At 49.6% G+C, this 57,671-nt stretch carries 45 protein-coding genes, 1 tRNA gene, 1 pseudogene and 1 other annotated feature (2 of these 48 cut by a window edge); of the genes and pseudogenes, 27 read left to right on the top strand and 20 right to left on the bottom strand.

The genetic code is table 11. The features are described 5' to 3' along the window. Positions 1-92, top strand: partial view of a DUF3748 domain-containing protein gene (locus ACJHXB_RS17530; RefSeq protein ID WP_001469008.1) — the final stretch only. 1,123 nt of this gene lie to the left of the window's left edge; only the last 92 of its 1,215 coding nucleotides appear in the window; its start codon lies beyond the left edge, outside the window; the stop codon is at positions 90-92. A 1-nt stretch (position 93) separates the two neighbouring features. Here the strand turns inward: ACJHXB_RS17530 and ACJHXB_RS17525 are convergent, their stop codons facing one another. After that, positions 94-426: a YceK/YidQ family lipoprotein gene (locus ACJHXB_RS17525; RefSeq protein WP_019843073.1), complete on the bottom strand. Its 333-nt coding sequence runs from the start codon at positions 424-426 to the stop codon at positions 94-96. Positions 427-665: 239 nt separating this feature from the next. Next, positions 666-738 (top strand) — a sequence feature (ROSE (Repression Of Heat Shock gene Expression) occurs in the 5'-region of heat shock genes and acts as an RNA thermometer to modulate expression.). On the opposite strand from ACJHXB_RS17525, the gene ibpA reads away from it, so the two are divergent. From ibpA to ACJHXB_RS17510, 3 genes are all read left to right on the top strand, one after another. Next, positions 732-1,145: a small heat shock chaperone IbpA gene (gene ibpA, locus ACJHXB_RS17520; RefSeq protein ID WP_001243437.1), complete on the top strand. Its 414-nt coding sequence runs from the start codon at positions 732-734 to the stop codon at positions 1,143-1,145. Its footprint overlaps the feature before it by 7 nt. Positions 1,146-1,256: 111 nt before the next feature. Then, on the top strand, positions 1,257-1,685 hold the full coding sequence (gene ibpB / locus ACJHXB_RS17515; RefSeq protein ID WP_001243431.1) for a small heat shock chaperone IbpB: 429 nt from the start codon (positions 1,257-1,259) through the stop codon (positions 1,683-1,685). 195 nt (positions 1,686-1,880) lie between these two features. Next, positions 1,881-3,542, top strand: a complete 1,662-nt coding sequence (locus ACJHXB_RS17510; RefSeq protein ID WP_001279763.1) for a putative transporter — start codon at positions 1,881-1,883, stop codon at positions 3,540-3,542. Here ACJHXB_RS17510 and ACJHXB_RS17505 read toward each other — a convergent pair. Next, positions 3,539-4,255: a GntR family transcriptional regulator gene (locus ACJHXB_RS17505; protein ID WP_001469009.1), complete on the bottom strand. Its 717-nt coding sequence runs from the start codon at positions 4,253-4,255 to the stop codon at positions 3,539-3,541. The two genes, ACJHXB_RS17510 and ACJHXB_RS17505, sit on opposite strands and share 4 nt — an antisense overlap. A gap of 296 nt (positions 4,256-4,551) precedes the next feature. On the opposite strand from ACJHXB_RS17505, the gene ACJHXB_RS17500 reads away from it, so the two are divergent. Both ACJHXB_RS17500 and ACJHXB_RS17495 read left to right on the top strand, forming a co-directional pair. Beyond that, complete coding sequence (locus tag ACJHXB_RS17500) at positions 4,552-6,168, top strand: PTS sugar transporter subunit IIB (RefSeq protein WP_000952127.1); 1,617 nt, start codon at positions 4,552-4,554, stop codon at positions 6,166-6,168. Next, positions 6,168-7,490 carry a 6-phospho-alpha-glucosidase gene (locus ACJHXB_RS17495; RefSeq protein ID WP_000160110.1) on the top strand — a complete coding sequence of 441 codons (1,323 nt, stop codon included), beginning with the start codon at positions 6,168-6,170 and terminating at the stop codon, positions 7,488-7,490. The genes ACJHXB_RS17500 and ACJHXB_RS17495 overlap by 1 nt, the downstream gene beginning before the upstream one ends. On the opposite strand, the gene ACJHXB_RS17490 is transcribed toward ACJHXB_RS17495, so the two are convergent. Further along, positions 7,487-8,380: a helix-turn-helix transcriptional regulator gene (locus ACJHXB_RS17490; protein ID WP_001469010.1), complete on the bottom strand. Its 894-nt coding sequence runs from the start codon at positions 8,378-8,380 to the stop codon at positions 7,487-7,489. The genes ACJHXB_RS17495 and ACJHXB_RS17490 overlap by 4 nt on opposite strands. Positions 8,381-8,546: 166 nt before the next feature. Between ACJHXB_RS17490 and ACJHXB_RS17485 the strand changes: the two genes are divergently transcribed. Beyond that, entirely contained in the window at positions 8,547-10,262 is a 1,716-nt protein-coding gene (locus ACJHXB_RS17485) for a solute:sodium symporter family transporter (protein WP_001087125.1), read from the top strand. Further along, the gene (locus ACJHXB_RS17480) at positions 10,259-11,752 is read left to right on the top strand and encodes a sulfatase-like hydrolase/transferase (RefSeq protein WP_000828513.1); all 1,494 of its coding nucleotides are present in this window, start codon (positions 10,259-10,261) and stop codon (positions 11,750-11,752) included. The genes ACJHXB_RS17485 and ACJHXB_RS17480 overlap by 4 nt, the downstream gene beginning before the upstream one ends. Before the next feature lie 46 nt (positions 11,753-11,798). Here the strand turns inward: ACJHXB_RS17480 and yidI are convergent, their stop codons facing one another. After that, a complete protein-coding gene (gene yidI / locus ACJHXB_RS17475; protein WP_000511310.1) occupies positions 11,799-12,248 on the bottom strand; it encodes a protein YidI in 450 nt (149 codons plus the stop codon). Positions 12,249-12,355: 107 nt separating this feature from the next. Here yidI and ACJHXB_RS17470 point away from each other — a divergent pair, with 107 nt between their 5' ends. Genes ACJHXB_RS17470 through ACJHXB_RS17460 form a run of 3 tightly spaced genes read left to right on the top strand, consistent with a single transcriptional unit; the run spans position 12,356 to position 13,549 of the window. Further along, positions 12,356-12,703, top strand: coding sequence for a YidH family protein (locus ACJHXB_RS17470; RefSeq protein ID WP_000703955.1), 348 nt, complete (start codon positions 12,356-12,358; stop codon positions 12,701-12,703). Then, a complete protein-coding gene (locus ACJHXB_RS17465; protein WP_001113437.1) occupies positions 12,693-13,055 on the top strand; it encodes a DUF202 domain-containing protein in 363 nt (120 codons plus the stop codon). Before ACJHXB_RS17470 ends, ACJHXB_RS17465 begins: the two co-directional genes overlap by 11 nt. After that, the gene (locus ACJHXB_RS17460) at positions 13,052-13,549 is read left to right on the top strand and encodes a radical SAM protein (protein WP_000148049.1); all 498 of its coding nucleotides are present in this window, start codon (positions 13,052-13,054) and stop codon (positions 13,547-13,549) included. Before ACJHXB_RS17465 ends, ACJHXB_RS17460 begins: the two co-directional genes overlap by 4 nt. Positions 13,550-13,556: 7 nt before the next feature. Here the strand turns inward: ACJHXB_RS17460 and emrD are convergent, their stop codons facing one another. Next, positions 13,557-14,741, bottom strand: a complete 1,185-nt coding sequence (gene emrD / locus ACJHXB_RS17455; RefSeq protein WP_001604975.1) for a multidrug efflux MFS transporter EmrD — start codon at positions 14,739-14,741, stop codon at positions 13,557-13,559. An 81-nt stretch (positions 14,742-14,822) separates the two neighbouring features. On the opposite strand from emrD, the gene ysdE reads away from it, so the two are divergent. Beyond that, the gene (gene ysdE, locus ACJHXB_RS17450) at positions 14,823-14,897 is read left to right on the top strand and encodes a protein YsdE (protein WP_211180519.1); all 75 of its coding nucleotides are present in this window, start codon (positions 14,823-14,825) and stop codon (positions 14,895-14,897) included. Between the two features lie 123 nt (positions 14,898-15,020). Here ysdE and tisB read toward each other — a convergent pair whose 3' ends face one another. Beyond that, on the bottom strand, positions 15,021-15,110 hold the full coding sequence (tisB, locus tag ACJHXB_RS17445; protein ID WP_000060506.1) for a type I toxin-antitoxin system toxin TisB: 90 nt from the start codon (positions 15,108-15,110) through the stop codon (positions 15,021-15,023). A gap of 564 nt (positions 15,111-15,674) precedes the next feature. On the opposite strand from tisB, the gene ivbL reads away from it, so the two are divergent. From ivbL to uhpT, 9 genes are all read left to right on the top strand, one after another. Then, positions 15,675-15,773 (top strand): ilvB operon leader peptide IvbL, encoded by a 99-nt coding sequence (gene ivbL / locus ACJHXB_RS17440; RefSeq protein WP_001312198.1) that lies wholly within the window; start codon positions 15,675-15,677, stop codon positions 15,771-15,773. A gap of 105 nt (positions 15,774-15,878) precedes the next feature. Continuing rightward, on the top strand, positions 15,879-17,567 hold the full coding sequence (gene ilvB / locus ACJHXB_RS17435) for an acetolactate synthase large subunit (RefSeq protein WP_000168458.1): 1,689 nt from the start codon (positions 15,879-15,881) through the stop codon (positions 17,565-17,567). 3 nt (positions 17,568-17,570) lie between these two features. Then, positions 17,571-17,861, top strand: a complete 291-nt coding sequence (gene ilvN, locus ACJHXB_RS17430; protein ID WP_001181706.1) for an acetolactate synthase small subunit — start codon at positions 17,571-17,573, stop codon at positions 17,859-17,861. Between the two features lie 1,074 nt (positions 17,862-18,935). Continuing rightward, a complete protein-coding gene (locus ACJHXB_RS17425; RefSeq protein ID WP_032159284.1) occupies positions 18,936-19,418 on the top strand; it encodes a hypothetical protein in 483 nt (160 codons plus the stop codon). Positions 19,419-19,830: 412 nt separating this feature from the next. Next, entirely contained in the window at positions 19,831-21,090 is a 1,260-nt protein-coding gene (locus ACJHXB_RS17420; RefSeq protein ID WP_227467295.1) for a hypothetical protein, read from the top strand. A gap of 161 nt (positions 21,091-21,251) precedes the next feature. Next, entirely contained in the window at positions 21,252-21,842 is a 591-nt protein-coding gene (gene uhpA, locus ACJHXB_RS17415; protein ID WP_000633667.1) for a transcriptional regulator UhpA, read from the top strand. Beyond that, positions 21,842-23,344, top strand: coding sequence for a signal transduction histidine-protein kinase/phosphatase UhpB (gene uhpB / locus ACJHXB_RS17410; protein WP_001469012.1), 1,503 nt, complete (start codon positions 21,842-21,844; stop codon positions 23,342-23,344). Before uhpA ends, uhpB begins: the two co-directional genes overlap by 1 nt. A gap of 9 nt (positions 23,345-23,353) precedes the next feature. Then, positions 23,354-24,673: an MFS transporter family glucose-6-phosphate receptor UhpC gene (gene uhpC, locus ACJHXB_RS17405; protein WP_001301991.1), complete on the top strand. Its 1,320-nt coding sequence runs from the start codon at positions 23,354-23,356 to the stop codon at positions 24,671-24,673. A 255-nt stretch (positions 24,674-24,928) separates the two neighbouring features. Further along, complete coding sequence (gene uhpT, locus ACJHXB_RS17400) at positions 24,929-26,320, top strand: hexose-6-phosphate:phosphate antiporter (RefSeq protein WP_000879199.1); 1,392 nt, start codon at positions 24,929-24,931, stop codon at positions 26,318-26,320. Between the two features lie 46 nt (positions 26,321-26,366). Here the strand turns inward: uhpT and adeD are convergent, their stop codons facing one another. Beyond that, positions 26,367-28,133, bottom strand: coding sequence for an adenine deaminase (gene adeD, locus ACJHXB_RS17395; RefSeq protein ID WP_001065729.1), 1,767 nt, complete (start codon positions 28,131-28,133; stop codon positions 26,367-26,369). A gap of 174 nt (positions 28,134-28,307) precedes the next feature. Here adeD and adeQ point away from each other — a divergent pair, with 174 nt between their 5' ends. Then, a complete protein-coding gene (gene adeQ, locus ACJHXB_RS17390) occupies positions 28,308-29,642 on the top strand; it encodes an adenine permease AdeQ (RefSeq protein WP_001586450.1) in 1,335 nt (444 codons plus the stop codon). Between the two features lie 52 nt (positions 29,643-29,694). Beyond that, positions 29,695-30,147, top strand: coding sequence for a DUF1198 domain-containing protein (locus ACJHXB_RS17385; protein ID WP_001295241.1), 453 nt, complete (start codon positions 29,695-29,697; stop codon positions 30,145-30,147). A 115-nt stretch (positions 30,148-30,262) separates the two neighbouring features. On the opposite strand, the gene ACJHXB_RS17380 is transcribed toward ACJHXB_RS17385, so the two are convergent. After that, positions 30,263-30,586: a helix-turn-helix domain-containing protein gene (locus ACJHXB_RS17380; RefSeq protein ID WP_410233520.1), complete on the bottom strand. Its 324-nt coding sequence runs from the start codon at positions 30,584-30,586 to the stop codon at positions 30,263-30,265. Then, complete coding sequence (locus ACJHXB_RS17375) at positions 30,570-30,923, bottom strand: type II toxin-antitoxin system RelE/ParE family toxin (protein WP_001309066.1); 354 nt, start codon at positions 30,921-30,923, stop codon at positions 30,570-30,572. Before ACJHXB_RS17375 ends, ACJHXB_RS17380 begins: the two co-directional genes overlap by 17 nt. 233 nt (positions 30,924-31,156) lie before the next feature. Here ACJHXB_RS17375 and nepI point away from each other — a divergent pair, with 233 nt between their 5' ends. Then, positions 31,157-32,341, top strand: a complete 1,185-nt coding sequence (gene nepI / locus ACJHXB_RS17370) for a purine ribonucleoside efflux pump NepI (protein WP_001288554.1) — start codon at positions 31,157-31,159, stop codon at positions 32,339-32,341. Between the two features lie 201 nt (positions 32,342-32,542). Beyond that, positions 32,543-45,115: an inverse autotransporter adhesin IatC gene (gene iatC, locus ACJHXB_RS17365; RefSeq protein ID WP_410233519.1), complete on the top strand. Its 12,573-nt coding sequence runs from the start codon at positions 32,543-32,545 to the stop codon at positions 45,113-45,115. A gap of 49 nt (positions 45,116-45,164) precedes the next feature. Here iatC and eilA read toward each other — a convergent pair whose 3' ends face one another. The 7 genes from eilA to yicS all read right to left on the bottom strand — a co-directional run bounded on the left by eilA (position 45,165) and on the right by yicS (position 52,722). After that, complete coding sequence (eilA, locus tag ACJHXB_RS17360; protein WP_001176836.1) at positions 45,165-46,862, bottom strand: HilA family transcriptional regulator EilA; 1,698 nt, start codon at positions 46,860-46,862, stop codon at positions 45,165-45,167. A 202-nt stretch (positions 46,863-47,064) separates the two neighbouring features. Continuing rightward, complete coding sequence (locus tag ACJHXB_RS17355; protein ID WP_000608458.1) at positions 47,065-48,414, bottom strand: IpaD/SipD/SspD family type III secretion system needle tip protein; 1,350 nt, start codon at positions 48,412-48,414, stop codon at positions 47,065-47,067. A gap of 43 nt (positions 48,415-48,457) precedes the next feature. Further along, positions 48,458-49,588, bottom strand: coding sequence for a hypothetical protein (locus ACJHXB_RS17350; protein ID WP_000183750.1), 1,131 nt, complete (start codon positions 49,586-49,588; stop codon positions 48,458-48,460). 12 nt (positions 49,589-49,600) lie between these two features. After that, positions 49,601-51,382, bottom strand: a complete 1,782-nt coding sequence (locus ACJHXB_RS17345; protein ID WP_087890865.1) for a type III secretion system translocon subunit SctE — start codon at positions 51,380-51,382, stop codon at positions 49,601-49,603. Positions 51,383-51,437: 55 nt separating this feature from the next. After that, positions 51,438-51,620, bottom strand: a complete 183-nt coding sequence (locus ACJHXB_RS17340) for a hypothetical protein (protein ID WP_001024524.1) — start codon at positions 51,618-51,620, stop codon at positions 51,438-51,440. Between the two features lie 9 nt (positions 51,621-51,629). After that, positions 51,630-52,127 carry a SycD/LcrH family type III secretion system chaperone gene (locus ACJHXB_RS17335; protein WP_000443173.1) on the bottom strand — a complete coding sequence of 166 codons (498 nt, stop codon included), beginning with the start codon at positions 52,125-52,127 and terminating at the stop codon, positions 51,630-51,632. Between the two features lie 301 nt (positions 52,128-52,428). Further along, positions 52,429-52,722 carry a protein YicS gene (yicS, locus tag ACJHXB_RS17330; protein ID WP_001306625.1) on the bottom strand — a complete coding sequence of 98 codons (294 nt, stop codon included), beginning with the start codon at positions 52,720-52,722 and terminating at the stop codon, positions 52,429-52,431. 209 nt (positions 52,723-52,931) lie between these two features. Here yicS and nlpA point away from each other — a divergent pair, with 209 nt between their 5' ends. Continuing rightward, positions 52,932-53,750, top strand: coding sequence for a lipoprotein NlpA (gene nlpA / locus ACJHXB_RS17325; RefSeq protein ID WP_097446918.1), 819 nt, complete (start codon positions 52,932-52,934; stop codon positions 53,748-53,750). Positions 53,751-53,753: 3 nt separating this feature from the next. On the opposite strand, the gene ACJHXB_RS17320 is transcribed toward nlpA, so the two are convergent. From ACJHXB_RS17320 to ACJHXB_RS17305, 4 genes and pseudogenes are all read right to left on the bottom strand, one after another. After that, complete coding sequence (locus ACJHXB_RS17320) at positions 53,754-54,677, bottom strand: carboxylate/amino acid/amine transporter (protein WP_000535959.1); 924 nt, start codon at positions 54,675-54,677, stop codon at positions 53,754-53,756. A 110-nt stretch (positions 54,678-54,787) separates the two neighbouring features. Further along, positions 54,788-55,972, bottom strand: a complete 1,185-nt coding sequence (locus tag ACJHXB_RS17315) for a sugar efflux transporter (protein WP_001172868.1) — start codon at positions 55,970-55,972, stop codon at positions 54,788-54,790. 441 nt (positions 55,973-56,413) lie between these two features. Beyond that, positions 56,414-56,530 (bottom strand): annotated as a pseudogene (gene rhuM, locus ACJHXB_RS17310) (RhuM family protein); the annotation flags it as partial. A 78-nt stretch (positions 56,531-56,608) separates the two neighbouring features. Next, a tRNA-Sec gene (locus tag ACJHXB_RS17305) sits at positions 56,609-56,703 on the bottom strand. A gap of 292 nt (positions 56,704-56,995) precedes the next feature. Here ACJHXB_RS17305 and ACJHXB_RS17300 point away from each other — a divergent pair. Further along, positions 56,996-57,671 carry the 5' end (the start) of a glycoside-pentoside-hexuronide family transporter gene (locus ACJHXB_RS17300; RefSeq protein WP_001521624.1) on the top strand. 707 nt of this gene lie beyond the right edge of the window, so 676 of the gene's 1,383 nt are visible here — the first part of the coding sequence; it begins with the start codon at positions 56,996-56,998; the stop codon falls past the right edge of the window.

The raw sequence follows: 57,671 nt of genomic DNA, 5'->3' as shown, positions 1-57,671 counted from the left end.
CTTCTGCGGACGCCGTGGTCTTCTCGCCGGATGGTCAGTGGCTGGCGTGGATGGAAGGCGGCCAGCTGTGGATCACCGAAACTGATCGCTAAATCAGTTATCAGGCATTCTGGCGGGTGGAATAACCGCATTTGTGGCTTGCGCGTTGGCTTCGCTTTTTTCAACGCGTGAGCGCACCGAGCTGTCTTTGCGGAACACATCCCACGGCAGTAAAAGCGTGTCCATCACAGCGGTAAACGGCATATCGAGAATCGCCAGCGACTTAGTGCCCCAGTTGGTTTCCTCGTCGCCAATCATGGTGGCGCTGGCGCGGGTGCCGGGATACGTTCCTTCTTTCCCCCCGGTATGGGACATCACGCTGGAGCATCCTCCGAGTAATGTCATTCCGCTGCATATCATGAACGCTAACAACACATTTCTTATCATAATAAATTCATCTGTTGATCGTGGGTGTTGGCCTGATGAGTTATAGCGATCCCTTGCTGAAAATAACATCATCATTACGTCGCACTGTGGCGGCTATCGCACTTTAACGTTTCGTGCTGCCCCCTCAGTCTATGCAATAGACCATAAACTGCAAAAAAAAGTCCGCTGATAAGGCTTGAAAAGTTCATTTCCAGACCCATTTTTACATCGTAGCCGATGAGGACGCGCCTGATGGGTGTTCTGGCTACCTGACCTGTCCATTGTGGAAGGTCTTACATTCTCGCTGATTTCAGGAGCTATTGATTATGCGTAACTTTGATTTATCCCCGCTTTACCGTTCTGCTATTGGATTTGACCGTTTGTTTAACCACTTAGAAAACAACCAGAGCCAGAGTAATGGCGGCTACCCTCCGTATAACGTTGAACTGGTAGACGAAAACCATTACCGCATTGCTATCGCTGTGGCTGGTTTTGCTGAGAGCGAACTGGAAATTACCGCCCAGGATAATCTGCTGGTGGTGAAAGGTGCTCACGCCGACGAACAAAAAGAGCGCACCTATCTGTACCAGGGCATCGCTGAACGCAACTTTGAACGCAAATTCCAGTTAGCTGAGAACATTCATGTTCGTGGCGCTAACCTGGTGAATGGTCTGCTGTATATCGATCTCGAACGCGTGATTCCGGAAGCGAAAAAACCGCGCCGTATCGAAATCAACTAATTCCTTAAGGCCGCCTGGCGCGGCCTGACATCTCCATGCTCGCCGTCAGGGAGCATATGCGAATCTTCGGATTTGCAGGTACTTACTCGCTTCTTAGAAGGAGAAATGACTATGCGTAACTTCGATTTATCCCCACTGATGCGTCAATGGATCGGTTTTGACAAACTGGCCAACGCACTGCAAAACGCCGGTGAAAGCCAGAGCTTCCCGCCGTACAACATTGAGAAAAGCGACGATAACCACTACCGCATTACCCTTGCGCTGGCAGGTTTTCGTCAGGAAGATTTAGAGATTCAACTGGAAGGTACGCGCCTGAGCGTAAAAGGCACGCCGGAGCAGCCAAAAGAAGAGAAAAAATGGCTGCATCAAGGGCTTATGAATCAGCCATTTAGCCTGAGCTTTACGCTGGCTGAAAATATGGAAGTCTCTGGCGCAACCTTCGTAAACGGTTTACTGCATATTGATTTAATTCGTAATGAGCCTGAACCCATCGCAGCGCAGCGTATCGCTATCAGCGAACGTCCCGCGTTAAATAGCTAACTAGCTATTCTCTTTGCCCCGCCATTCTGGTGGGGCTTTTTTTGTCTTTCTTCTTCAACAATGCGTTAATTTTCGCCTGTTTAAGATATTTCGGCACGTTCTTTCCCGTGATAATGTGCGCTATAAGGCAAATCTGCTTCACCGATTCAGCCATAATCCGTAGCAATTAAAATGTTATCTCAAGAGAAATGGACGATGAGTGATATAGCATTAACGGTCAGTATTCTGGCTTTGGTGGCAGTCGTCGGTTTGTTTATCGGCAACGTCAAATTTCGCGGCATAGGATTAGGTATTGGCGGCGTGCTGTTTGGTGGGATCATCGTCGGCCATTTTGTTTCTCAGGCGGGGATGACATTAAGTAGCGATATGCTGCATGTTATTCAGGAATTTGGCCTGATCCTGTTCGTTTATACCATCGGGATTCAGGTGGGTCCGGGCTTCTTTGCCTCATTGCGCGTCTCCGGATTACGCCTCAACCTGTTTGCTGTTCTGATCGTCATCATCGGTGGTCTGGTTACCGCCATCCTGCATAAACTGTTTGATATTCCACTGCCGGTAGTGCTGGGGATTTTCTCCGGTGCGGTAACCAATACGCCAGCACTGGGGGCAGGGCAGCAGATCTTGCGCGACCTGGGTACACCAATGGAAATGGTCGATCAGATGGGGATGAGTTACGCGATGGCGTATCCATTCGGCATTTGCGGGATTTTGTTCACCATGTGGATGTTGCGGGTTATTTTCCGCGTCAATGTCGAGACAGAAGCCCAGCAGCACGAGTCTTCACGCACCAATGGCGGCGCGCTGATCAGGACTATCAATATTCGCGTTGAGAACCCTAATCTGCATGATTTAGCCATTAAAGATGTACCGATTCTCAACGGCGACAAAATTATCTGCTCGCGTCTGAAACGAGAAGAAACCCTAAAAGTACCTTCGCCAGATACCATTATCCAACTGGGCGATTTGCTGCATCTGGTGGGGCAGCCAGCGGATTTACATAATGCGCAACTGGTGATTGGTCAGGAGGTCGATACCTCGCTGTCCACGAAAGGCACTGATTTACGCGTCGAGCGTGTGGTGGTCACCAATGAAAACGTGCTCGGAAAACGTATTCGCGACCTGCACTTTAAAGAACGCTATGACGTTGTTATCTCGCGCCTGAACCGTGCCGGGGTCGAACTGGTCGCCAGTGGCGATATCAGCCTGCAGTTCGGCGATATCCTCAACCTGGTGGGGCGTCCGTCCGCAATTGATGCCGTTGCCAATGTGCTGGGGAATGCGCAGCAAAAACTGCAACAGGTTCAGATGTTGCCGGTGTTTATTGGTATCGGGCTTGGCGTATTGTTAGGCTCTATTCCCGTCTTTGTGCCGGGATTCCCGGCCGCGTTGAAACTGGGGCTGGCGGGCGGTCCGCTGATTATGGCGTTGATCCTCGGGCGTATCGGCAGTATCGGTAAGCTGTACTGGTTTATGCCGCCAAGCGCCAACCTCGCGCTGCGGGAGCTGGGGATCGTGCTGTTCCTCTCGGTAGTGGGGCTGAAATCTGGTGGGGATTTTGTGAATACCCTGGTCAATGGCGAAGGGCTAAGCTGGATTGGATATGGTGCCCTGATCACCGCCGTTCCGCTGATTACTGTTGGTATTCTGGCGCGGATGTTAGCCAAAATGAATTACCTGACCATGTGCGGGATGCTGGCTGGCTCCATGACCGATCCTCCGGCGCTGGCGTTTGCTAATAATCTTCATCCAACGAGCGGTGCGGCGGCGCTCTCTTACGCCACTGTCTATCCGTTAGTGATGTTCCTGCGCATTATCACCCCCCAATTACTGGCGGTGCTCTTCTGGAGTATCGGTTAACTCTTTTCCGGGTGGAGTCGCCGTAAATGGTACTCCACCTGGTATTCGTTGGCATTTCTGAACATTACTGAATAATTCAAAAACTCCCCGCTCTCGCTATATGACAACGAGGTGATCCGCAGCAGTGGCGTGTTCTCCGCTACCTTCATTTGCCGCGCCAGCAGTCTATCGGCGAGCACCGGCGTCAGGCTTTCATAATTACCGCCAATCAGAATCCCGCACTCTTGTTCAATATATTCAAACTTCGACCCTTCCAGATGTTGCAGCGAAAGATTACGGAACAGTTTTACCGGCATATAGCTGTCTTCCAGCATCAGCGGTTTCCCTTCCACAAAACGAACGCGACGGGAGAAGTAGATCTGCTCGTTGATTTGAATCCGTAACTGGCTGGCAATGGCCGGAGGCGCAGGCATGATTTCAAAAATCAGCACCTGGCTGGTGACCGTTTTTCCCTGGCGTTTTAACACCTCCACCAGCCCGGTCAGGCTGGCGGTTTGATGCAATACATCTTTGCGCACCAGGTAAGTACCGCTACCGTGGCGGCGGACCACCAGCCCCCACGCCACCAGCAGATCAATGGCTTTACGGATGGTCATCCGCGATACCGCAAACTCTTCCGCCAGCTTTTTTTCACCGGGAAGAAGGCTGTTTAGCGTGAAATCTGCGGAATTAAGTCGAATTCTTAACCGCTCCGCAATGCTTTTGTAGATCATCTCTAGATCTCTTTTTTTGCCTGAAAGCCCGGGTAATACGCCCACAAGTTCTGCTTAATCGATTGAAAAAACATCTTTTTTTTAAAGATGTGTTCGATGCTGTGTACCAGTGCTCACAGATGTCTACTTTTTTGCGAAAACGTAGATCTCTACCGCCCAACGAAAAGCATGAAAGCGATCACGAATCCCACTGGGTCGTCATGTTCTGCCGATCGCATCTTCCTATCCTCGCTCCAGGCCTGCCGCATAACCAATCAGGCTTCCTACTTACAGAATTGAGAAAAGAGGATGTGGAAATGCTCAGTCAAATTCAACGCTTTGGCGGCGCGATGTTCACGCCAGTGCTGCTGTTTCCCTTCGCCGGGATTGTGGTGGGTCTTGCCATCTTGCTGCAAAACCCGATGTTTGTCGGGGAATCACTGACCGATCCGAACAGTTTATTCGCGCAAATCGTACACATTATTGAAGAGGGCGGTTGGACGGTATTCCGTAATATGCCGCTGATTTTTGCTGTCGGTTTACCCATTGGCCTTGCGAAGCAAGCGCAGGGGCGTGCTTGTCTGGCGGTGATGGTGAGTTTCCTGACCTGGAACTATTTCATCAACGCGATGGGAATGACCTGGGGAAGCTACTTCGGCGTCGATTTCACTCAGGACGCGGTGGCTGGTAGCGGGCTGACAATGATGGCGGGGATTAAAACTCTCGATACCAGCATTATCGGCGCAATTATCATTTCCGGCATTGTGACGGCGTTGCATAACCGCCTGTTCGATAAAAAACTGCCGGTGTTTCTCGGCATTTTCCAGGGGACGTCTTATGTGGTGATTATCGCCTTCCTGGTGATGATCCCCTGCGCCTGGCTGACTTTGCTCGGCTGGCCAAAAGTACAAATGGGAATTGAATCTCTGCAAGCGTTCCTGCGTTCGGCGGGTGCGCTTGGGGTGTGGGTTTACACCTTCCTCGAACGTATTCTGATCCCAACCGGTTTACACCACTTCATCTACGGACCGTTTATCTTTGGTCCGGCAGCTGTTGAAGGCGGCATTCAGATGTACTGGGCGCAGCATCTGCAAGAGTTCAGTTTGAGCGCCGAGCCGCTGAAATCGTTGTTCCCGGAAGGCGGTTTTGCCCTGCACGGTAACTCAAAAATCTTTGGTGCCGTGGGCATTTCTTTAGCGATGTACTTCACTGCCGCACCGGAAAATCGGGTAAAAGTGGCGGGCTTGCTGATTCCCGCAACCTTAACCGCCATGCTGGTGGGAATTACCGAACCGCTGGAATTTACCTTCCTGTTCATTTCACCGTTGCTGTTTGCAGTACACGCCGTGCTGGCGGCCTCAATGTCGACCGTAATGTATCTCTTTGGTGTGGTGGGCAACATGGGCGGTGGTTTGATTGACCAGGTTTTACCGCAAAACTGGATCCCGATGTTCAGCAACCACGCGGATATGATGCTGACCCAAATCGCCATTGGGTTGTGCTTTACCCTGCTGTACTTCGTGGTTTTCCGCACCCTGATTCTGCAGTTCAACATGTGCACGCCGGGACGTGAAGATGCGGAAGTGAAACTCTACTCAAAAGCCGAATATAAAGCCTCGCGAGGCCAAACCACCGCGGCAGAGCCAAAAAAAGAGCTGGATCAGGCTGCCGGTATCCTGCAAGCCCTGGGCGGGGTCGGCAATATCTCCAGCATCAACAATTGCGCGACGCGTCTACGGATTGCACTGCATGACATGTCACAAACGCTGGATGACGAAGTCTTTAAAAAGCTGGGAGCGCACGGCGTCTTCCGTAGTGGCGATGCCATTCAGGTGATCATTGGTCTGCATGTATCCCAGCTACGTGAACAGCTCGATAGCTTAATTAATTCTCATCAATCAGCAGAAAATGTTGCCATTACGGAGGCAGTATAATGACCAAATTCTCAGTGGTTGTCGCAGGCGGTGGAAGCACCTTTACGCCAGGCATCGTGTTGATGCTCCTGGCGAATCAGGACCGTTTCCCGCTTCGTGCACTGAAATTTTATGATAACGATGGCGCGCGGCAGGAAGTCATTGCTGAAGCCTGTAAAGTCATCCTTAAAGAGAAAGCGCCGGACATTGCGTTTAGTTACACCACCGATCCTGAAGTGGCGTTCAGCGACGTTGATTTTGTCATGGCGCACATCCGCGTCGGCAAATACCCGATGCGCGAACTGGATGAAAAAATCCCGCTGCGCCACGGCGTTGTTGGACAGGAAACTTGCGGACCCGGCGGAATAGCGTACGGCATGCGTTCCATTGGCGGCGTCCTGGAACTGGTGGATTATATGGAAAAATATTCACCAAATGCCTGGATGCTCAACTACTCCAACCCGGCAGCCATTGTCGCAGAAGCCACGCGTCGTCTGCGCCCGAATGCGAAAATCCTCAACATCTGTGACATGCCAATCGGTATTGAAAGCCGGATGGCGCAAATTGTTGGGCTGCAAGATCGCAAACAGATGCGCGTGCGCTACTACGGCCTGAACCACTTTGGCTGGTGGACATCAATTGAAGATTTGCAGGGCAACGACCTGATGCCCCAGCTGCGGCAATATGTCTCTAAGCACGGTTATGTTCCACCGCAGCAAGATACACATACTGAAGCGAGCTGGAACGACACCTATGCAAAAGCGCGGGATGTCCAGGCACTGGACCCGGATACATTGCCGAACACCTATCTGAAATATTATCTCTTCCCGGATTATGTCGTTCAGCATTCCAACCCTGAACATACCCGCGCGAATGAGGTGATGGAACATCGCGAGAAACAGGTTTTCGATGCTTGCCGCGCCATTACGGCGGCAGGAAATTCAGCGGCGGGCAAGCTGGAAATTGACGAACATGCGTCATACATCGTCGATCTGGCGGCGGCAATTGCCTTCAACACTCAGGAGCGGATGTTGCTGATTGTGCCTAACAACGGGGCAATCCATAACTTTGATGATGAAGCGATGGTCGAGATCCCGTGTCTGGTCGGGCACAACGGACCAGAACCACTGGTGGTCGGCGATATCCCGCAGTTTCAGAAAGGGTTAATGAGTCAGCAAGTGGCGGTGGAAAAACTGGTCGTGGACGCCTGGGAACAGCGTTCATATCAGCACCTGTGGCAGGCGATTACGTTGTCGAAAACGGTACCGAGCGCCGCGGTCGCCAAAGCTATTCTGGATGAGTTGCTGGAGGCCAACAAAGCGTACTGGCCAGAGTTACGTTAATTGTGTGGACTGGCATCCGTTGGGTGCTGGTCCGTATTCTTCAGCACAGTTGACGGCGCATAACCAAATTTATGTTTAAAGGCTTTGCTGAAATGAAAGGAGTCGAAGAAGTTGAGCGTATCAGCGACTTCGCCAACCGAGTTCCCTTGTTGCTTTAATAGCGATAGCGCCAGATCCAGACGTGCATCGAGGTAATATTCTTTCGGCGTCTTGCCGGTATAGCGTAAAAACAGACGACGCAACCAGGCTTCGCTACAGGGGATCGTGGCAGCCATATCAGCTACGCTCCAGCGTTGTTGCAGACTGGCATGTAAAGTGGCAATTAGTTTTTCAATTTGCCGCCGTTGTGGATCTTTTTTACCGTCTGAGTACATAAGACAAATCCACTGATAAATAATTTTCGTCAGAAAAGCGACTGCCAGATTATTTTTTATTTCTTCTGGTGAAGTAATTAATTCAGCAACTTCGGTGAGTTCCTGATTATAAACTTCGCCATTATAAATAACGCTTTGCTGACCGACGGGAATATCCATCATACTGGTGGGGGTAAATTCCATCCAGTACTGTTCCCAGACTAAACCTTCACAGTGATAAGAGTGAATATCCATTGGCTTTAAAAATATAATACAGTTGCCATGCAGAGTTATTTGTTCGCCATTCTTTAAAATAATTTTCCCACATCCTTGTACGGTATACACCGCAACCCATGAGTTGGCGATAAGCGGTTTCTTCTTGTCCCGCGGCCAGATCACCCGATAATGCTCGTCGGCGTAGGTATGCCAGAGCGAGATCAGAGAAATTCCGCTGGAGATCACATTTTCGTTAATCAATAAGGGAATATTGTACGGAGTTTCGTTTTTTACATCCGAACTTTGCAATTTTCCATTCATTTTAATATCCCTCCGGCGAATTATGCTCACAACCTGAACTTAACAGAAAACAATCCGTTCAGGGATACGATGTTTGTATTTTAAGAATCTGACTGCCTGACCCGACGCATTTTACCTCTCCCTATATTCATGCGTCCGGGACATAAACATAAATAAGGGCTATGAGATGAATTCGTTACAAATCTTGAGTTTTGTCGGTTTTACGCTGCTGGTGGCGGTCATCACCTGGTGGAAGGTCCGTAAAGCAGATACCGGATCGCAACAAGGCTATTTTCTTGCCGGACGATCACTAAAAGCGCCGGTTATTGCCGCTTCGTTAATGTTAACCAACCTTTCCACGGAACAACTGGTCGGCCTTTCCGGGCAGGCCTACAAAAGCGGCATGTCGGTGATGGGCTGGGAAGTGACTTCAGCGGTGACGCTGATCTTCCTCGCGCTAATCTTTTTACCGCGCTATCTGAAGCGCGGCATTGCCACCATCCCCGATTTTCTGGAGGAACGTTATGATAAAACGACGCGTATTATCATCGACTTCTGCTTCCTCATTGCCACCGGCGTCTGCTTTCTGCCGATTGTTCTCTACTCCGGCGCGTTGGCGCTCAACAGCCTGTTTCACGTCGGGGAATCGTTACAAATTTCCCACGGCGCGGCTATCTGGCTACTGGTTATTTTGCTTGGTCTGGCGGGAATTTTGTATGCGGTAATCGGCGGACTGCGCGCAATGGCAGTGGCGGACTCCATTAACGGTATTGGGCTGGTTATTGGCGGGTTGATGGTACCGGTATTTGGCCTGATCGCGATGGGCAAGGGCAGCTTTACGCAGGGCATTGAGCAAATTACCACCGTTCACGCCGAGAAATTAAACTCAGTCGGTGGCCCGACCGATCCCTTGCCGATTGGCGCGGCATTTACCGGTTTAATTCTGGTGAACACCTTTTACTGGTGTACAAATCAGGGCATCGTGCAACGCACGCTGGCGTCAAAAAGCCTGGCGGAAGGGCAAAAGGGGGCGCTGTTAACGGCGGTGCTGAAAATGCTCGACCCGCTGGTACTGGTACTGCCAGGGTTGATTGCGTTTCATCTGTATCAGGATCTACCGAAAGCCGACATGGCCTACCCGACGCTGGTCAATAACGTTCTGCCAGTGCCACTGGTGGGTTTCTTCGGCGCGGTGTTATTTGGTGCGGTGATCAGTACCTTCAACGGCTTTCTGAATAGCGCCAGTACGTTATTCAGTATGGGTATTTACCGTCGCATCATTAACCAGAATGCCGAGCCGCAGCAGCTGGTCACCGTCGGGCGCAAATTTGGTTTCTTTATCGCCATCGTTTCGGTGCTGGTCGCGCCGTGGATCGCCAACGCGCCGCAGGGGCTGTATAGCTGGATGAAACAGCTCAACGGTATTTACAACGTGCCGCTGGTTACCATCATCATTATGGGCTTTTTCTTCCCGCGCATTCCGGCGCTGGCGGCAAAAGTGGCGATGGGGATTGGCATAATCAGCTACATCACCATCAACTATCTGGTGAAGTTCGACTTCCATTTCCTCTATGTGCTGGCCTGTACGTTCTGTATCAACGTGGTAGTGATGCTGGTGATCGGTTTTATCAAACCGCGCGCCACGCCGTTCACCTTCAAAGATGCGTTTGCGGTGGACATGAAACCGTGGAAAAACGTCAAGATCGCGTCAATGGGTATCCTGTTCGCGATGATTGGCGTCTATGCCGGGCTGGCTGAATTCGGCGGCTACGGTACGCGCTGGTTAGCGATGATCAGTTATTTCATTGCCGCCGTAGTGATTGTCTACCTGATTTTTGACAGCTGGCGGCATCGTCACGACCCAGCCGTAACCTTTACTCCCGACGCGAAGGATAGCCTATGAAACGCCCCAATTTTCTGTTCATCATGACCGATACCCAGGCCACCAATATGGTCGGTTGCTATAGCGGTAAGCCGCTGAATACGCAAAATATTGATAGTCTGGCGGCGGAAAGTATTCGCTTTAATTCCGCCTATACCTGTTCACCAGTTTGTACACCAGCGCGCGCCGGGCTGTTTACCGGTATCTACGCTAACCAGTCCGGCCCGTGGACCAACAACGTCGCGCCAGGCAAAAACATTTCCACCATGGGGCGCTACTTTAAGGATGCGGGCTATCACACCTGTTACATTGGCAAATGGCATCTCGACGGTCATGACTATTTCGGCACTGGCGAGTGTCCGCCGGAGTGGGACGCTGATTACTGGTTCGATGGGGCGAACTATCTTAGCGAACTGACGGAAAAAGAGATTAGCCTGTGGCGCAATGGCCTAAACAGCGTCGAAGATTTACAGGCGAACCATATTGACGAAACCTTCACCTGGGCGCACCGCATCAGCAATCGAGCGGTGGATTTTCTGCAACAGCCCGCGCGCGCCGAGGAACCCTTCCTGATGGTGGTTTCGTATGATGAGCCGCATCACCCGTTCACCTGTCCGGTGGAGTATTTAGAGAAATACGCTGATTTTTACTACGAGCTGGGCGAGAAAGCACAGGATGACCTGGCTAACAAACCGGAACATCACCGCTTATGGGCGCAGGCGATGCCATCGCCAGTCGGTGATGACGGGCTTTATCACCATCCGCTCTATTTTGCCTGTAATGACTTTGTTGATGACCAAATCGGACGGGTCATCAATGCCTTAACGCCAGAGCAACGTGAAAATACGTGGGTCATTTATACCTCCGATCATGGTGAAATGATGGGTGCACATAAGCTGATCAGTAAAGGAGCGGCGATGTATGACGACATCACCCGTATTCCGCTGATCATCCGTTCGCCGCAAGGGGAGCGGCGACAGGTCGATACGCCAGTCAGTCATATCGATTTACTGCCGACAATGATGGCGCTGGCAGATATTGAAAAACCAGAGATTCTGCCGGGGGAAAATATCCTTGCCGTGAAAGAGCCACGCGGCGTAATGGTGGAATTTAACCGCTACGAGATTGAGCATGACAGCTTTGGCGGTTTTATTCCGGTGCGTTGCTGGGTGACGGATGACTTTAAACTGGTGCTCAACCTCTTCACCAGTGATGAACTTTACGATCGCCGTAATGACCCAAATGAAATGCATAACCTGATCGATGATATCCGTTTTGCAGACGTTCGCAGCAAAATGCATGACGCCTTATTGGATTACATGGACAAAATTCGCGATCCGTTCCGCAGTTATCAATGGAGCCTGCGTCCGTGGCGTAAAGATGCACAGCCGCGCTGGATGGGGGCATTTCGTCCACGCCCACAAGATGGCTATTCGCCAGTAGTACGCGACTATGACACCGGCCTACCGACACAAGGGGTGAAGGTGGAAGAGAAAAAACAGAAGTTCTGACGATAATGCCCGCTGATGATCACCCGGCGGGCATTATTCAGGCTGCTTAAACCAGCGAACCGCCGGTCAGGAAGGAAAAGATAAGGAATATCAGCAAAATGCTGCACACGATGCCGATACCAAAAAGCAAGGTATGGAAAGCCAGCGTCCCGCCGCCAAAAACCAGCGCGCCGCGAATGCCCCAGCGATTTTCCTTACGCATACCGCCAACAAATGCGCAAAGTAGCGCAGCAATGGCCAGTGCGATACCGCTTTGATCGAGGATTTTATCGACATCCACGTCCTCTTTTTTCTCCACGGTGGTAATTTTTTCGCCTTTTATTCCGGCGAGAAGACCTCTTTTAATTTCAGCCGTTTTATCCGCCACGATGCTTTCAAGCGTTGGCTGTGGTGCGGAAAAAGGGCCGAATGAAAAGTGGATAATCCCCATCATTAAAGCGATGGCACCGAACAGCATGCCCAATGAACTGATTTTAGTTTGCGCTATGATACCCATCTGACCTCCTTGTAGCGGATGGCAAAAGCATATCAGGAAACGGGCGGACGAAATTCTTAAAAAAATCGCTAAAGATAGAGCGTTAGTGAAATTGCAAAGGAGCAACAATGAAAATTTCCCGCCTCGGAGAAGCGCCCGATTACCGCTTCTCGCTGGCTAATGAGCGTACTTTTCTGGCGTGGATCCGTACCGCACTAGGATTTCTGGCGGCGGGGGTTGGGCTTGACCAACTTGCGCCAGATTTCGCCACGCCCGTCATTCGCGAACTGCTGGCGTTGTTGTTGTGTCTGTTTTCCGGCGGGTTAGCGATGTATGGCTACTTGCGCTGGTTACGCAATGAAAAAGCGATGCGTCTGAAAGAGGACCTGCCCTATACCAACAGCTTATTAATCATCAGTTTAATATTGATGATCGTGGCGGTGATCGTCATGGGACTGGTGTTGTATGCCGGATAGCCGCAAAGCCAGACGCATTGCCGACCCAGGGCTGCAGCCGGAGCGTACATCACTGGCGTGGTTTCGTACCATGCTGGGCTACGGCGCGTTGATGGCGTTGGCTATCAAACACAACTGGCACCAGGCGGGCATGTTATTCTGGATTTCGATTGGCATTCTCACCATCGTGGCGCTGATCCTCTGGCACTACACCCGTAATCGCAATTTAATGGATGTCACGAATAGCGATTTTTCCCAATTTCACGTAGTCCGTGACAAATTTTTGATCTCCCTCGCGGTGTTATCTCTCGCAATACTGTTTGCTGTAACGCATATACATCAACTTATCGTATTTATTGAGAGAGTCGCATGACAGGAAGTCAGGTCATTGATGCTGAAGAGGACAGGCATAAACTGGTTGTAGAGTACAAGGATGCTCTGCAACCTGCCGATTTTTATCACAATTTCAAACAACGGGGTATCCGCTCCGTACAGCTCATTCCCCATCTTGAATTTGATGACCGGGGCGATCTGACGGCCGCTTCGGTGACAGCAGAGCTGTGGGGGAAATTTTTAATTACCCTGTTTGAGTGTTGGGTGCGGGCAGATATCAGTCGTATTTCGATTGAGCTTTTTGACGCCACCCTACAAAAATGGTGTGGCAGCGAAAACCCGCACTCGCGCCGTGACTGCCAAACGTGCGACTGGCATCGGCTGTGTCCGCACGCTCGGGAGGAGACGCCAGACAGCGTGCTATGTGCGGGCTATCAGGCGTTTTATTCTTACTCCGCACCGCATATGCGGGTGATGCGTGATCTGATAAAGCAGCATCGTTCTCCCATGGAGCTGATGACGATGCTGCGGTGATGTGCGCTTAAACGGGCTGCCCCTGATGCGACATCCGCGTCGCCAGCGGTAGCCAGCACAGCACGATCAACAATCCCATTAAGGTCATCAACAACCCCAGGCTGCCCTGACCGGTTTGCGGCAACATCGCTGATAGCGACGCCAGCACGCCGGAACCAATGTTTTGCAGACCGCCGACCAGCGCGCCTGCGGTGCCCGCCAGGAAGGGGAACGGTTCCATCGCGCCGCTGGTCGCCAGCGGAAACAGCATCCCGGCACCGAAAAAGAACAGCGCGGCGGGAACGAGCAGCGTCCAGACATTCATCACGCCAAACCAGTCGGGGATCCACATCAGCAAGCCAGCCAGCAGGCAGCAGATAACCGACTGCCACATCAACGTTGAGAAGCGTTTATTAGGACGTCCGGCAAACCATGCCCCAAAAAATGCCGCCGGAATCGGCAGAATAAACAAAATACTGACCGTCATACTGCTCAGCCCTAATACCGCGCCCATCAGCACGCCGGAGCAGGCTTCAAAGGCGGCAATCCCGGCCAGACCGCCAATCAGCATCAGCAAATAACAGTTAAAACCGCTGTTACCGAAAAGCGTTTTATAACTGGTAAGCAGGCGTGTGCGCGGTGCGTCGACCGGACGCGTTTCCGGCATCCAGCGGGCCATACTGAAGGTCACACCGGCGCAAAGTACCAACAAAAAGAGATAACAGGCGCGCCAGTTCCACATCGTATCCAGCAGACCACCGATTAGCGGTGCGAGCAACGGACTGACAAGAATCCCCATGTTTAACAAGCTGTTAGCGTGGCGCAACTGTGTCCGTTCATATAAATCACGCGGCAACGTACGCGCCATTACACCGCCAACGCCGGTGCCCATGCCCTGCATCGCGCTGGCGGCAATCAATACCGTCAAACTGGAGGTCGTGACCGCGACTAGCGTTGCCAGCATAAAAATGGACATTCCGATGAGGATCACCGGTCGGCGGCCCACGCGGTCGGAAATCGGGCCATAAAACAGCTGCGAGACACCGTAAGTCAGCAGATAAGCGCCCATTACGCTCTGCACCGCCCCTTCACGGACGTTGAGATCGCGCGCCATATCGGCAATAGCTGGAATATAAATGGTTTGCGCCATCTGACCGACGGCCACGAGTAATACCAACATCAATAACAAATTGACGTTTCTATGCCTTTTCATTATCACGGATGCTTTTATAAAAATAATTAGAATAAGTCACTACGCATTCCCATAAATGCGGGAGAGGAATCTATCACATTGATAAATGTTAGCCAGATATACGCCAGGAATGGGGAATTGTTTAGCGGCAGAATATGTAAACAAAAGCGGCAATAAATGTTGCCGGGAGGGATGGTAGGGCGGATAAGATGCATCAGCATCGCATCCGACACCAACCCGCACGCTAAATATGAAAGGGGAGCGGTTACCCGCTCCCCTTTGGTGCGACTTGAATCTGAATTACTTCAGGTATTTCAGAACAGCATCAAGCAGTTGCAGTGCTGCAACAATGAGTTTGAGGATAAGAATGGCGATATCCACCAGGCTCATACGCGTCTCCTGTGGTTCAGGAGCACTGCCAGCTGACGTACCTTTCCGCTGCCTGTTGCCAGCTGTTGTGCACGCGGTATCTCAAGGAGAAACGTTGTGCTTGTTGACATAACACAGTGTGCTCACGCGGGGTTAAGGCGCTGACGGCACCACCCGTTTCAGCCAGGACTTAGTGCGCCGGGTAACGATGCGGCCCCCACATAACACATTGCGTACAGTGATATTATAGAAGTTTACTGTATAAATAAACAGTAATATTTGGACAAAACGCAAACTATGATCGATACTCAACTATGCACTAAATACGTCAAAATTCGTGCCGAAATTGCGCGTTCTGCGCGGAACACGTATACTTTCAGTGTTGACATAATACAGTGTGCTTTGCGGTTACCAGCCGCAGGCGACTGACGAAACCTCGCTCCGGCGGGGTTTTTTGTTACCTGCAATTCAGTACAAAACGTGATCAACCCCTCAATTTTCCCTTGCTGAAAAATTTTCCATTGTCTCCCCTGTAAAGCTGTGCTTGTATAAATATTGTTAAACACAAAACCAACAAGGTCCCCAATGACTACTTCCATGTTCAACGCAAAACTACTACCAACTGCGCCATCCGCCGCAGTGGTCGTCGTGCGTGTGGTGGTGGTCGTCGGCAATGCGCCGTAGGGACTGGAACAACACACGATTCCAAAACCCCGCCGGCGCAAACCGGGCGGGGTTTTTCGTTTAAGCACCTCCCGGAAAGTCGGCCCAGAAGAAAAGGACTGGAGCATGGCAAGTTCGGGCACAACATCAACGCGTAAGCGCTTTACCGGCGCAGAATTTATCGTTCATTTCCTGGAACAGCAGGGCATTAAGATTGTGACGGGCATTCCGGGCGGTTCTATCCTGCCTGTTTACGATGCCTTAAGCCAAAGCACGCAAATCCGCCATATTCTGGCTCGCCATGAACAGGGCGCGGGGTTTATCGCTCAGGGAATGGCGCGCACCGACGGTAAACCGGCGGTCTGTATGGCCTGTAGCGGGCCGGGCGCGACTAACCTGGTGACCGCCATTGCCGATGCGCGGCTGGACTCCATCCCGTTGATTTGCATCACCGGTCAGGTTCCCGCCTCGATGATCGGCACCGACGCCTTCCAGGAAGTGGACACCTACGGCATCTCTATCCCCATCACCAAACACAACTATCTGGTCAGACATATCGAAGAACTCCCGCAGGTCATGAGCGATGCCTTTCGTATTGCGCAATCAGGCCGCCCTGGCCCGGTGTGGATAGACATTCCTAAGGATGTGCAAACGGCCGTTTTTGAGATTGAAGCACAGCCCGCTATGGCAGAAAAAGCCGCCGCACCCGCTTTTAGCGAAGAAAGCATTCGTGACGCAGCGGCAATGATTAATGCTGCCAAACGCCCGGTGCTTTATCTGGGCGGCGGTGTGATCAATGCGCCTGCGCGAGTGCGTGAACTGGCGGAGAAAGCGCAGCTGCCTACCACCATGACTTTAATGGCGCTGGGCATGTTGCCAAAAGCGCATCCGTTGTCGCTGGGTATGCTGGGGATGCACGGTGTGCGCAGCACCAACTATATCTTGCAGGAGGCGGATCTGCTGATTGTTCTCGGCGCGCGTTTTGATGACCGGGCGATTGGCAAAACCGAGCAGTTCTGTCCGAATGCGAAAATTATTCATGTCGATATCGATCGCGCAGAGCTGGGTAAAATCAAGCAGCCGCACGTAGCGATTCAGGCGGATGTTGATGACGTGCTGGCGCAGCTGATCCCGCAGGTGGAAGCGCAACCGCGTGCAGAGTGGCACCAGTTGGTAGCGGATTTGCAGCGCGAATTCCCGTGTCCAATCCCGAAAGCGTGCGATCCATTAAGCCATTACGGCCTGATCAACGCCGTTGCCGCCTGTGTCGATGACAATGCGATTATCACCACCGACGTGGGTCAGCATCAGATGTGGACCGCGCAGGCTTATCCGCTCAATCGCCCACGCCAGTGGCTGACCTCCGGTGGGCTGGGCACGATGGGCTTTGGTCTGCCTGCGGCCATTGGCGCGGCGCTGGCGAACCCGGATCGCAAAGTGTTGTGTTTCTCCGGCGACGGCAGCCTGATGATGAATATTCAGGAGATGGCGACCGCCAGTGAAAATCAGCTGGATGTCAAAATCATTCTGATGAACAACGAAGCGCTGGGGCTGGTACATCAGCAACAGAGTCTGTTCTACAAGCAGGGCGTTTTTGCCGCTACCTATCCGGGAAAAATCAACTTTATGCAGATTGCCGCCGGATTCGGCCTCGAAACCTGTGATTTGAATAACGAAGCCGATCCGCAGGCTGCATTGCAGGAAATCATCAATCGACCAGGTCCGGCGCTGATCCATGTGCGTATTGATGCCGAAGAAAAAGTATACCCGATGGTGCCGCCAGGTGCGGCGAATACTGAAATGGTGGGGGAATAAGCCATGCAAAACACAACTCATGACAACGTGATTCTCGAACTCACCGTTCGCAACCATCCGGGCGTAATGACCCACGTTTGTGGCCTTTTTGCCCGTCGCGCTTTTAACGTCGAAGGCATTCTCTGCCTGCCGATTCAGGACAGCGACAAAAGCCATATCTGGCTACTGGTCAATGACGACCAGCGTCTGGAGCAGATGATAAGCCAAATCGATAAGCTGGAGGATGTGGTGAAAGTGCAGCGTAATCAGTCCGATCCGACGATGTTTAACAAGATTGCAGTGTTTTTTCAGTAAGGAGCGACATTAAACCGCTCGGGGGAGTTACTGATGAGCGATTTTTGATAGATCCGTTCAGATATATAGGGTGAAATTGTGCCAGAGACCATCTCAGGCACAATTTATTAGCCCAGGACGTTAATTTAAGTCGCTGCACCGGTAACCTGGGGGGACAGTTAGGGCTAAAATTTCCAGCGATGGTGTTAAATTCTGATTGCTGTCTATACCAGTGGTCATGACCAGCATTCTATTAATTAATGGTTCATCGAGAGGTATATTATGGCAAGCCCTATAAACAGCGGAATAATGATGGCAAATCTCTGCCCTTCCACCTTTTTGGATAAAAATATAAATATCGCTGCTGAGCTTGATATTACAAATAATGAGAAAAAATATTCACCTGGCAGTAATTTTGCAAAATGGATGTTGCAGGAAATAAAGCGCTTAATACTAAATATCATGTCCGGTTCTCGGAGTGTTAACACCGATATTCTTGACTATTTCCACCCTATGCCAGGCACGGAAAATAATGGCAATCGTACCTGGATGGCGGCAACTGGAGAGAACGAATATACCGAAATCAAACAAACAGGTGATAAAGCCTTTAAAGTTATACAGTATGACGCCGGTGAAAAAAATACAAAAAAAACAGTAAAAGAAACATCATATTCTGGAGTGGCTGTGGCGACTATTATCAAGTCGCTGTCTGAAAAAACTGCTGCGTTAGAAACACATTCTGCTGATATGGTTTTGAGGAAAAAATTAGTTAATAGTATTGTTCTGATGAATGCGGATTGTAATTACGAAATGCCTGCAGAAATTTTGAGTAATACATATGATTTATTAAACCTGCGAATTCAAAAAGATGAGGGGCATTTACCTGTTCAGGAAAAAATTGATATTACTGAGAATTATTTACACTCTGTGACTATGGATGCTCATAGATGTATAAAAGAACAAACTAAACCAAGTGGTGCTGCAAAAATAACTTGCTGTGGTGTTGAGTTAAGTAAAGATATTCTTGAAATATTTGCAAGCAAAATTGAAATGATTGAAAAAGATCTAAGTTATAGTCAAAAGACACCTGAACAATTGGTTGCACAGGTTTGCTTTAATGATGATGAATGTGCTCGGGTAAGAGAATTATTAAAACAATCAAATGGTAATATTACGGATGATAAGATTGATGAAATAATCGCTTGCTTAGCCAGTCCTCAGGGGATTGCATGTTTTTATTATTCTTCCGCACAAGGCTATCAGACTTGCTTACAACATACATCTCAAGATGTTCGCGAGTTACTCTCAAAAAGTATTGATAGTTTCATTTCACCAACAGTGGATTTAAAAAAATCAGGAAATTCTTTTTTTGGGTCTGGAAAGTATCTTAATGAAATGGATTTTACTATAAATGGGTTTAGTCAGAAGATGTATGTGATGGCGGTTAATAAAATTGAAAATGAAGTTAAACTTCAGTGTGCTCGTTATTTCACTACCGGTATGGTCGACAAAGAAAACTCCAAAATAGATAAAGTCGCTTTTACATTTTCCGCTGCCGCAACAACTGCTGATTTATGATTTTTTCTTGATGAAGCGCGTTTATCATTAAGGTGAACGCGTATTGTTAACCGTCTGTGTGTAAACAGTCTTTTTGAAAAAATGAGCGATTTTTGATAGTGAATAAGTAGTGTTAGTGATGCAATTGCATTGGGAAAATCGTTCGGAAAATAAGCTCCAGTATTATTGCATTTTTCTTAACGAACTGGCACATGGAGGTCGCTTTATGACCAATTGTGGCGCTAATATTAATGCTTTGAATAATATCAAAGTTGTATATATGAATATTGAGAAAAACCATGAGGTTATTATGGGAACTTATAGCGTAACCACCAATCCAGTTAAACAGAGTGTTCTGTTTCACCAAAAACAGCAAAATTTAAATAAGAGTATTAAGCGTGATCTTAATGTAGATTTTTCTAACATTGACGTAATGAAAAAAAGTGGTCTGATTGACAATTGCAGAACAGTACCAACAGAACCCGTGAAGGTAAGCTTTAGAGAATCATTTGTAAATATATTAACTCATCTGCTGGAAATATTGCATCTTTATCGTTATGAGGTTAATTCTAAATTCATCCCTTATTTTCATGTTACACCTGAATCTCAGGATTCGAATAATAAAATATGGATTGCTGTAACGGGTTTAGATAGTTATGTCAAAATTGAACAACTCGGTAGTGACAGTTTTAAAGAAACCCAATTGTATCGTGAATATCATAAGAAAAAAAATGGTAAAACTGAAAGTATAAAGCATGAGGAAGTCAGGGTATTTTCAGGGCCTCACGCACAAGAGTTTTTGCAGCTCTTATCACAACATGATCAACAGGAAAGAGAACAACTCTCAGAATTAACAGTTGCTGCAAATACTCTTAAGCTGGAAGTTGCTAAAAATAACTATGACATGAAATACTCTTTTGATAGGCAAATCGAATGCCGAATGATAGAGCTTTTAAGGGAACAAAAAGATTTAATTCCAGAAAAGTATTTACATCAATCATCTATAAAAAACCTTAAGCTTCGTGAGGAAGAATTTAGCTCACTCCTTGCAGATGTAGAAAGACAAGTTCTGGAGGGAAGTTCATTTGTTTTATGTTGTGGTGAAAAAATAAACGGCACTATAAGTGAATTACTTCGCAAAAAAATTACAGATTCATCACATTCCACCAAATCTCTCACTCTCTCTGAATCTCCTTCTTATGATTTTTATGAGGAAATATTCAAGAAAGCTCTTTTCACACCTGATGAATGTCATCTGGTGAGAGATTCTTTAGTGCAGGATGGTATAAAGCCAGAAAAAATAGCAAAAATTATTTCTTGTTTATCCAGTCGTACCGGGATTGGAAATTTGTTTTATGCCTGTTCACAAGCATTTCATGTTGCTAATGATAACGCTGCACTTGATGTGCGTCGCGCCGCTACGTCTGTTGGCGATACAATAGATGTTTGTCCGAGTTTTGTTGCTTTGAATGGTAGAAATTACCATCAGCATGTCGATTTCTCAGAATACGGATTCACACAAACCCTTTGCGTCTTAGGAGCAGTCGTAAATAACGCGAATGACACCTTTGATGTTGCTAATTATATCTATACCACTAAAGGCGAAAATATTATCCATAACGACGCTGAAAATGATGTCCGCAATCTAAGGAGAAATATCTCAGGCAATATTACGATTGCAACCTACAAATAATTCGCTTTTTCTCAATAACACGCACCAAACGCTTACCTCTCTGGTAAGCGTTTTGACGATAAGCTCAACATCATTAAGCCAATACATACCCCATATCCAACTTGAACAACATCGCGCTTATCGTTAAGGTATGCGCGTTTTTTATCCGCCAGGACCCAATCATGATCACCGTTGCCCTTATAGACGATCACCTCATCGTCCGCTCCGGCTTTGCGCAGTTGCTGGGGCTGGAACCTGATTTGCAAGTAGTTGCCGAGTTTGGTTCGGGGCGCGAGGCGCTGGCGGGGCTGCCGGGGCGCGGTGTGCAGGTGTGTATTTGCGATATCTCCATGCCCGATATCTCCGGTCTGGAGCTGCTAAGCCAGCTGCCGAAAGGTATGGCGACGATTATGCTCTCCGTTCACGACAGTCCGGCGCTGGTTGAGCAGGCGCTTAACGCGGGGGCGCGCGGCTTTCTCTCCAAGCGTTGTAGCCCTGACGAACTGATTGCTGCGGTGCATACGGTTGCCACAGGCGGCTGTTATCTGACGCCGGATATTGCCATTAAACTGGCATCCGGTCGCCAGGACCCGCTAACCAAACGTGAACGCCAGGTGGCGGAAAAACTGGCGCAAGGAATGGCGGTGAAAGAGATTGCCGCCGAACTGGGCTTGTCACCGAAAACGGTACACGTCCATCGCGCCAATCTGATGGAAAAACTGGGCGTCAGTAACGACGTTGAACTGGCGCACCGTATGTTTGATGGCTGGTGATGAAGACGTTGTTCTCCCGCTTAATTACCGTTATTGCCTGCTTTTTTATCTTCTCTGCCGCATGGTTTTGCCTGTGGAGCATCAGCCTGCACCTGGTTGAGCGCCCTGATATGGCGGTGCTGTTATTTCCGTTTGGTCTGCGTCTGGGGCTAATGCTGCAATGCCCGCGCGGATACTGGCCGGTGCTGCTGGGCGCGGAGTGGCTGCTGATTTACTGGCTAACGCAGGCGGTCGGGTTAACCCATTTCTCCTTATTGATGATCGGTAGTTTACTGACGTTATTGCCCGTGGCGCTGATCTCGCGCTATCGCCATCAACGTGACTGGCGCACCCTGCTGTTACAGGGGGCAGCGCTGACGGCGGCGGCGTTGTTGCAGTCGCTGCCCTGGCTTTGGCACGGCAAAGAGTCGTGGAATGCGCTGTTGCTGACTTTAACTGGCGGCCTGACGCTGGCCCCGATATGTCTGGTGTTCTGGCACTATCTCGCCAATAACACCTGGCTGCCGCTCGGGCCGTCACTGGTTTCTCAGCCAATCAACTGGCGCGGGCGGCATCTGGTCTGGTACTTGCTGCTGTTTGTTATTAGTCTCTGGCTCCAGTTGGGATTGCCGGACGAACTGTCGCGCTTTACGCCATTCTGTCTGGCGCTGCCGATTATCGCGCTGGCCTGGCACTACGGCTGGCAAGGGGCGCTGATTGCGACGTTGATGAACGCCATCGCGCTGATCGCCAGTCAAACCTGGCGCGATCATTCGGTGGATTTATTGCTCTCGCTGCTGGTGCAAAGTCTGACAGGGCTGTTACTGGGCGCAGGCATCCAGCGGTTGCGTGAACTTAACCAGTCGCTGCAAAAGGAACTAGCGCGCAATCAGCATCTGGCTGAACGTTTGTTAGAAACTGAAGAGAGCGTGCGCCGCGACGTGGCGCGTGAGCTGCACGATGATATCGGCCAGACTATCACTGCCATTCGTACTCAGGCGGGCATTGTCCAGCGGCTGGCGGCAGATAACGCCAGTGTGAAGCAGAGCGGGCAGCTCATCGAACAACTGTCGCTGGGCGTTTACGACGCGGTGCGCCGTTTGTTAGGGCGGTTACGTCCGCGCCAGTTGGATGATCTCACCCTGGAGCAGGCCATCCGCTCACTAATGCGGGAAATGGAGCTGGAAGGGCGCGGCATTGTCAGCCATCTCGAATGGCGAATCGATGAATCAGCGTTAAGCGAAAACCAGCGCGTGACGCTGTTTCGTGTCTGCCAGGAAGGGCTGAACAACATTGTGAAACATGCTGATGCCAGCGCGGTCACCCTGCAAGGCTGGCAGCAGGATGAACGGTTGATGCTGGTGATTGAAGACGATGGCAGCGGTTTGCCGCCGGGTTCCGGGCAACAAGGTTTTGGCCTCACCGGAATGCGCGAGCGCGTAACGGCGCTGGGCGGCACATTGACCATTTCCTGCCTGCATGGCACGCGTGTCAGCGTTTCTCTACCTCAACGCTATGTCTAAGGTTTGATGATGTTGCCGTTTCTGAAAGCGCCTGCCGATGCGCCATTAATGACTGATAAACATGAAATTGATGCCCGCTATCGCTACTGGCGTCGGCATATTCTGCTGACCATCTGGCTGGGTTACGCGCTGTTTTACTTCACGCGGAAAAGTTTTAACGCCGCTGTACCAGAAATCCTTGCTAATGGCGTGCTCAGCCGTAGCGATATCGGCCTGTTAGCGACCCTGTTTTACATTACCTACGGCGTGTCGAAGTTTGTCTCCGGCATTGTCAGCGACCGCTCAAATGCCCGTTATTTTATGGGGATAGGGCTTATCGCCACGGGCATCATCAACATTCTGTTTGGCTTCTCGACGTCGCTATGGGCGTTTGCCGTACTTTGGGTGCTGAACGCCTTTTTCCAGGGCTGGGGTTCACCGGTGTGTGCGCGTCTGTTAACGGCCTGGTATTCTCGTACCGAGCGCGGCGGTTGGTGGGCATTATGGAACACGGCGCATAACGTCGGCGGCGCACTCATTCCCATTGTGATGGCAGCGGCTGCACTGCATTACGGCTGGCGTGCCGGAATGATGATTGCGGGTTGTATGGCGATAGTCGTGGGGATTTTTCTCTGCTGGCGGCTGCGCGATCGCCCGCAGGCGTTAGGTTTACCTGCGGTTGGTGAATGGCGGCACGATGCGCTGGAGATTGCTCAACAACAAGAAGGGGCAGGGCTGACGCGTAAAGAGATCCTCACCAAGTATGTGTTGTTGAATCCGTATATCTGGCTGCTTTCGTTTTGCTATGTGCTGGTCTATGTGGTTCGGGCGGCGATCAACGACTGGGGCAATTTGTATATGTCCGAGACGCTGGGCGTCGATCTGGTCACGGCGAATACAGCAGTGACGATGTTTGAACTGGGCGGATTTATCGGTGCGCTGGTAGCGGGTTGGGGCTCGGACAAACTGTTTAACGGCAACCGCGGGCCGATGAATTTGATTTTCGCTGCCGGAATTTTGCTTTCAGTCGGCTCGCTGTGGCTGATGCCATTTGCCAGCTACGTGATGCAGGCAACCTGCTTCTTCACCATTGGTTTTTTTGTCTTTGGCCCGCAGATGTTAATCGGCATGGCGGCGGCAGAGTGTTCCCACAAAGAGGCGGCAGGGGCGGCGACGGGGTTTGTCGGCTTGTTTGCTTATCTGGGGGCGTCGCTTGCTGGTTGGCCGCTGGCGAAAGTGCTCGATACCTGGCACTGGAGCGGATTTTTTGTGGTTATCGCCATTGCCGCCGGGATTTCCGCACTGCTGTTACTGCCCTTTTTGAACGCCCAGACACCGCGCGAAGCGTGATGCATCTCACCTTTTCACTTCATATCCGGCAAAACTAAGAAATTTTCCAGGTTTTGCCTGGACGCTATCTCAGGCCTGATTTGCTGCTGATTTTTACAATGCCATCATTCATTAATTCTTTCCCAAAATAATTCAAGTTGCAGGAACGCAGCAAACGCGTGAGTCCCGGGAGCATAGTGAACTATGTGACCGGGAGGAATGCGTGCAGCTAAGGCACCTGCGGCTTGAAGTATGAAGGGAAATCAGGAGTAACCCATGCTGGCTTTCTTAAACCAGGTTCGCAAGCCGACCCTGGACCTTCCGCTCGAAGTGCGGCGCAAAATGTGGTTCAAACCGTTCATGCAATCCTACCTGGTGGTCTTTATCGGCTACCTGACGATGTACCTGATTCGCAAGAACTTTAACATCGCGCAGAACGACATGATCTCGACCTACGGGTTGAGCATGACGCAGCTGGGGATGATCGGCCTGGGTTTCTCCATCACTTATGGCGTGGGTAAAACGCTGGTTTCCTACTACGCCGACGGCAAAAATACCAAACAATTCCTGCCGTTCATGCTGATCCTGTCTGCCATTTGTATGCTGGGCTTCAGTGCCAGTATGGGCAGCGGCTCGGTTAGCCTGTTCCTGATGATTGCCTTCTACGCCTTAAGCGGCTTTTTCCAGAGCACCGGCGGTTCGTGCAGTTACTCCACCATCACCAAATGGACGCCGCGTCGTAAGCGCGGGACCTTCCTCGGTTTCTGGAACATTTCTCACAACCTTGGCGGTGCAGGCGCAGCTGGTGTGGCACTGTTCGGCGCAAATTACCTGTTCGATGGTCATGTCATCGGCATGTTTATTTTCCCGTCGATTATCGCGCTGATTGTCGGTTTTATCGGCCTGCGTTACGGCAGCGACTCCCCGGAATCTTATGGCCTCGGCAAAGCTGAAGAGCTGTTTGGCGAGGAGATCAGTGAAGAGGATAAAGAGACAGAATCTACCGATATGACCAAGTGGCAGATCTTTGTTGAGTATGTGCTGAAAAACAAAGTGATCTGGCTGCTGTGCTTCGCCAACATTTTCCTCTATGTGGTGCGTATTGGTATCGACCAGTGGTCAACCGTGTATGCGTTCCAGGAACTGAAACTCTCTAAAGCGGTGGCGATTCAGGGCTTTACGCTGTTTGAAGCTGGTGCGCTGGTCGGTACGCTGCTGTGGGGCTGGCTCTCTGACCTGGCGAACGGTCGCCGTGGCCTGGTGGCCTGCATCGCGCTGGCGCTGATTATCGCCACGCTCGGTGTGTATCAACATGCCAGCAATCAATATATCTATCTGGCTTCTCTCTTTGCGTTGGGTTTCCTGGTCTTTGGCCCGCAATTGTTGATTGGTGTGGCTGCTGTTGGCTTTGTACCTAAAAAAGCGATTGGCGCTGCCGATGGTATTAAAGGCACCTTCGCTTACCTGATTGGCGACAGCTTTGCCAAGTTAGGTCTGGGAATGATTGCCGATGGGACGCCGGTATTCGGCCTTACCGGCTGGGCAGGCACCTTCGCCGCACTTGATATCGCCGCGATTGGTTGTATTTGCCTGATGGCGATAGTGGCGGTGATGGAAGAACGCAAAATCCGCCGCGAGAAAAAAATTCAGCAGTTGACAGTGGCATAAACGTAACTGGTGACTTTTGCCCGGCATGACGCCGGGCTTTTTTTTATTATTCCGTGACTTCCAGCGTAGTGAAGGCAAACTTCTCGCCATCAAATAGCCCCTGACTGGTTAGTTTCAGCGCGGGGATCACTGGCAGAGAAAGAAACGCCATCTGAATAAACGGCTCATCGGGTAACGGACCGCATTCACGGGCGGCAGCTTTCAAGGCGTCAATTTGCTCCGCCAGTGACTGCGCCGTGTCGGTGCTCATCAGCCCGGCAATGGGCAACGGCAGATGACTCTGTACCTGGCCGTTACGGACCACGCACAACCCACCGCCATCCTGAATCACCTGATTGACCGCCAGCGCCATCTCTTCGGCACTGCGACCGATCACCACAATATTATGGCTGTCATGGCTGACCGTCGCAGCCAGCGCGCCTTCATTCAGACCAAAGCCGCCGAGCAAACCACAAGCCGGAGCCAGACGTTGCCCGTAACGCTCAAGTACGGCAATAAAGCACACATCATCGCGATCAAAACCATTTTCGCTGTAGACGCTGGAGTGGGAGTGCGTAATCAATTCGTTATGGATGACGTCAATGACCCGATAGCGTTTTCCGGGCGTAAATTGCAGGGCAAAGTCGCTGGCGGAAACTGGCTGGCGGGCAATGGTATTGCCATACGGGGGAGCGGATTGTGCCAGTCTCGCCGACTCTTCCGCCTGTAAGGTTTGCGCATCAATCGGCTCGCCTTTCACCAGTACCTGCTGCACCGTGACCTTACGCGCATCGCTCAACAGGACGATATCGGCCTGCTTGCCGGGTGCCAGTAAGCCGAGGTGATTCAGACCAAAATGGCGCGCCGTCGACCAGCTGGCGACGCGATATGCCACATGCAGCGGCACATTGTGTTGTTCGATCAGGCGGCGAATTAAGGCATCGATGTGTCCTTCATGGGCGATTTCCCACGGGTTACGGTCATCGGTACAGAGCATGCATTGCGGGCTGTTAAATTCGTTGATCAACGGTGCCAGCGCGTTGAGATTGCGGGCAGCGGACCCTTCGCGGATCATCAACGACATACCGAGTTGTAATTTCCGGCGTCCTTCTTCCAGCTGATAACTTTCGTGGCAGTTTTCAATACCCGCAGCAATATAGGCGTTAAGTGCTTTACCACCCAAACCCGGGCAGTGACCGTCCAGCGTCAGGTGGCGAAATGCATCCAGTTTATCGAGCAGCGCATTCTGCCCGCTAATTACGCCAGGGTAGTCCATCATTTCTGCAAGGCCGGTAACCTGCGGATGGTCCCGCCAGGCGAGCATCTGTTCAAGGGTAAAACTGGCACCATTAACATCGCAGCCTTCCAGGGCGGGTACGCAAGAGCTGACCTGTAAGTACTGGTTTTGTCTTGCCTGTTCGGCACAGCGGGCAAACCAGGCGAATCCGGCTTCGCCCATCACGTTGACGATTTCATGAGGGTCGCAAATAACGGTCGTCAGGCCACGCGGCAGGGTAGCGGTTTCAAAGGTGACCGGCGTCATCATGCTGGATTCAATATGCAGGTGAGCATCAATAAACCCTGGCACCGCCGTTGCGCCGTGGGCATCAATCCGCTGCAAAGCCGGAGCATCAGTGTATTCTGCGCCAACACCGGCAATGTAACGCCCTTTAATCACAATTGGGCCGGAAATTTCTCCGCCATTGATCAGGTCGAGAATAGAGACATTATCAATAATATAATCGGCAACAGCCTCGCCACGGGAAACGGCTAACAATTCCTGGTATTCCGCCCGGCTAATGTGATGAAATTTATGGTTAATAGAATTATTCATATTTTTCTCATTTTGATTTTATCAATTTGATTATTATTTATCATAAAGAAACGTCGCGAGATTATTAAAGAATATCCATTAATGTGCAATTGAAATGTGATAATTATCACTGAACCGTTGTTGTCATTTGTTTTACAAAAGCAAGGGATTAAATCTCCTCCAATGGACAAAAAAATGAATAATGACAATACCGATTACGTGAGTAATGAATCAGGGACGCTTTCGCGATTATTTAAACTACCTCAGCATGGGACCACCGTCCGCACAGAATTGATTGCGGGGATGACCACTTTTTTAACCATGGTGTACATCGTTTTTGTGAACCCGCAAATCCTCGGCGCGGCACAAATGGACCCGAAAGTGGTGTTTGTTACCACCTGTTTGATTGCCGGTATCGGCAGTATTGCGATGGGGATATTTGCTAACTTACCCGTGGCGCTGGCTCCAGCAATGGGGCTGAACGCCTTCTTTGCGTTCGTGGTCGTGGGGGCGATGGGTATCTCCTGGCAGACCGGGATGGGCGCGATATTCTGGGGCGCAATTGGGCTATTTTTGCTCACGCTATTTCGTATCCGGTACTGGATGATCTCCAACATTCCATTAAGTTTACGTATTGGTATCACCAGCGGAATCGGATTATTTATCGCCTTAATGGGATTAAAAAATACTGGCGTTATTGTCGCCAATAAAGACACCCTGGTGATGATTGGCGATTTAAGTTCTCACGGCGTGTTGTTAGGTATTTTAGGGTTTTTTATTATAACCGTGTTGTCATCACGTCATTTTCATGCCGCGGTGCTTGTTTCTATTGTGGTGACGTCTTGCTGTGGCTTATTTTTCGGTGATGTTCATTTTAGCGGTGTCTATTCCATTCCGCCTGATATTAGCGGCGTCATTGGTGAAGTAGATTTGAGCGGCGCGTTAACACTTGAACTCGCCGGTATCATTTTCTCCTTTATGCTGATCAACCTATTTGATTCATCAGGAACATTAATTGGTGTAACTGATAAAGCTGGCTTAATAGATAGTAACGGTCAATTCCCCAATATGAATAAGGCGCTGTATGTTGATAGCGTCAGTTCGGTGGCAGGCGCATTTATTGGTACCTCATCTGTTACTGCCTATATTGAAAGTACTTCTGGTGTGGCGGTCGGTGGTCGCACGGGGCTGACGGCTGTCGTGGTCGGCGTTATGTTCCTGTTAGTTATGTTCTTCTCACCGCTGGTGGCGATGGTTCCTCCTTACGCAACCGCCGGAGCGTTAATCTTTGTTGGCGTGCTGATGACTTCGAGCCTGGCGCGCGTTAACTGGGATGATTTTACCGAATCGGTGCCCGCATTTATTACCACGGTGATGATGCCCTTTACTTTCTCGATCACCGAAGGGATTGCACTCGGCTTTATGTCGTACTGCATCATGAAAGTGTGCACCGGGCGCTGGCGCGATCTGAACCTGTGTGTGGTGGTGGTCGCAGCTCTGTTTGCACTGAAGATTATTCTGGTGGATTAGTAACTGGCGAGGGTTTCCAGATATCATGAGTTCTGATTACGCAGGAGAACTCATGATCTGGATAATGCTCGCCACGCTGGCGGTAGTGTTTGTGGTTGGTTTTCGGGTGCTGACATCCGGGGCCAGAAAAGCGATTCGCCGTCTCAGCGATCGGCTGAATATCGATGTCGTACCCGTGGAGTCGATGGTCGATCAAATGGGAAAGTCAGCCGGTGACGAATTTTTACGTTATTTGCATCGTCCGGATGAGTCGCACCTGCAAAACGCCGCGCAGGTGTTGCTCATCTGGCAAATTGTCATTGTCGATGGTAGCGAACAGAACCTGCTGCAATGGCATCGGATTTTACAAAAAGCCCGTCTTGCCGCTCCCATTACCGATGCTCAGGTCAGGCTGGCGCTGGGTTTTCTGCGCGAAACCGAACCTGAAATGCAGGATATTAATGCTTTTCAGATGCGCTATAACGCGTTCTTTCAGCCTGCCGAGGGCGTTCACTGGTTGCATTAAAACCGCTTCGTCTTATCAGCCTACAGACCGCGCCTGACCTGTAGGGTGGATAAGGCGTTCATGCCGCATCCGGTATCGGAACTGACAGTAGGTGAACGCATTATCTACGTTCTATTTACAGCAGCACCTCCAGCCCGTGTTTTTGCACAATGCTGAGCAGTTTTAATGAAATGCCATTGGGGCGTTTAGCGCCACTTTCCCATTTTTGTACAGTTGAAACGCTGGTATTGAGATAGTGAGCGAAGACGGGCTGACTCACTTTTAATTTTTCCCGCAGTGCTTTTATCTCAACAGGTTGTAAGTCTTGCACGCTGGTCAGGCAGGCTTTGTCAAAAGTACGCATCGTTTCGGCAGAAATAGCATTGACGCTGGACAATCCAGCCGCTGCGCTGTGAATAGCCTCAAATGCAGGACTATTAAATTTAGTTTTTGCAGTCATAGCAGATCTCTGTCAGTTCTTTAGTGTTAATCATTGCTGTTAGTTGGGCTTTCGTCAGGAAGGCATAATGCTTTGCAAGTTCACGAAACCCAGCCAGTTCCTGACTATTGATGTTCGACATATCCTGTTTTGCATATAAAAACGTGTAAAACCAATTGCTTCCCCCTTTCGCCAGAATAATTGCACGCTCACGATTTTTGTGAAGGCGCTTTTTAAAAAAGCCACCGCCAAGTGCATCAGCTTTACCTTGTTCTGTTTCTAAAATGGCCCGGCACAACTCTTCATCTGTTATTGCATGAGACCTGGCTTCCCTTGCAAACCATTTGGTTTTAAACACGCGTATATCGTTGAGGTCCTGTTATTAAAGTATATCACCAAGTGCAATACTTTATCCCTTGTTCCCAACACAATCGCGAAAATACATATCACCTTGCCCTATGATTTTTATTTCTTCGAGCAGCCTCGAGCTTTTCCCACAACACCGTAAAAGTTGCAAAAACGTTAAATGCGTCACACATTTCAATGTTAAAGTGGTCGGCTTTTCCCCTGAAACATGCCACGGGTAACACCATGAGTGAATTTATTGCCGAAAACCGCGGCGCGGATGCCATCACCCGACCGAACTGGTCAGCCGTTTTCTCGGTGGCGTTTTGCGTCGCCTGTCTGATTATCGTTGAGTTTTTGCCTGTCAGTTTGTTGACGCCAATGGCCCAGGATTTAGGCATTTCGGAAGGGGTTGCCGGGCAATCGGTGACCGTGACCGCCTTTGTGGCAATGTTTGCCAGTTTGTTTATTACCCAGACAATTCAGGCCACTGACCGCCGCTACGTTGTTATTTTGTTTGCCGTTTTGCTGACGCTCTCCTGTTTGCTGGTTTCCTTTGCCAACTCATTCAGTTTGCTTTTAATCGGTCGTGCCTGTCTGGGGTTGGCGCTGGGCGGGTTTTGGGCGATGTCGGCGTCGCTGACCATGCGTCTGGTACCGCCGCGTACGGTGCCGAAGGCGCTGTCGGTGATCTTCGGCGCGGTTTCTATTGCGCTGGTGATTGCCGCACCGTTGGGCAGTTTTTTAGGCGAGCTTATCGGTTGGCGCAATGTCTTTAATGCGGCGGCGGTGATGGGCGTGCTGTGTATTTTCTGGATTATCAAATCATTGCCTTCGCTGCCAGGCGAACCCTCGCATCAGAAACAAAATACTTTCCGCTTATTACAACGTCCGGGTGTGATGGCAGGGATGCTCGCCATCTTCATGTCTTTCGCCGGGCAGTTTGCTTTCTTCACGTATATTCGCCCGGTGTATATGAACCTGGCGGGATTCGGCGTGGATGGCTTAACGCTGGTGCTGTTGAGTTTTGGTATCGCCAGCTTTATTGGTACGTCGCTTTCGTCGTTCATTCTTAAACGTTCGGTAAAACTGGCCTTAGCAGGCGCGCCATTAATACTGGCTGTGAGTGCGTTGGTGCTGACGTTGTGGGGAAGCGATAAAATCGTTGCTACCGGCGTGGCGATTATCTGGGGGCTAACTTTTGCATTGGTTCCTGTCGGCTGGTCAACGTGGATCACCCGCTCACTGGCCGATCAGGCAGAAAAAGCCGGGTCTATTCAGGTGGCGGTTATTCAGCTTGCTAATACCTGTGGCGCGGCAATCGGCGGTTATGCGCTGGATAATATTGGTCTGACTTCGCCGTTGATGTTGTCTGGCACATTGATGTTGCTGACGGCGTTATTGGTCACCGCAAAGGTGAAAATGAAGTAACGTATTTACAGGAGGGGTTACTGCTCTGGCGGGAAGCTCTCCTGTTCTTCCTCCTGATAATCCTTGATCAGGTATTGTTCTTATCTTGTTGTTATTTCCATTATTCCGCCTGTATTCATCATTTGCTAATCATGAATCATCATTTTCCCTCATGTTAAAGAAAGGTCATTTAATCCGAACGCATAGCGACAGGGATGACAAATGGCAGGGAAAGTGCATGGGAATGGCGATCGTCGGGGCGATAACACCATATGTGGATTGGGGGATCGTTTACGTCGTCTGACCGCCGGTATTTGCCTGATAACACAAACTATTTTCCCTGTTATGGCTGCTGCCCCTACGCATATTAATCCTGCGCACTCGGATACTGCCGCGTCACTGATCCTGCCGAAAGTTAAAACTATTCCATATACCCTGGGTGCGTTGGAATCGCCACCAACGGTCGCGGCACGCTTTGGTATCACCGTTGATGAATTACGTCGCCTGAATCAGTTCCGTACCTTTGCGCGGGGCTTTGACAATGTGCGTCAGGGCGATGAAATAGATGTGCCCCTCATTAACAGTAACAGCCCTGAAGCGCGCAACCTGAAAGCAATGCAGATGGAGCGCGATGGCAAAGATCCGCAAATGCAGGTCGCGGAAGTGGCGCAGCAAAGCGGAACACTTTTAGCGCGCGATATGGACAGCGAACAGGCTGCAAGTATGGCGCGTGGCTGGGTGGCTTCTTCTGCCTCTGCGCAGGCAACGGACTGGCTCAGCCGTTGGGGAACTGCCCGGGTATCTCTTGGTGTGGATGAAGATTTCAGCCTTAAAAGCTCGTCATTTGAATTTCTCCATCCCTGGTACGAAACGCCGGATAACCTGGTCTTCAGCCAGCACACACTTCACCGTACGGATGATCGCACTCAAACCAACCACGGTATCGGCTGGCGTTATTTCACATCGAGCTGGATGTCTGGCGTCAATATGTTTATCGATCATGACCTGACCCGCTATCACACCCGAACCGGGATGGGCGTTGAATACTGGCGCGATTACCTGAAACTGAGCGGCAACGGTTATCTGCGCCTCAGTAACTGGCGTAGTGCACCGGAACTCGACAATGACTATGAAGCACGTCCGGCGAACGGGTGGGATCTTCGCGCCGAAGGCTGGTTACCGGCCTGGCCGCAGCTGGGCGGCAAGCTGGTCTATGAACAATATTATGGCGATGAAGTGGCGCTGTTTGGTAAAGACGAGCGACAAAATGATCCTCACGCGATTACCGCAGGTTTGAGTTACACCCCCGTTCCCCTGATCTCCTTTAGTGCCGAGCAACGGCAGGGCAAACAGGGAGAAAACGACACCCGAATTGGTATGGAGTTGACGTTGCAACCCGGTCATTCACTGCAAAAACAGCTCGATCCGGCTGAAGTTGCAGCACGACGCAGCCTTGTGGGCAGTCGCTATGACCTGGTCGATCGTAATAACAATATTGTCCTCGAATATCGCAAGAAAGAGCTGGTGCGGCTGACGCTGACCGATCCGTTGAAAGGCAAGCCGGGTGAGGTTAAATCGCTGGTTTCTTCCTTGCAAACCAAATATGCGCTGAAAGGTTATGACATTGAAGCCGCCTCCCTGCAATCAGCGGGCGGAAAAGTAGCTGTTTCCGGCAAGGATATTCAGGTCACCATTCCTCCCTACCGATTCACGGCAATGCCTGAAACCGACAACACTTACCCGATAGCGGTTACAGCGGAAGATTCGAAAGGAAATTTCTCCCGGCGTGAAGAAAGTATGGTGGTCGTGGAAAAACCCACACTAAGCCTCGCCGATTCAACGCTTTCTGTCGATCTGCAAATCCTGCTTGCTGATGGAAAATCAACCTCAACGCTGACCTATACCGCGCGAGATTCCAGCGGCAAGCCGATCCCCGGTATGACGTTAAAAACACAGGCAAAAGGTTTGCAGGATTTCGCCTTAAGCGAATGGAAAGACAACGGTAACGGAACCTATACCCAAATAGTTACCGCCGGGAAGACGTCTGGCGCGTTATCGCTGATGCCGCAATTTAACGGCGACAATGTTGCTAAGACGCCGGCGCTGATTGCTATCGTGGCGAATACAGCATCCCGCGCTGACTCCACGATTGAGACAGACCAGGATAATTACGTCGCGGGTAAGCCGATAGTCGTTAAAGTGACCCTGAGAGATGATAACGGCAACGGGGTTACCGGAAGAAAAGAACTTCTTAAACAAGCCGTTAAAGTAGACAACACGAAGGCTGATGCCGTTAGTGCCTGGACGGAAGAAAGTGAGGGAATTTATAAAGCAAGCTATACGGCCCATCTTATTGGCGACAAATTAACGGCCCAGCTGACGATGCCCGGCTGGAAAACCAAACATTCGGATGCGTTCAGTATTGCGGGTGATAAAGATACCGCCAAAATCGCTGCGATGCAGATCACCGCGAATAACGCAGTTGCCAGACGCGATCACAATACCGTCGCTGTGACGGTCAGGGATGTGCATCAAAATTTACTGCAGGGACAAAATGTTACCTTCACGGTCGTGAATGGTGCGGCGGTTTTTGCCGATCCAAATGGCGGTATTGTGACGACAGATAAAGACGGGATTGCCAGCATTAACCTTGCCAGTGACCAGGCGGTAAACAGTCTTATCAAGGCCGAGATCAATGGCAGTAGTCAGTCTGTGGAAGTGAGCTTTATCACTGGCGATATCTCGCAGCTGACCTCCACCATCAAAACGGACGATGTGACATACACCGCGGGTGGCCAGATAAAAGTGTCCGTCACCCTTATGGATGAGCAGAAAAACCTGGTGAAAGGGATGGCTTCGCTGCTGGCGGGTAGCGGTGTGGTCGAGGTGAGCGGTACAGATAAAAATGAAACGGGTAACTGGAGCGAAGAGTCTGACGGCGTTTACACCACCACCCGAACCGCGAAGATTGCTGGCGATCGCCATTACGCCACGCTGAAACTATCGACATGGAGTAGCGCGCAGCAATCCGATGCGTATGCCATCCGCGAAAGCGGAGCTGTGCTGGCTTATTCCTCCATCGTTACCGACAAAACGGCCTACACCGCGGGCGGTGCGATAAAAGTTACGGTGACACTCAAGGATAGCTATGAAAACCTGGTCGGGGGGCAACGATACGCTATCAACCAGGCTATCCAGCTGCCAAATACAAAAGCGGAAAGCATCGCCTGGAATGAAGATCAAAAAGGAATTTATACCGCAACGTATACCGCATTACTCCCTGGCACCGGTTTAAAAGCACAGCTACAGATGTCCGGCTGGGCGAGCGCTTTGACTTCAAATGATTACAGTATTAGTGGCGATGCCGCCAGCGCACAAATTGTCGCGATGCAAGTGACAACGGGTAACCCGGATGTGCTGGCGAATGGCAGCGATCGACATACGGTGAATGTCCGGGTGGAAGATCAGTTTGGCAATGTGCTGCCGGAGCAGACCGTCACCTTTACGGTGACGAAGGGGGCGGCTGTATTTGCCAATGCAGGGCAGAGCGCAGATATCAGGACGGATGCGCATGGCATGGCAGAGGTTGATCTGAGCAGTACCGTAGCGGATGCCAGCACTGTTGAGGCTAAGGTTAATCAAAGCAGCGATAGTAAAACGGTGAACTTTGTTGCTGATGTTAGCACGGCGCAGGTCGCGGAGCTGGTGGTCATTAAGGATGGTTCAGAGGCGGACGGTTCGACGGCGAACACGCTGCGGGTGAAGGTCACCGATGCGTTCGGTAATACGCTTGCCGGGCAGACGGTCAGCGTGTTGGCAGGCAACGGTGCCACGACTGCTCCGACAGTCACTACGCAGCCGGATGGCACGGTGGAGATCTCTGTCACCAGCCAGACGGCCGGAACCAGTGCGGTCACTGCCAGCATCAACACCAGCAGCCAGAGCCGGGATGTGACATTTATCGCAGATGTCGGGACGGCGAAGATCGCTGATCTGGTGGTCATTAAGGATGGTTCAGAGGCGGACGGTTCGACGGCGAACACGCTGCGGGTGAGGGTGACGGATGCGTTCGGGAACACGCTAGCCGGGCAGACGGTCAGCGTGTTGGCGGACAACGGCGCAACGACAGCCCCAACGGTCATCACAGAGCCGGACGGGACGTTGGAGATCTCAGTCACCAGCCAGACGGCGGGAGTCAGTGCAGTCACTGCAACCATCAACAGCAGTACTCAGAGTCAGAACGTGACATTTATCGCCGATGTCAGGACGGCGAAGATCGCGGATCTGGTGGTCATTAAGGATGGTTCAGAGGCGGACGGTTCGACGGCGAACACGCTGCGGGCGAGGGTCACCGATGCGTTCGGTAATGCACTTGCCGGACAGACGGTCAGCGTGTTGGCGGACAACGGCGCAACGGTTGCTTCGACCGTCACCACAGAGCCGGACGGCACGGTGGAGATCAGTGTCACCAGCCAGACGGCAGGCACCAGTGCGGTCACTGCCAGCATTAACAACAGCACCCTGAGTCAGAACGTGACATTTATCGCCGATGTCAGGACGGCGAAGATCGCAGACCTGGTGGTCATTAAGGACGACTCAGTGGCAGACGGTGCAATGGCGAATATGCTGCGGGCGAGGGTCACCGATGCGTTCGGTAATGCGCTTGCCGGACAGACGGTCAGCGTGTTGGCAGGCAACGGTGCCACGACTGCTCCGACGGTCACCACGCAGCCGGACGGCACGGTGGAGATCTCTGTCACCAGCCAGACCGCCGGAACCAGTGCGGTCACCGCCAGCATCAACAACAGCAGCCAGAGCCGGAACGTGACGTTTATTGCCGATGTCAGCACGGCGAAGATCGCGGACCTGGTGGTCATTAAGGACGACTCAGTGGCAGACGGCGCAATGGCGAATACGCTGCAGGTGAAGGTGACCGATGCGTTCGGGAATACACTTGCCGGGCAGACGGTCAGCGTGACGGCAGGCAACGGCGCAACGGTTGCTCCGGTGGTCACCACGCAGCCGGACGGCACGGTGGAAATCAGTGTCACCAGCCAGACGGCGGGAGTCAGTGCAGTCACTGCAACCATCAACAGCAGTACTCAGAGTCAGAACGTGACATTTATCGCCGATGTCAAGACGGCGAAGATCGCGGATCTGGTGGTCATTAAGGACGACTCAGTGGCAGACGGTGCAATGGCGAACACGCTGCGGGTGAAGGTCACCGATGCGTTCGGTAATGCGCTTGCCGGACAGACGGTCAGCGTGTTGGCAGGCAACGGTGCCACGACTGCTCCGACGGTCACCACGCAGCCGGACGGCACGGTGGAGATCTCTGTCACCAGCCAGACGGCAGGCACCAGTGCGGTCACTGCCAGCATCAACAGCAGCAGCCTGAGCCGGAACGTGACGTTTGTTGCCGATGTCAGGACGGCGAAGATCGCGAGTCTGGAGGTGACGCAGGATAACTCAGTGGCTGACGGCGCAATGGCGAACACGCTGCGGGTGAAGGTCACCGATGCGTTCGGGAATGCGCTGAATGGACAGACGGTCAGCGTGATGGCGGACAACGGCGCAACGGTTGCCCCGACGGTGATCACCGAGCCGGACGGCACGGTGGAAATCAGTGTCACCAGCCAGACGGCGGGAGTCAGTGCAGTCACTGCAACCATCAACAGCAGTAGCCAGAGTCAGAACGTGATATTTATCGCCGATGTCAGCACGGCGAAGATCGCTGATCTGGTGGTCATTAAGGATGGTTCAGAGGCGGACGGTTCGACGGCGAACACGCTGCGGGTGAGGGTGACCGATGCGTTCGGGAACACACTAGCCGGGCAGACGGTCAGCGTGTTGGCGGATAACGGCGCAACGGTCACTCCGACTGTCATCACAGGGCAGGACGGCACAGTGGAGATCAGTGTCACCAGTCAGACGGCGGGCACCAGTGCGGTCACTGCAACCATCAACAGCAGCAGCCAGAGCCGGGATGTGACGTTTGTTGCCGATGTCAGGACGGCGAAGATCGCTGATCTGGTGGTCATTAAGGACGACTCAGTGGCTGACGGTGCAATGGCGAATATGCTGCGGGCGAGGGTCACCGATGCATTCGGGAATGCGCTGAATGGACAGACGGTCAGCGTGACGGCAGACAACAGCGCAACGGTGTCTCCGACGGTCACTACAGAGCCGGACGGCACGGCGGAGATCTCTGTCACCAGCCAGACCGCCGGAATCAGTGCGGTCACTGCAACCATCAACAACAGCACCGCGAGCCAGAACGTGATGTTTATCGCCGATGTCAGGACGGCGAAGATCGCGGACCTGGTGGTCATTAAGGACGACTCAGTGGCAGACGGTGCAATGGCGAATATGCTGCGGGTGAAGGTCACCGATGCATTCGGTAATGCGCTTACCGGTCAGACGGTCAGCGTGATGGCAGGCAACGGCGCAACGGTTGCCCCAACGGTGATTACAGAGCCGGACGGCACGGCGGAGATCAGTGTCACCAGCCAGACGGCGGGAGTCAGTGCAGTCACTGCCAGTATCAACAACAGCACCCTGAGCCGGGACGTGACGTTTATTGCGGATGTCAGGACGGCGCAGATCGCGGACCTGGTGGTCATTAAGGACGGCTCAGTGGCAGACGGTTCGACGGCGAACACGCTGCGGGCGAGGGTCACGGATGCGTTCGGTAATACGCTTGCCGGGCAGACGGTCAGCGTGATGGCAGGCAACGGTGCCACGACTGCTCCGACGGTCACCACGCAGCCGGACGGCACGGTGGAGATCTCTGTCACCAGCCAGACCGCCGGAACCAGTGCGGTCACCGCCAGCATCAACAACAGCAGCCAGAGCCGGGACGTGACGTTTATCGCCGATGTCAGGACGGCGCAGATTGCGGTGCTGGAAGTGACGCAGGATAACGCCGTGGCTGACGGCGCAATGGCGAATACGCTGCGGGCGAGGGTGACCGATGCGTTCGGTAATACGCTTGCCGGGCAGACGGTCAGCGTGATGGCAGGCAACGGCGCAACGGTCGCTCCGACTGTCATCACAGGGCAGGACGGGACGGTGGAAATCAGTGTCACCAGCCAGACGGCGGGCACCAGTGCGGTCACCGCCAGCATCAACAGCAGTACCGCGAGCCGGAACGTCACGTTTATCGCCGATGTCAGGACGGCGCAGATCGCGGATCTGGTGGTCATTAAGGACGACTCAGTGGCAGACGGTGCAATGGCGAATATGCTGCGGGCGAGGGTCACCGATGCGTTCGGTAATGCGCTTGCCGGACAGACGGTCAGCGTGATGGCAGGCAACGGTGCCACGACTGCTCCGACGGTCACCACGCAGCCGGACGGCACGGTGGAGATCAGTGTCACCAGTCAGACCGCCGGAATCAGTGCGGTCACCGTCAGCATCAACAACAGCACCCTGAGCCAGAACGTGACATTTATCGCTGATGTCAGGACGGCGCAGATCGCGGATCTGGTGGTCATTAAGGATGGTTCAGAGGCGGACGGTTTGACGGCGAACACGCTACGGGCGAGGGTGACCGATGCGTTCGGTAATGCGCTTGCCGGGCAGACGGTCAGCGTGACGGCAGGCAACGGCGCAACGGTTGCTCCGACGGTGATTACAGAGCTGGACGGTATGGTGGAGATCAGTGTCACCAGCCAGACGGCGGGCACCAGTACAGTCACTGCCGGTATCAACAACAGCAGTCAGAGCCGGAACGTGACATTTGTCGCCGATGTCAGGACGGCGCAGATCGCGGATCTGGTCGTTAGCCAGGATAACGCCGTGGCTGACGGCGCAATGGCGAACACGCTGCGGGCGAGGGTGACCGATGCGTTCGGTAATACGCTTGCCGGGCAGACGGTCAGCGTGACGGCAGGCAACGGCGCAACGGTTGCTCCGACGGTGATTACAGAGCCGGACGGTATGGTGGAGATCAGTGTCACCAGCCAGACGGCGGGCACCAGTACAGTCACTGCCGGTATCAACAACAGCAGTCAGAGCCGGAACGTGACATTTGTCGCCGATGTCAGGACGGCGCAGATCGCGGATCTGGTCGTTAGCCAGGATAACGCCGTGGCTGACGGCGCAATGGCGAACACGCTGCGGGTGAAGGTCACCGATGCGTTCGGTAATGTGCTTGCCGGGCAGACGGTCAGCGTGTTGGCAGGCAACGGTGCCACGACTGCTCCGACGGTCACCACGCAGCCGGACGGGACGGCGGAGATCTCTGTCACCAGCCAGACCGCCGGAATCAGTGCGGTCACTGCCAGTATCAACAACAGCACCGCGAGCCAGAACGTGATGTTTATCGCCGATGTCAGGACGGCGAAGATCGCGGATCTGGTGGTTATTAAGGATGGTTCAGAGGCGGACGGTTCGACGGCGAACACGCTGCGGGCGAGGGTGACCGATGCATTCGGTAATACGCTGGGCGGGCAGACGGTCAGCGTGTTGGCGGATAACGGCGCAACGGTCGCTTCGACGATGACCACTCAGCCGGATGGCACGGTGGAGATCAGTGTCACCAGCCAGACGGCGGGCACCAGTACAGTCACTGCAACCATCAACAACAGCACCCTGAGTCAGAACGTGATGTTTATCGCCGATGTCAGCACGGCGCAGATCGCGAGTCTGGAGGTGACGCAGGATAACTCAGTGGCTGACGGCGCAATGGCGAACATGCTGCGGGCGAGGGTGACCGATGCGTTCGGTAATGCGCTTGCCGGACAGACGGTCAGCGTGATGGCAGGCAACGGTGCCACGACTGCTCCGACGGTCACCACGCAGCCGGACGGCACGGTGGAGATCTCTGTCACCAGCCAGACGGCGGGGATCAGTACAGTCACCGCAACCATCAACAGCAGCAGTCAGAGCCGGGATGTGACATTTATCGCCGATGTCAGGACGGCGCAGATCGCGGATCTAGAGGTCACCCGGGATAACTCAGTGGCAGACGGCGCAATGGCGAATATGCTGCGGGCGAGGGTGACGGATGCGTTCGGTAATGCGCTTGGCGGGCAGACGGTCAGCGTGTTGGCGGACAACGGCGTAACGACTGCCCCGACGGTGATCACCGAGCAGGACGGCACGGTGGAGATCAGTGTCACCAGCCAGACGGCGGGCACCAGTGCCGTCACCGCCAGTATCAACAGCAGTACCGCGAGCCGGAACGTGACGTTTATCGCCGATGTCAGGACGGCGCAGATCGCGAGTCTGGAGGTGACGCAGGATAACGCCGTGGCTGACGGCGCAATGGCGAACACGCTGCGGGTGAGGGTCACCGATGCGTTCGGTAATACGCTTGCCGGGCAGACGGTCAGCGTGATGGCGGACAACGGTGCAGCGGTCGCTCCGACGGTCACCACGCATCCGGACGGCACGGTGGAGATCTCTGTCACCAGTCAGACGGCGGGAGTCAGTACAGTCACTGCCAGCATCAACAGCAGCAGTCAGAGCCGGGATGTGACATTTATCGCCGATGCCAGCACGGCGCAGATCGCGGACCTGGTGGTTATTAAGGATGGTTCAGAGGCAGACGGTTCGACGGCGAACACGCTGCAGGTGAAGGTCACCGATGCGTTCGGGAATGCGCTGAATGGGCAGACGGTCAGCGTGTTGGCAGACAACGGTGCAACGGTCGCTTTGACGGAAACCACAAAGCCGGACGGCACGGCGGAAATCAGTGTTACCAGTCAGACGGCGGGAGTTAGCGCAGTCACCGTCAGCATCAACAGCAGCAGTCAGAGCCGGGATGTGACATTTATCGCCGATATCAGGACGGCGAAGATCGCTGATGTGGAGGTAATTAAGGATGGTTCAGAGGCGGACGGTTCGACGGCGAACACGCTGCGGGTGAAGGTCACCGATGCGTTCGGTAATACGCTTGCCGGGCAGACGGTCAGCGTGACAGCAGGCAATGGCGCAACGGTCGCTCCGACGGTCACCACGCAGCCGGACGGCACGGTGGAAATCTCTATCACCAGTCAGACCGCCGGAGCCAGTACAGTCACCGCCAGCATCAACAACAGCAGCCAGAGCCGGGATGTGACGTTTATCGCCGATGTCAGGACGGCGCAGATCGCGAGTCTGGAGGTGACGCAGGATAACGCCGTGGCTGACGGCGCAATGGCGAACACGCTGCGGGTGAGGGTCACCGATGCGTTCGGTAATGCGCTTGCCGGCCAGACGGTCAGCGTGATGGCGGACAACGGTGCAGCGGTCGCTTCGACGATGACCACAAAGCCGGACGGCACGGTGGAGATCAGTGTCACCAGTCAGACCGCCGGAATCAGTGCGGTCACCGTCAGCATCAATAACAGCACCCTGAGCCAGAACGTGACATTTATCGCTGATGTCAGGACGGCGAAGATCGCGGATCTGGTGGTCATTAAGGATGGTTCAGAGGCGGACGGTTCGACGGCGAACACGCTGCGGGCGAGGGTGACCGATGCGTTCGGTAATACGCTTGCCGGGCAGACGGTCAGCGTGACGGCAGGCAACGGCGCAACGGTTGCCCCGACGGTCACCACGCAGCCGGACGGCACGGTGGAGATCATTGTCACCAGTCAGACGGCAGGCACCAGTACAGTCACCGCCAGCATCAACAACAGCAGCCAGAGCCAGAACGTCACCTTTGTACCTGGTGATGCATCGCAGCTCACTTCATCCGTTGAAACAAATAAGTCGAACTATACGGTTGGAGAGACAATCACCATCACGGTAACGCTCCGGGATGCGTTCGATAATCTGGTAACCGGTGCAGCTTCACAGTTAGCCGCTAATGGTGTGCTGACGGTGGCTGGCACCGACCCGTCAGAAACGGGAAGCTGGGTTGAATCAGGTGGCGTGTATACCACAACCCGTATGGCGACGATTGCCAGTACCAATCAGCACGCCAACCTGCAATTGCAGACGTGGAGTGATGGTGTAACGTCAGATCGCTATGACATACAGTCCGGTTCTCCGGCGCAAGCCACATCAACTATCGCTACGGATAAAAACGCCTACACCGCTGGTGACACTATAACCGTCGCTGTGACGCTGAAAGACGCGCACGGTAACCTGGTTGAAGGGGGCGAGTCCTTATTGTCTGGTGATAACGTAACAGTAGAAGGAGCCGTACGTTCAGGAGGATGGTCTGAAACTGCCGGTGTTTATACTGCTACATGGTCGGCGCAAATGGCGGGAGACTCTCACCACGCGACGCTGAAGTTGTCTGAATGGGGCAGCAGTAAACAATCAGAGAGTTATTCCATCCACAGAGGTGCTCCGGTGCAGGCAAATTCTGCTATCAGGACAGATAAATTGGCATATATCGCTGGGGAGCCATTAACCGTCACAATAACGTTGCGGGATGAGTTTGGTAACCCTGCTTTAGGGCTGACATCAGAAGTCATCGAGTCTTATATCGATAATTTCGCGGTAGGTGGCGCAACTCCCGATTCTCTGCAGTGGGTCGAGCAGAATAATGGTGAATATACCATTGTCTGGACAGCATGGGTTGCCGAGGAAAATCTGGTTGCCAGTCTGAAATTAAAAACATGGGGAACGGAGATTAAGTCCTCATTATACGGGATACAACCAGGTGCGGCGGCAAAATCTCAATCCACGATAGTCACGGACAAAACGAAATATATCGCTGGGGATAGCATAACGGTGACCGTTGTTCTTAAAGATGCCCAGGGTAACTTTATTACTGATGGTGTCGTTCAGCTTAATGAGGAAAACGTACAAGTCAGGAACGCTGATTCTATTCAAGGCAATAATTGGATATACAATGGCAATGGGCAATATCAAAGACAGTATATGGCACATTTTGCGGAAGCGAATTTGAATGCGCAACTGAAGATGGCGGGTTGGGTCGATGCCAATTATTCAAAAAGCTACACTATTAACAGAGGTGAAGTAAGTAAGTTTCGTTCACAGCTTCGTATACACGAACTTTTAGTGGTAGCTGGGGCGGATATACCTGTCAGTGTTTTATTAGCTGATGAATTTGGCAATCCTGTGAATGACGGTCTGGATTTGCTGACAGATGATGCAGTGTACTTACAAAATGTGGAAAAGAAACATTGGTCCAGTTGGACATTTGTAGGTGATGGCAGATATGAGCGTACCTATATGGCCTACAAAGAAGGAGAAAACTTAAACTCATATCTACATATTAATGGTTGGTATGTAGACGGGCAACCGTCTTATACCATCCTTCCTTTTGTGGAAGTCGAGTCGCTGAGTGTTAATGGTGCAAAATTCAGGGCGGCAGATGGTTTTCCAAAAACAGGGTTTGATGGTGCTAAATTTACACTGATATTAACCCACAATATGAAAAACACGGATTATAATTGGACCAGCGGTATACAGGGTATTCAGGTCGATAGTAATGGCATGGTGACTTTAGAATATATTCTAAAGAACGAAATTACTATTACAGGAACGCCGAAAAGCAATAAAGGGAATAAAGTCACATATAGATTCTCACTGCAGAAATGGTTTTTACCCCAAGGAGATTTTCAGGAAGCATGGAGTGTAATTAATTCATATTGTAGTGATAGGGGCTATAGATTACCGTCTAGTACGGATATAGTGGGGAGTGCAACTAGCGGTGCTGTCCCGCGAAAAGTAGGTTCGTTATGGGGTGAATATGGTAATCTGACTTCTTATGACGGAATATTTCGCTCAGAACATTATTGGCTCGACAGCGGTATGATATTTTATCCAGGAGATGGTCATCTCTCGATAGCGTCACGTTCATCCGCATTGTGTTTGCAAGAGTTCTGATGTTACTTATATTTTTGCCCTGCATATGCAGGGCAATTTATCTTAGTTCTTACGCAGAAGTACGCATCACACCGATAGTATTAAATTCATTTTTTACACTGAGCAAACGGGGGTCATGAAGCAAAACATTTGACCATAAATCATTGTCTTTAATTAATTGTTGCCAGCGCCTTTCATATTCTTTTTTACCATACACAGTGTAAATCAACGGCAAAATAACACCATTGATTTTGTTGGTGTTAATATTTGCCAGTAACTTCATAATGTCATTTTTTATAGATGCGCCATAGATCAGAAATTTCGTATAAAGCGAGTTAACACAGGTGTAATCAAGACCATGTTCAGGCTCAAGTTTAAGCAATAAACTTTTGGCTTTGTCATTATGTCCTTTCAGTGCCATGAACATAGCCAGAATAGAGGTAATAATTGGATTATTACAGGTGTTTTGACTGTTAAGATTTAATGCAAAAGATATCGCGTTATCGAGGGGGGATGTGTAATAAAGTATAATTAATTTAAGAATGCTTATACCCATTTTATTGGGTTCAAGAGCAATACTTTTTTCTATTAGATTAAATGCTCTTGCAAGGTCACCGTTCAAAAAACATAGCAGAGACTGATAATAATAAACGTCTGGCGAATTAGGTTTGAGTAAATGTGCTTGCTTAAATAGCACATTAGACACTGAATGTTCATCTTTTAGCCCACTGATTAAACCCAGTAAACCCAATGCCTGAGAATTTGAAGGGTTAATTTCAAGAGCCTTTTCAATGGAGGTTACTGCCGTAGTTATTGCTTGTTTTTGTTCACTGAGTCCAAGGAGGGCTAATGATATATGGCATTCCGCCAGGCAACAGTAGGGCAAGGTATTTTGCGGTTGCGTACTCACACAATCTCTAAATATTACTAATGCTCGTTTCAAACTCTCTGGTGTATAACGGTACATTTCCATTCTGCCATTCATATACATAACAGCAGAATCCAGAGATGGCATTTGTTGTGTATTAATAGATTTAAAATTAATGTTGGGTATTTTTTCAATAAGAATATTAATTACTTGTGATAATAATACGGAAAGAGGATTATCGGGATTGAAATCAATACTTTGATGATCAATCAATTTATGTGTTCTGGCATGAATTAACTCAATAAATAAACGCCAGTTTTTACCATAGTGAACGACCTGACCCATAATATAATATTCTGGACCTGTTTTATTGATAAACTGATGGATAGTGGAGAAATCACTGGCCTCATTTGTTACCGAAGCGGGTAAAATATCTAAACCACAAAAAGCATATTTTGAAAGGCCCTGGACAAGTTCGTAATGGAGTTTTAGAACATTGATCGAACCTTCGGTACGAAAGGGAAAAACGGCAAGAGTGGTGGTCGACTTTACCGGTTCATTATCGGTCACAATCACAATAGGTACAGTAAAACGGTATCCACGACCATAGACCGTTTCGATATACTTACACTGTTTATTCTCATGCAAAAGTTTGCGCAATGCATAAATACATCGTGTTAGAGATTCATCACTGGCAACACTCGCGCTCCAGACCTTATCGATAATCTCTTCTTTGCTAACAATTTCACCGTCAGCATTAAGTAATAGAATGATAACGCCAAGTTCTTTCGGTGGAATATGATATTCTTTGTTTTTGAATAATAATATTCCATTGTTTTTTAATACAAAGTCGCCAAATATATATTGTTGTGTATTATTTTTTCCATGTTGCAGTTGCATAGAACGCTCCTTCCGTTTTCTCTATTCATAGTATTAATTTGATCAATATAAAATAAAGTATTGGCAGAATTGCTCTATCAAAAAACGCTCATTTTGTAAGATTGTGATGAAGAAATGAATGAAAGGTGATGCTTAATAATATAAAACGCTGGTCCCATTTTTCGGGACCAGATAGTGGATGATAATTGTGGGTGTTACTTAATCAGAAACGTAAATAATCCTTCGCTGAATCAAACAATGCAGTAATGGTTGACGATAATAATTTGATAATTGTATCGTAGGTAGAGTTGGCTGTACTGTATTTAGTCGTGATAACCTGCACGTCGGTTTTCATGTTTTCTGCCTGGCCGTTATAACCCGCCAGCCATGCCTGGTATTCAGCCGTGCTTATTTCGTAGCCGGTGAATTCTTTAGATATATTTTTTTCCTTCCCTTTATCGTCCCTGTGTACCATTGAGTCTGAAGACTGACTCATACTGTCAATAATCTGAGGGTTGGGAATAATAACATACAGACCGCTACCTTGCGGTTCAACTTCGACAATCGGAGAAGGTGTGCGGTGTTTGGGATCGGGTGGAATTACCGGAAGACCTAAAGCGGCGCACCATTTTTCTGCTTCTTCCAGTGGAACGCCAATTTTGTCAGCTGGTGCCGGAGGGTATAAAACATAGTCTGGATTGTAATGATAGTGGAAATCACCATTAGGATATTTATCGATATAATAAAAATGCATCAAGGCCTTTTGAAATGCATTGACATCAAAAACTATCGCATCGCCTTTTTTATTCGAGTGAGTCCATTTTCCCATATTGCTTTGGATATGTTCACTGAAGTCCTGCCAGTATGCGCTCATTATCTCAACGCTATTTGCATAGATTTCGAGGTAGTCGCTACCGAGCACACTCATCAAATCAGCAATATCACTGCATATATATTTATCACTTTTAAATTCGCTTGAACTACTGGCCGTTAAAGTACTGCTGGTTGCTGAACTTCTCACTTCAGGTGCAGAACTCTCTAAAGAAGCGACAGCGTGAGTTAAGGTTCCTTTGGTCGTTGCCATTGCAATTGACCCGGTTGTGTTGTGAGCAACGTCAGCAAGGGTTTTTCTCACAGAGTTATGCAAGGTCAATATTTTAGCGGGATCCTTTAATTTTCCGTCAATAGTATTAACATTTTCTGTAAGCTGCAGAACGTTTTTTATCAGCGAATAACTTTCGTGTAAGAGCGCAGATCCTTTCTCTGACAGGTTCTCAGTTGGGAAATTTCTGAGCATGTTTTTAACGAAGTTGAGTTGTATGTCATGCTGGCATTTCCAGTCTTCATTTCGCGGGCTACGTTCACTGACTAAAGTTGATAGTTTTTCAACATCTTTCTTGAGCATAGCGCCAATATTATTATCCTTACTGGCGCTGTTATACAAATTACCCTCGCTTTTGCTGTTTCCCAGTTGATGAGGCTCCTCACTTTGCGAGGATGCCTCTTTAAGAGGAATGTTTGCATTCTGCTGACGTAGAATATCTATATTTAAATTATTATCTTTATTAATCATGTGTCATTCCTCCTTAAATATAAGGAACTATTATTGCAATAATTTATGAGCGGATGCCTTGAACGATAGCACTATCAGTATCAATAATAGTTTGTATTATTTGCTGTAATAAATTGAGTGCCTGATCTCTTCCTTGAACATCACGATTAATTTGATCCAGATAGCTACTCATAACTGAATGCATAACATTTTTAGCCTGTTCAACAATGTCTTTTTCTGCATGAGTATATTCTGCCGCTAAAGTACCGCTGGATTGCATTGTACTGCCAAAAGCTTGAAAGAGATGATGAGAATTAGAAAGAGAATGATAACGACTAAATTTTTTATTATGACTATCAATTTGTTGTTTATCAGCAATTTGCTTATTGATACTATCTTTTTCTTTTTCTAATTTACTAAGTTGTTCTTGTTTTGTGTCATTTTCAACTTTAGTATCGTTTGATAATGTTTTTTGTTCTTTTTTTATATCAGAAAGTCTGGCTTTTGCTTTTTTCACATCTTCTTTTGACTTTAACTTCTGTTGGTCTTCCGGTGTGTCTGTTTTTTGTTCCTGGTTTGGGGTGACATCATCTATTTTACCTGCAGGCTTATTATATTCTGCCTTCGCGATTACTCCAACTCCAACCACATTAACAATTGCACCCGCTGCGGCACCAGCTAAATTTTCCTTAGATGAATTAATTGTTTCTTTACTCTGAAATTGGACAAGCTCTTCAAATAGGATGCTCATGCTAGCCTCGGCCTTGGCAGAGGCATTGTACATTGATGTAAAGACTCTTAGAAAGGCCTCCATAATGTTCTGTTGCCTCATCGTCAAATTATCTAACATATCGAGAATATTAAATGTTATGGTTTTCTCTTTTGACTCAGCAGACTGACAGGATGATTTTGTCGCTATGGCAGAATTTTGATTTATATTATGTAGTGTATTCTTAGCATAATTAAGACCATCTAGTACCTTACATTGTAATTCAGGAGAGAGAGCACGGACAGACTCTATCAGACTAATAAATTTAGTATTTGTGTCAACTTTAATATCATTTGGCGCAAAACTTTGCAGTATTTTTTTAGCTTGTGATACTCTTGTTTCATAAGCAGGTTGTTCATCGAATGTTGTTTTATCGAGATTCTTATTATGAGCTGTATTGTTTATATTGCTAATATTATTGGTCATTTTTGAATCCTCTTATACGATAGAATGAGAAGCAAATTTCAAAGCTTCAGTTCGGTGTTGTAATACACGCACCATCTGAGCAACCTCTTGTTCAACGGTTTTATCTATCCTTTGCATCACTGTAAGCATTTGTTCGCGCGTTTTTGATAAATTACTCATATCCTGCTGAAGAATTTCCATATCTGCGGAATTCCCAGATACAAATACATTCATGGTCGATGTTGCTATTGAACACACTGCTGCGCTAATTTGTTCAAGTCCTTTGGCTAATTTTGCGAGTAATAATATCAGCTCTGCTGATTCTGTTATTTTATTGCCCACAGCATCTAATGCAGACATGAATTTTTTTGAAACAGATTTAATGATGGTTTCTACGGTTGATTTTATACTCTTTGTTATTTCTTTTGTGATTTCTTCAGCAGCAGTTTTTGATAGCGCCTTTACAAGTTCACTTATTGCGACAGAACAAATTACCGCTGCACCAATCATTAATGTTACCATAACAATAGAGGCGGCTGTAGTTGAGTAAATATCTTGTACCAAATCAATAGTCGTTTGTTTAACACCAAAGACGTCCAGAAGAGCGCAGATTGCCAGTAGCGTGGGGTCATATTTTGAAATAATACCCGCAAGACCCTCAGTAAGTTTTCCTAAAATCCAACCGGTAGCCGTGGTGCCCAGAGCGATTTGACAGATGATATCAACACCTAATACTACTGCCCCCGCTATTCCTCCAATAAGTGCCACTGCTCCAGCAAAGCTTGCTCCAGCACTTGGAATAGAAGCGACAATACCTACAACAATTAAGACTGCACTTACGGCAAAGGTAACTACAGTTATACACTCAGTAATGATTTTTACAACTTTTGTCCATTTAGTATATTTACGCGCTGTTTCATTGAGTTTATTTTCCCTGACATGGTTAATCTCTTTCATTACCTCAGATTGATTTTTGATCGATTCGCAATTGGTATCACCAATAACTTCCATTACTGAGGTAATCAAAAGGATAAATGTGGCTGTCGCGTTTCTGTTTTTCTGGTTTTCCTGGGTCAGGCAAATATTGGTGGTAAAGTTATTAATCTGTTCTTGCTGTTGAATTTCGTCAAAAATTTCCATACTTTGGCCGATCGCAGCATCAGCATCCATAATGGCTGTATTTAACGATTTCTCAGCTAACGATTTTTTTTGTAATGACAGCGTGAGTGTTTTCTCAGCCGCATTTTTTTGCGTCAGTACTTTATTATATTGCGGATCGCCAGGTTGCAGTTGCGACAGCTCTTGATTCAATGTGTTGACTTTTTTCTCCAGCGATTGCACCTTTTTATCGACCGCATTGTAATTATTATTGGCCTGATGCATGATGTCGTCGGCTTTTTGCGCGGAATCTAATGACGAGGAGTAAGCGTCACTTAATTCACGAAACTTATTATGTGCCATTTCGTGTCGAAGCAGGGTGCTGTCAAGGTTATTATGCAATCGTGTTGTAATATCCTGATCGGCAATGCCTGTTAGATTACCCAAAATCATCGTCAGGCGGGCATCGTTCGTCTTTGCTGTAGTGGCGTTGTCTGAATCTAAAACCTGCATTTCAGGCGGAGCAAGCATCGGTTTGTTTTCAAGACGAGCGCGAATATCATTATCAAGGGATTTCGGGTTTTTATTAAGCCGCATGGGATCAACTTGCGTTTTGTTGCTGTCCTGCAGTCTTTTTTCCGCATCGCTATACTGTGTGCGCAATGTTTCGCTGATTTGTTCAAACGTGATCGTTTGTCCCGTAATCGGTGCCGACATAATTCACCTCCTTTTTAAGCTATCATCGGGTGTAATTAATTCTTTTTTATTTAACTCATGGCAGATGTTTATTCCCATCTAAAATGGCATCAACGGGAAAGTAAGTAATGTGTTTATTGTTATTCTTCTCATTTATTTTATCGCCATGGTTATTTTTTAAATCAACCGGGGCTTCCTCATGATATTTCCTGATTAACTCTTCAGGCGTAAAAGAAGAGTTTTTTCCGTTTATGTTCATTTTGCCGACTCACTCTGTTTGAACTTCCTCTTCGGTATTGGCTGTCAAGAGTTCAAGATAAGCAGTAGCCATCTCTTTAACTTTTTCATTTTGGCTGTAGGTTACGACTGTATTAAATAACTCCGTGGCCATTTTAGTGTTTTTTAAGCCCATCTGGCATTGGCCCATATAATAAACCAAAGAGAAATCGTTATCGGGAGATAGCATTAAACAGATATGATACATGTCGAATGCCTTTTGATAATCTTTCTTCAACTGACAGACGGCGGCATATCCTTTTAAATAGTTATAATTTTGGAAATCATAAATACAGAGAAATTTAAAAAAGAGCTCAGCTTCGTCAAGTCTTCCTTTTTCATAAAAGTTATAAGCGTAAGCATAAACGCCTTCAAGGGTATCCGGAGTAATGCCATGCAGCTCTGCAAGTGTTGCTCCCATACCTAATGCACGTTCGAACTTACTGGCAATTTCTTTATTTTCTTCTAAATCCAGATTTGCGCTTTCCATCTCTACTCTCTCCTTTCGAACATTCTTTGTTCAGACTTCACCATTTTTTAGAGGGGGGTGATATCAAAATTCGCTCATTTTTATGCCCATCCGTTGGGCTTCCTTTTCTGCATTAAAAACAAGTATTGTTTCAATGAGATAAGATTTTCTATGTGATGAAATGAAAACAATGTAGAGGGAAATTCCTCCACAATCCTGATGAACGGGTGCAATTTTGATTGGAATTTGAAAAAGCAGGTGATTTACTGATGTGCGAGCGTACGTCAGCGGCTGCTGGCCTGAGCGCGGAGGTGTGCGAAATTCACATATCCGGGCATTCCACCTTACCCAGCGCTTCCCAGTAGTTATTCTGATTATTACGCTCCATCGCCACAATAGCTTCGCGGATATGTTGTTTGTTACTCTCATCAGACAACATTAATTTTTCCCACGCTTCGTCTGATAATGACGCCTGTGGCGTGCAAATTTTACGTAAATCTTGCAATACCGTGGTCTTTTCTTTTGCCGACTGTAGAGAACTGAATGGCGATTCGGCCTGAGAAATGGCTGGGAAAGTCAGGAATACGGTAATCATGAGTAGCATCGTTGGCTTCATAGCTGCAACCTTCTGCAAATGTGCATCGAATGAAGCATAAGTGTAGTTTGCTTTTGCCGCTCTCATCATGCTGTACGAAAGGTGTTTGCGTGGTCAGTAAGAAGTGCCAGTTTTATATACCTTTTTCTTCTATTCGATAGCTTTTCGTTTTTTAAATCGTAGTGATCTTGCCATTATAGTCAGTTAACGATTAAAAAAAGGATAAAAAAGTGAAACTGACAACACATCATCTACGGGCGGGGGCCGCATTATTACTGGCAGGAATTCTGCTGGCAGGTTGCGACCAGAGCAGCAGCGATGAAAAGCACATTAAAGTGGGCGTTATTAATGGCGCAGAACAAGATGTCGCGAAAGTCGCTAAAAAGGTGGCAAAAGAGAAATATGGCCTCGATGTTGAACTGGTAGGATTTAGCGGTTCGTTGCTACCGAACGATGCGACAAATCATGGCGAGCTTGATGCGAACGTCTTCCAGCATCGACCCTTTCTTGAACAAGATAATCAGGCGCATGGTTATAAACTGGTAGCGGTGGGAAATACGTTTGTCTTCCCCATGGCGGGTTATTCCAAAAAAATCAAAACAGTGGCGCAAATAAAAGAAGGCGCGACAGTGGCGATCCCCAACGACCCGACCAACCTTGGTCGCGCGCTTTTACTGTTGCAAAAAGAGAAGCTAATTACTCTGAAAGAGGGAAAAGGGTTACTACCTACCGCGCTGGATATAACCGAGAATCCTCGTCATTTGCAGATTATGGAACTCGAGGGGGCGCAGCTCCCGCGCGTACTGGATGATCCCAAAGTTGATGTGGCGATTATCAGCACCACTTACATTCAGCAGACCGGGCTTTCTCCGGTGCACGACAGCGTATTTATTGAAGATAAGAATTCGCCGTATGTGAATATTCTGGTAGCACGGGAAGATAATAAGAATGCAGAAAACGTGAAGGAATTTCTGCAATCTTATCAATCATCCGAAGTCGCTAAAGCGGCAGAAACCATCTTTAACGGTGGCGCGGTGCCTGGCTGGTAATTCTCACTCATCCCGCGCCGGACGATTTATTTTTCTGGCGCGGCGACGGGAATCCATTGAAATCAAAATTACCGATGACAGAATCAGCAGCGTTCCCAGCCAGTCCGGTAATGTGAACGTGATCCCCAGCAACAGCAAAGAGAGTAGCGCGCTACTTAATGGTTCTGCACAGCTCAAAATGCTGGCTTTTGGACCGCCAATTAATTGTGCTCCTTTCAGGTACAGGCTAAATGTCAGAGATGTACCAATGACCACCAAATAAAAAAACGCCAGAATCAAACTGCCGTTAACGACAAAGTTTGTTCCTTGTCTGGCATAAAAAGGCAACAGAATCAGACCGCCGATCAGCATACTCCAGCCGACGACAGGCAACGTGCCATAGCGGGCAATCAGCGTTGAGGGATAGGTGGTATAGAATGCAGCAGCAAATGCCGAGGCAATGCCCCAGAATAACGCGGCAGGAGAGATCGATAATGACGTCGGATTACCGTGTGTCACCAATAAAAAAGTCCCGACCAGCGATGTCAAAATAGCGCAAAAAACCAGAATGCCCGGGCGCGATTTACGTACCAGTGAGAACCAGGCGACGATAATCGTCGGTGAGAGGAATTGCAGCACCGTTGCCGTGGCTGCGTTCGATTTTTCGATGGTTAGCAAAAAAGTGAGCTGTACGGTTAGCGCGCCAACCACGGAAAAAATCAGCAGACTAATGGCATCTTTGTGATTGTTAATAATAGAAAAGATTTTATCGCCATGAACAAATGACAGCGTCAGCAGAATCAAACCGGCGAATATCAAACGCGTCATAGTCAAAAACTGCGACGACATCTGGCTTTGCTCCATGATGTATTGCGCGCAGACCCCTGAACTTCCCCACAACACGGCGGCAATCAGAACGTTCAGCATCCCCTTTCTGGTGGAACCCATTTTTCCCTCTGCATACTGTTTTGTCGTTTATGTATGCAGGCATGATAGCAAAAATGGCGAGGATGGCTCTGTTTGCGCCACGCCGATTTTTCTTAGCCCAGACTGGTGAGCTAAATATCTTTAATAAACAGCAGGCAAATCATCGCAATACCCAACATCCCTATCGCCAGCCAGAACAACGCGTGGTAGCTCCAGATTTCAACCATAATTCCGTCAACAGAGCCGGCGATAATCCAGCCGACGCGTGAAGTGTTTGCATATAACGTTGTCGCAGAGCCTATTTTTTCAGGCATCAGGTCCTGAAAATAAAGCATGCCGATACCACAGAGAATACCAAGGAAGATGGCATTAAGAATTTGCAATTCCAGCTCAACTGCCGGAGTCGTCGCCATGAGTACGCTGGCATAAAAACACATTCCACTCACGATAGCAATGAGCATTAATAGCCGCTTGCCAATACGTTTCATGTAATAGCCTGCGATTAACATCATCGGAATTTCCAGACCGGCAGCAATACCAATCATTTCTCCAGCCAGTTTATCGGTTAGATGCAGTTCATCAATAATAAATAGCGGCATATTTATCATGTAGAGATTATTCGCCGCCCACATCATTGAACAGACCACAAAAAGTAGCCGTGTATCCCGCTTTCTATGGATGGAGGGTAAAATTTCTACGGGTTGGGTAACGACAGGAATATTTCTTTGTATTGATGGCAAAAACAACCAGACTATTAGCCCGCAAACAACAAATGCGATGGCTGCGGTGAGATACATCACTTTAAAACTAAATCCCATTGCCAGTTCATAAGCGAGCGGTGGCCCGATAACCCAGGCAAGCGAGATCTGAGCACGTAAAAATGTACTGAACATTACCGTCTCACGGCCTGTTCTGTCAGCGTGTTCACGGGCGAGGGCGAACATTTGCGGGTTTGCGGTGGAAGCAAAACTACTCAGAAGTACGCCCGTTGAGAGGAGAATGAAGTAGTTGCGATTCCACGCAAAAAGCGTGCAGGCCAGCACTCCAAATAAGCAACATAGCAGGATCAGTAACTTACGGTCGCCTTGTTTATCGGAGTGCCTTGCCAGAAATTGACTGACCAGAATTCCCATAATAGCGCTACCGGTGAAGAAAAAACCTACCATTATAGGACGGGCTTTCAGTTCATCTGCGAGGAATATACTTAGGGTGGGAGTCTGGAGAGCGCCCGCAATACCAGTCAGAAAGGCGACAAGTAAAAATGCCGCGGCAGTGAGATCAAGTATTTTTGATGGAGTGGTAGCCGTTTTTTGCATTCTTCTGAATCACCGGGCGACAAAATATAACTGAGTTACAAATAAGTACCAGTCGAATGAGTATTGTATTAAGAATTTTTGAGTATCGCTGATACAACCAGAAAGCAATGCTAGCGCAATATTATAGGGCCAGCAATTGAGATTATTAGCAAAAGCATGTTAAGAATTAATTACCGAATTTATATATTAATTATAGTAAGGCAATGAGCTATTTTTGATAGTAAAAATAAAACAAGTTGATTTGATATATTAAATCAAAAAATTAATCTTGATGGCAGTCTGATTATTGGTGAAGTTTATAGGTCAGTTTTTTTCGCCAGCGGTTAAAGAAATAGAATAGTCGTATAAAAAAGGGTGTGCAGAAGCGTGTAAAACAACATCTTCACCTTAATGGCGATACAGTTGGCTGAGAGTCAGCAGGGGGCAAATCACCTGCAATTAAACACGGCGCATGCTGGTGCGAATATCGCGGATGCGTTCGAGGACAGAAGAACCGACAGGCGGATTCTTCAGTCGCTCATCGTCCATCATAAAACCTTTGATCAGGTATTCCTGAAGCCGATTGAATATTGAGCAGTAGAAAATCTCTGGATTGACAGTATTACAAGGGGTTGGAGAACGTATGAAGAGGCATTTTGGCGGAAGATCACAGGAGTCGAACCTGCCCGGGACCGCTGGCGGCCCCAACTGGATTTGAAGTCCAGCCGCCTCACCGGAGACGACGATCTTCCGCGCCTCGATTGCTACATGGAGGCGGGGCGCATTATAGCTACTTCCTTGAGTTTCTACATCCCCCAGATCAGTTTTTTCCGCCTAATACACGCAGCGTATTATCACGAAAGCATTATAATTCATATAAAACCCATATTTTACAATGATATATGAGCGGAATTAACGCTACCACGATCACATAAAACAAGAATCATAAATTAATAACCAGATATCGGAATATTCGCTCTCACAGGGATGGTTTACAAAATGCGTTATCGGTCTCAGCACCCCTATAGCATCAAGGAAAAGCAGATGAAGAGTGAAGTGTTGTCCGTTAAAGAGAAAATTGGTTATGGCATGGGAGACGCCGCCAGCCACATTATTTTCGATAACGTAATGTTATATATGATGTTCTTTTATACCGATATTTTTGGCATACCTGCCGGATTTGTCGGAACCATGTTTTTGGTCGCTCGTGCACTGGATGCGATTTCCGATCCTTGCATGGGGTTGTTGGCCGATCGAACGCGCTCTCGCTGGGGTAAATTTCGTCCGTGGGTACTGTTTGGCGCACTGCCATTTGGGATCGTCTGTGTACTGGCCTATAGCACGCCAGATCTCAGTATGAACGGAAAAATGATTTATGCAGCAATTACTTACACCCTACTTACCTTACTTTATACCATCGTTAATATCCCTTACTGCGCATTGGGTGGTGTAATCACCAATGACCCGACTCAGCGTATCTCGCTGCAATCCTGGCGTTTTGTGCTGGCGACCGCGGGAGGCATGCTCTCTACTGTGCTGATGATGCCGCTGGTTAATTTAATTGGTGGTGATAATAAACCACTCGGTTTCCAGGGCGGTATCGCGGTCCTTTCCGTGGTGGCATTTATGATGCTGGCATTTTGTTTCTTCACCACTAAAGAACGCGTTGAAGCACCACCTACAACGACGTCTATGCGGGAAGATTTACGTGATATCTGGC

Source organism: Escherichia sp. WS3227_2, from assembly GCF_046486495.1.
Classification (GTDB): Bacteria; Pseudomonadota; Gammaproteobacteria; order Enterobacterales; family Enterobacteriaceae; genus Escherichia; species Escherichia coli.
The sequence above is the reverse complement of the archived record's forward strand: the minus strand, read 5'-3'. Positions and strand labels throughout refer to the sequence as shown.

Coding starts and splice junctions, on each gene's coding strand:
- ACJHXB_RS17335 (WP_000443173.1), bottom strand. CDS start 52,127: ATGGAAAGCGCAAATCTGGATTTAGAAGAAAATAAAGAAATTGCCAGT.
- ACJHXB_RS17470 (WP_000703955.1), top strand. CDS start 12,356: ATGAAAATTTCCCGCCTCGGAGAAGCGCCCGATTACCGCTTCTCGCTG.
- ibpB (WP_001243431.1), top strand. CDS start 1,257: ATGCGTAACTTCGATTTATCCCCACTGATGCGTCAATGGATCGGTTTT.
- ACJHXB_RS17355 (WP_000608458.1), bottom strand. CDS start 48,414: ATGATTAATAAAGATAATAATTTAAATATAGATATTCTACGTCAGCAG.
- ACJHXB_RS17505 (WP_001469009.1), bottom strand. CDS start 4,255: ATGATCTACAAAAGCATTGCGGAGCGGTTAAGAATTCGACTTAATTCC.
- ACJHXB_RS17385 (WP_001295241.1), top strand. CDS start 29,695: ATGATCTGGATAATGCTCGCCACGCTGGCGGTAGTGTTTGTGGTTGGT.
- tisB (WP_000060506.1), bottom strand. CDS start 15,110: ATGAGCCTGGTGGATATCGCCATTCTTATCCTCAAACTCATTGTTGCA.
- ACJHXB_RS17500 (WP_000952127.1), top strand. CDS start 4,552: ATGCTCAGTCAAATTCAACGCTTTGGCGGCGCGATGTTCACGCCAGTG.
- ACJHXB_RS17490 (WP_001469010.1), bottom strand. CDS start 8,380: ATGAATGGAAAATTGCAAAGTTCGGATGTAAAAAACGAAACTCCGTAC.
- ACJHXB_RS17460 (WP_000148049.1), top strand. CDS start 13,052: ATGACAGGAAGTCAGGTCATTGATGCTGAAGAGGACAGGCATAAACTG.
- ACJHXB_RS17420 (WP_227467295.1), top strand. CDS start 19,831: ATGAAAAAAAGTGGTCTGATTGACAATTGCAGAACAGTACCAACAGAA.
- ivbL (WP_001312198.1), top strand. CDS start 15,675: ATGACTACTTCCATGTTCAACGCAAAACTACTACCAACTGCGCCATCC.
- ACJHXB_RS17510 (WP_001279763.1), top strand. CDS start 1,881: ATGAGTGATATAGCATTAACGGTCAGTATTCTGGCTTTGGTGGCAGTC.
- uhpC (WP_001301991.1), top strand. CDS start 23,354: ATGTTGCCGTTTCTGAAAGCGCCTGCCGATGCGCCATTAATGACTGAT.
- uhpA (WP_000633667.1), top strand. CDS start 21,252: ATGATCACCGTTGCCCTTATAGACGATCACCTCATCGTCCGCTCCGGC.
- ilvN (WP_001181706.1), top strand. CDS start 17,571: ATGCAAAACACAACTCATGACAACGTGATTCTCGAACTCACCGTTCGC.
- adeD (WP_001065729.1), bottom strand. CDS start 28,133: ATGAATAATTCTATTAACCATAAATTTCATCACATTAGCCGGGCGGAA.
- adeQ (WP_001586450.1), top strand. CDS start 28,308: ATGAATAATGACAATACCGATTACGTGAGTAATGAATCAGGGACGCTT.
- uhpB (WP_001469012.1), top strand. CDS start 21,842: ATGAAGACGTTGTTCTCCCGCTTAATTACCGTTATTGCCTGCTTTTTT.
- ACJHXB_RS17465 (WP_001113437.1), top strand. CDS start 12,693: ATGCCGGATAGCCGCAAAGCCAGACGCATTGCCGACCCAGGGCTGCAG.
- uhpT (WP_000879199.1), top strand. CDS start 24,929: ATGCTGGCTTTCTTAAACCAGGTTCGCAAGCCGACCCTGGACCTTCCG.
- emrD (WP_001604975.1), bottom strand. CDS start 14,741: ATGAAAAGGCATAGAAACGTCAATTTGTTATTGATGTTGGTATTACTC.
- ACJHXB_RS17480 (WP_000828513.1), top strand. CDS start 10,259: ATGAAACGCCCCAATTTTCTGTTCATCATGACCGATACCCAGGCCACC.
- ACJHXB_RS17340 (WP_001024524.1), bottom strand. CDS start 51,620: ATGAACATAAACGGAAAAAACTCTTCTTTTACGCCTGAAGAGTTAATC.
- nepI (WP_001288554.1), top strand. CDS start 31,157: ATGAGTGAATTTATTGCCGAAAACCGCGGCGCGGATGCCATCACCCGA.
- ACJHXB_RS17345 (WP_087890865.1), bottom strand. CDS start 51,382: ATGTCGGCACCGATTACGGGACAAACGATCACGTTTGAACAAATCAGC.
- ACJHXB_RS17380 (WP_410233520.1), bottom strand. CDS start 30,586: ATGACTGCAAAAACTAAATTTAATAGTCCTGCATTTGAGGCTATTCAC.
- yicS (WP_001306625.1), bottom strand. CDS start 52,722: ATGAAGCCAACGATGCTACTCATGATTACCGTATTCCTGACTTTCCCA.
- ACJHXB_RS17320 (WP_000535959.1), bottom strand. CDS start 54,677: ATGGGTTCCACCAGAAAGGGGATGCTGAACGTTCTGATTGCCGCCGTG.
- ibpA (WP_001243437.1), top strand. CDS start 732: ATGCGTAACTTTGATTTATCCCCGCTTTACCGTTCTGCTATTGGATTT.
- ACJHXB_RS17315 (WP_001172868.1), bottom strand. CDS start 55,972: ATGCAAAAAACGGCTACCACTCCATCAAAAATACTTGATCTCACTGCC.
- yidI (WP_000511310.1), bottom strand. CDS start 12,248: ATGGGTATCATAGCGCAAACTAAAATCAGTTCATTGGGCATGCTGTTC.
- ACJHXB_RS17525 (WP_019843073.1), bottom strand. CDS start 426: ATGATAAGAAATGTGTTGTTAGCGTTCATGATATGCAGCGGAATGACA.
- ACJHXB_RS17495 (WP_000160110.1), top strand. CDS start 6,168: ATGACCAAATTCTCAGTGGTTGTCGCAGGCGGTGGAAGCACCTTTACG.
- eilA (WP_001176836.1), bottom strand. CDS start 46,862: ATGCAACTGCAACATGGAAAAAATAATACACAACAATATATATTTGGC.
- iatC (WP_410233519.1), top strand. CDS start 32,543: ATGGCAGGGAAAGTGCATGGGAATGGCGATCGTCGGGGCGATAACACC.
- ilvB (WP_000168458.1), top strand. CDS start 15,879: ATGGCAAGTTCGGGCACAACATCAACGCGTAAGCGCTTTACCGGCGCA.
- ACJHXB_RS17350 (WP_000183750.1), bottom strand. CDS start 49,588: ATGACCAATAATATTAGCAATATAAACAATACAGCTCATAATAAGAAT.
- ACJHXB_RS17485 (WP_001087125.1), top strand. CDS start 8,547: ATGAATTCGTTACAAATCTTGAGTTTTGTCGGTTTTACGCTGCTGGTG.